The sequence below is a fragment of the uncultured Rummeliibacillus sp. genome, from assembly GCF_934216135.1.
Lineage (GTDB): Bacteria > Bacillota > Bacilli > Bacillales_A > Planococcaceae > Rummeliibacillus.
Genome location: NZ_CAKQBI010000007.1, coordinates 1 through 57671, shown reverse-complemented (window position 1 = coordinate 57671; position 57671 = coordinate 1). Strand labels below are relative to the sequence as shown.

The 57671-nt window shown below is 34.8% G+C and carries 53 protein-coding genes (1 of these 53 running past the window's edge); 18 read left to right on the top strand and 35 right to left on the bottom strand.

Annotated features, from left to right (window positions below):
- Positions 1-1351, bottom strand: the 5' portion of a protein-coding gene (locus Q0977_RS06395) for a hypothetical protein (RefSeq protein ID WP_299511581.1). It extends 116 nt beyond the left edge of the window; only the first 1351 of its 1467 coding nucleotides appear in the window; its start codon is at positions 1349-1351; the stop codon falls past the left edge of the window.
- A gap of 343 nt (positions 1352-1694) precedes the next feature.
- Between Q0977_RS06395 and guaC the strand changes: the two genes are divergently transcribed.
- From guaC to Q0977_RS06380, 3 genes are all read left to right on the top strand, one after another.
- Positions 1695-2678 (top strand): GMP reductase, encoded by a 984-nt coding sequence (guaC, locus tag Q0977_RS06390; protein ID WP_299511579.1) that lies wholly within the window; start codon positions 1695-1697, stop codon positions 2676-2678.
- A gap of 328 nt (positions 2679-3006) precedes the next feature.
- On the top strand, positions 3007-4968 hold the full coding sequence (locus Q0977_RS06385) for a methyl-accepting chemotaxis protein (protein WP_299511576.1): 1962 nt from the start codon (positions 3007-3009) through the stop codon (positions 4966-4968).
- A 218-nt stretch (positions 4969-5186) separates the two neighbouring features.
- Positions 5187-6248: a hypothetical protein gene (locus Q0977_RS06380; RefSeq protein ID WP_299511574.1), complete on the top strand. Its 1062-nt coding sequence runs from the start codon at positions 5187-5189 to the stop codon at positions 6246-6248.
- A gap of 69 nt (positions 6249-6317) precedes the next feature.
- On the opposite strand, the gene Q0977_RS06375 is transcribed toward Q0977_RS06380, so the two are convergent.
- Positions 6318-6674: a hypothetical protein gene (locus Q0977_RS06375; RefSeq protein WP_119416809.1), complete on the bottom strand. Its 357-nt coding sequence runs from the start codon at positions 6672-6674 to the stop codon at positions 6318-6320.
- An 835-nt stretch (positions 6675-7509) separates the two neighbouring features.
- Between Q0977_RS06375 and Q0977_RS06370 the strand changes: the two genes are divergently transcribed.
- The 3 genes from Q0977_RS06370 to Q0977_RS06360 all read left to right on the top strand — a co-directional run bounded on the left by Q0977_RS06370 (position 7510) and on the right by Q0977_RS06360 (position 11104).
- Complete coding sequence (locus tag Q0977_RS06370; RefSeq protein ID WP_299511571.1) at positions 7510-8898, top strand: amino acid permease; 1389 nt, start codon at positions 7510-7512, stop codon at positions 8896-8898.
- Positions 8899-8996: 98 nt separating this feature from the next.
- A complete protein-coding gene (pgeF, locus tag Q0977_RS06365; protein ID WP_124218277.1) occupies positions 8997-9758 on the top strand; it encodes a peptidoglycan editing factor PgeF in 762 nt (253 codons plus the stop codon).
- Positions 9759-9913: 155 nt separating this feature from the next.
- On the top strand, positions 9914-11104 hold the full coding sequence (locus tag Q0977_RS06360; protein ID WP_299511566.1) for a M14 family metallopeptidase: 1191 nt from the start codon (positions 9914-9916) through the stop codon (positions 11102-11104).
- A 152-nt stretch (positions 11105-11256) separates the two neighbouring features.
- Here Q0977_RS06360 and Q0977_RS06355 read toward each other — a convergent pair whose 3' ends face one another.
- From Q0977_RS06355 to Q0977_RS06345, 3 genes are all read right to left on the bottom strand, one after another.
- Positions 11257-11409 (bottom strand): hypothetical protein, encoded by a 153-nt coding sequence (locus Q0977_RS06355; protein ID WP_233548127.1) that lies wholly within the window; start codon positions 11407-11409, stop codon positions 11257-11259.
- Between the two features lie 92 nt (positions 11410-11501).
- Positions 11502-12134 (bottom strand): CoA pyrophosphatase, encoded by a 633-nt coding sequence (locus Q0977_RS06350; RefSeq protein ID WP_119416806.1) that lies wholly within the window; start codon positions 12132-12134, stop codon positions 11502-11504.
- 164 nt (positions 12135-12298) lie between these two features.
- Positions 12299-12547, bottom strand: coding sequence for a hypothetical protein (locus Q0977_RS06345; protein WP_119416805.1), 249 nt, complete (start codon positions 12545-12547; stop codon positions 12299-12301).
- A 293-nt stretch (positions 12548-12840) separates the two neighbouring features.
- Between Q0977_RS06345 and Q0977_RS06340 the strand changes: the two genes are divergently transcribed.
- Complete coding sequence (locus tag Q0977_RS06340; RefSeq protein WP_299511561.1) at positions 12841-14451, top strand: MFS transporter; 1611 nt, start codon at positions 12841-12843, stop codon at positions 14449-14451.
- Between the two features lie 91 nt (positions 14452-14542).
- Here Q0977_RS06340 and Q0977_RS06335 read toward each other — a convergent pair whose 3' ends face one another.
- Positions 14543-15130, bottom strand: coding sequence for a TetR/AcrR family transcriptional regulator (locus tag Q0977_RS06335; protein WP_119416804.1), 588 nt, complete (start codon positions 15128-15130; stop codon positions 14543-14545).
- A 129-nt stretch (positions 15131-15259) separates the two neighbouring features.
- Here Q0977_RS06335 and Q0977_RS06330 point away from each other — a divergent pair, with 129 nt between their 5' ends.
- Positions 15260-16411 (top strand): YhgE/Pip domain-containing protein, encoded by a 1152-nt coding sequence (locus Q0977_RS06330; RefSeq protein ID WP_119416803.1) that lies wholly within the window; start codon positions 15260-15262, stop codon positions 16409-16411.
- Positions 16412-16603: 192 nt separating this feature from the next.
- Here Q0977_RS06330 and rlmH read toward each other — a convergent pair whose 3' ends face one another.
- The 8 genes from rlmH to yycF all read right to left on the bottom strand — a co-directional run bounded on the left by rlmH (position 16604) and on the right by yycF (position 24471).
- On the bottom strand, positions 16604-17083 hold the full coding sequence (gene rlmH / locus Q0977_RS06325) for a 23S rRNA (pseudouridine(1915)-N(3))-methyltransferase RlmH (protein ID WP_119416802.1): 480 nt from the start codon (positions 17081-17083) through the stop codon (positions 16604-16606).
- A 90-nt stretch (positions 17084-17173) separates the two neighbouring features.
- Entirely contained in the window at positions 17174-17338 is a 165-nt protein-coding gene (locus tag Q0977_RS06320) for a CxxH/CxxC protein (protein ID WP_119416801.1), read from the bottom strand.
- A gap of 173 nt (positions 17339-17511) precedes the next feature.
- Positions 17512-18753 (bottom strand): S1C family serine protease, encoded by a 1242-nt coding sequence (locus Q0977_RS06315; protein ID WP_119416800.1) that lies wholly within the window; start codon positions 18751-18753, stop codon positions 17512-17514.
- Between the two features lie 225 nt (positions 18754-18978).
- Positions 18979-19767, bottom strand: a complete 789-nt coding sequence (locus Q0977_RS06310; RefSeq protein WP_119416799.1) for an MBL fold metallo-hydrolase — start codon at positions 19765-19767, stop codon at positions 18979-18981.
- 12 nt (positions 19768-19779) lie between these two features.
- A complete protein-coding gene (locus Q0977_RS06305) occupies positions 19780-20613 on the bottom strand; it encodes a two-component system regulatory protein YycI (protein WP_299511555.1) in 834 nt (277 codons plus the stop codon).
- The gene (locus tag Q0977_RS06300) at positions 20600-21940 is read right to left on the bottom strand and encodes a YycH family regulatory protein (protein WP_119416797.1); all 1341 of its coding nucleotides are present in this window, start codon (positions 21938-21940) and stop codon (positions 20600-20602) included. Before Q0977_RS06300 ends, Q0977_RS06305 begins: the two co-directional genes overlap by 14 nt.
- Entirely contained in the window at positions 21931-23754 is a 1824-nt protein-coding gene (gene walK, locus Q0977_RS06295; RefSeq protein ID WP_119416796.1) for a cell wall metabolism sensor histidine kinase WalK, read from the bottom strand. Before walK ends, Q0977_RS06300 begins: the two co-directional genes overlap by 10 nt.
- 6 nt (positions 23755-23760) lie before the next feature.
- Positions 23761-24471 carry a response regulator YycF gene (gene yycF / locus Q0977_RS06290; RefSeq protein WP_119416795.1) on the bottom strand — a complete coding sequence of 237 codons (711 nt, stop codon included), beginning with the start codon at positions 24469-24471 and terminating at the stop codon, positions 23761-23763.
- Positions 24472-24864: 393 nt separating this feature from the next.
- Between yycF and Q0977_RS06285 the strand changes: the two genes are divergently transcribed.
- Positions 24865-25782: a YitT family protein gene (locus Q0977_RS06285; protein ID WP_367269446.1), complete on the top strand. Its 918-nt coding sequence runs from the start codon at positions 24865-24867 to the stop codon at positions 25780-25782.
- 77 nt (positions 25783-25859) lie between these two features.
- Here the strand turns inward: Q0977_RS06285 and Q0977_RS06280 are convergent, their stop codons facing one another.
- The 8 genes from Q0977_RS06280 to rpsF form a co-directional block, all read right to left on the bottom strand.
- Complete coding sequence (locus Q0977_RS06280) at positions 25860-27149, bottom strand: adenylosuccinate synthase (protein ID WP_119416639.1); 1290 nt, start codon at positions 27147-27149, stop codon at positions 25860-25862.
- A 143-nt stretch (positions 27150-27292) separates the two neighbouring features.
- Positions 27293-28651 carry a replicative DNA helicase gene (gene dnaB, locus Q0977_RS06275; RefSeq protein ID WP_119416638.1) on the bottom strand — a complete coding sequence of 453 codons (1359 nt, stop codon included), beginning with the start codon at positions 28649-28651 and terminating at the stop codon, positions 27293-27295.
- Positions 28652-28663: 12 nt separating this feature from the next.
- Positions 28664-29113, bottom strand: coding sequence for a 50S ribosomal protein L9 (rplI, locus tag Q0977_RS06270; RefSeq protein ID WP_119416637.1), 450 nt, complete (start codon positions 29111-29113; stop codon positions 28664-28666).
- Positions 29110-31086: a DHH family phosphoesterase gene (locus Q0977_RS06265; RefSeq protein WP_119416636.1), complete on the bottom strand. Its 1977-nt coding sequence runs from the start codon at positions 31084-31086 to the stop codon at positions 29110-29112. Before Q0977_RS06265 ends, rplI begins: the two co-directional genes overlap by 4 nt.
- Before the next feature lie 13 nt (positions 31087-31099).
- Positions 31100-32041: a YybS family protein gene (locus tag Q0977_RS06260; RefSeq protein ID WP_124218271.1), complete on the bottom strand. Its 942-nt coding sequence runs from the start codon at positions 32039-32041 to the stop codon at positions 31100-31102.
- Between the two features lie 220 nt (positions 32042-32261).
- A complete protein-coding gene (gene rpsR, locus Q0977_RS06255; protein WP_119416634.1) occupies positions 32262-32498 on the bottom strand; it encodes a 30S ribosomal protein S18 in 237 nt (78 codons plus the stop codon).
- A 56-nt stretch (positions 32499-32554) separates the two neighbouring features.
- On the bottom strand, positions 32555-33082 hold the full coding sequence (gene ssb / locus Q0977_RS06250; protein ID WP_119416633.1) for a single-stranded DNA-binding protein: 528 nt from the start codon (positions 33080-33082) through the stop codon (positions 32555-32557).
- Positions 33083-33123: 41 nt separating this feature from the next.
- Complete coding sequence (gene rpsF, locus Q0977_RS06245) at positions 33124-33411, bottom strand: 30S ribosomal protein S6 (protein WP_119416632.1); 288 nt, start codon at positions 33409-33411, stop codon at positions 33124-33126.
- A gap of 170 nt (positions 33412-33581) precedes the next feature.
- On the opposite strand from rpsF, the gene Q0977_RS06240 reads away from it, so the two are divergent.
- Complete coding sequence (locus tag Q0977_RS06240; protein ID WP_119416631.1) at positions 33582-34127, top strand: DUF3267 domain-containing protein; 546 nt, start codon at positions 33582-33584, stop codon at positions 34125-34127.
- A gap of 115 nt (positions 34128-34242) precedes the next feature.
- Here Q0977_RS06240 and ychF read toward each other — a convergent pair whose 3' ends face one another.
- The 3 genes from ychF to Q0977_RS06225 form a co-directional block, all read right to left on the bottom strand.
- Positions 34243-35343 (bottom strand): redox-regulated ATPase YchF, encoded by a 1101-nt coding sequence (gene ychF, locus Q0977_RS06235; RefSeq protein WP_119416630.1) that lies wholly within the window; start codon positions 35341-35343, stop codon positions 34243-34245.
- Positions 35344-35430: 87 nt separating this feature from the next.
- Positions 35431-35637 carry a DUF951 domain-containing protein gene (locus Q0977_RS06230; protein ID WP_124218270.1) on the bottom strand — a complete coding sequence of 69 codons (207 nt, stop codon included), beginning with the start codon at positions 35635-35637 and terminating at the stop codon, positions 35431-35433.
- 2 nt (positions 35638-35639) lie between these two features.
- The gene (locus tag Q0977_RS06225; protein WP_256386329.1) at positions 35640-36578 is read right to left on the bottom strand and encodes a mechanosensitive ion channel family protein; all 939 of its coding nucleotides are present in this window, start codon (positions 36576-36578) and stop codon (positions 35640-35642) included.
- A gap of 31 nt (positions 36579-36609) precedes the next feature.
- On the opposite strand from Q0977_RS06225, the gene yyaC reads away from it, so the two are divergent.
- Positions 36610-37206 carry a spore protease YyaC gene (yyaC, locus tag Q0977_RS06220; RefSeq protein WP_124218268.1) on the top strand — a complete coding sequence of 199 codons (597 nt, stop codon included), beginning with the start codon at positions 36610-36612 and terminating at the stop codon, positions 37204-37206.
- Here yyaC and Q0977_RS06215 read toward each other — a convergent pair.
- The 10 genes from Q0977_RS06215 to rpmH form a co-directional block, all read right to left on the bottom strand.
- Entirely contained in the window at positions 37165-37869 is a 705-nt protein-coding gene (locus Q0977_RS06215) for a DUF554 domain-containing protein (RefSeq protein WP_119416627.1), read from the bottom strand. The two genes, yyaC and Q0977_RS06215, sit on opposite strands and share 42 nt — an antisense overlap.
- Positions 37870-37879: 10 nt before the next feature.
- Complete coding sequence (locus Q0977_RS06210; protein WP_124218267.1) at positions 37880-38719, bottom strand: ParB/RepB/Spo0J family partition protein; 840 nt, start codon at positions 38717-38719, stop codon at positions 37880-37882.
- Complete coding sequence (locus tag Q0977_RS06205; protein ID WP_119416625.1) at positions 38712-39473, bottom strand: ParA family protein; 762 nt, start codon at positions 39471-39473, stop codon at positions 38712-38714. Before Q0977_RS06205 ends, Q0977_RS06210 begins: the two co-directional genes overlap by 8 nt.
- A gap of 161 nt (positions 39474-39634) precedes the next feature.
- Entirely contained in the window at positions 39635-40495 is an 861-nt protein-coding gene (noc, locus tag Q0977_RS06200; RefSeq protein WP_119416624.1) for a nucleoid occlusion protein, read from the bottom strand.
- 192 nt (positions 40496-40687) lie between these two features.
- A complete protein-coding gene (rsmG, locus tag Q0977_RS06195; protein WP_119416623.1) occupies positions 40688-41404 on the bottom strand; it encodes a 16S rRNA (guanine(527)-N(7))-methyltransferase RsmG in 717 nt (238 codons plus the stop codon).
- A 166-nt stretch (positions 41405-41570) separates the two neighbouring features.
- The gene (mnmG, locus tag Q0977_RS06190) at positions 41571-43457 is read right to left on the bottom strand and encodes a tRNA uridine-5-carboxymethylaminomethyl(34) synthesis enzyme MnmG (RefSeq protein WP_124218266.1); all 1887 of its coding nucleotides are present in this window, start codon (positions 43455-43457) and stop codon (positions 41571-41573) included.
- Positions 43458-43618: 161 nt separating this feature from the next.
- Entirely contained in the window at positions 43619-45004 is a 1386-nt protein-coding gene (gene mnmE / locus Q0977_RS06185; RefSeq protein WP_299511515.1) for a tRNA uridine-5-carboxymethylaminomethyl(34) synthesis GTPase MnmE, read from the bottom strand.
- Between the two features lie 142 nt (positions 45005-45146).
- Entirely contained in the window at positions 45147-45971 is an 825-nt protein-coding gene (gene jag / locus Q0977_RS06180; protein ID WP_299511512.1) for an RNA-binding cell elongation regulator Jag/EloR, read from the bottom strand.
- Positions 45972-46074: 103 nt separating this feature from the next.
- Positions 46075-46464 (bottom strand): ribonuclease P protein component, encoded by a 390-nt coding sequence (gene rnpA, locus Q0977_RS06175; protein WP_119416619.1) that lies wholly within the window; start codon positions 46462-46464, stop codon positions 46075-46077.
- A gap of 86 nt (positions 46465-46550) precedes the next feature.
- A complete protein-coding gene (gene rpmH / locus Q0977_RS06170) occupies positions 46551-46685 on the bottom strand; it encodes a 50S ribosomal protein L34 (RefSeq protein ID WP_066791201.1) in 135 nt (44 codons plus the stop codon).
- Between the two features lie 576 nt (positions 46686-47261).
- Between rpmH and dnaA the strand changes: the two genes are divergently transcribed.
- The 7 genes from dnaA to Q0977_RS06135 all read left to right on the top strand — a co-directional run bounded on the left by dnaA (position 47262) and on the right by Q0977_RS06135 (position 57343).
- Complete coding sequence (gene dnaA, locus Q0977_RS06165; protein ID WP_119416618.1) at positions 47262-48605, top strand: chromosomal replication initiator protein DnaA; 1344 nt, start codon at positions 47262-47264, stop codon at positions 48603-48605.
- Positions 48606-48784: 179 nt separating this feature from the next.
- Positions 48785-49921, top strand: coding sequence for a DNA polymerase III subunit beta (dnaN, locus tag Q0977_RS06160; RefSeq protein ID WP_119416617.1), 1137 nt, complete (start codon positions 48785-48787; stop codon positions 49919-49921).
- A gap of 184 nt (positions 49922-50105) precedes the next feature.
- A complete protein-coding gene (gene yaaA / locus Q0977_RS06155; protein WP_119416616.1) occupies positions 50106-50333 on the top strand; it encodes a S4 domain-containing protein YaaA in 228 nt (75 codons plus the stop codon).
- 1 nt (position 50334) lies between these two features.
- Positions 50335-51456: a DNA replication/repair protein RecF gene (gene recF / locus Q0977_RS06150; RefSeq protein WP_119416615.1), complete on the top strand. Its 1122-nt coding sequence runs from the start codon at positions 50335-50337 to the stop codon at positions 51454-51456.
- Positions 51457-51533: 77 nt separating this feature from the next.
- Positions 51534-53459, top strand: a complete 1926-nt coding sequence (gene gyrB, locus Q0977_RS06145; RefSeq protein ID WP_119416614.1) for a DNA topoisomerase (ATP-hydrolyzing) subunit B — start codon at positions 51534-51536, stop codon at positions 53457-53459.
- Positions 53460-53483: 24 nt separating this feature from the next.
- The gene (gyrA, locus tag Q0977_RS06140) at positions 53484-56027 is read left to right on the top strand and encodes a DNA gyrase subunit A (RefSeq protein ID WP_119416613.1); all 2544 of its coding nucleotides are present in this window, start codon (positions 53484-53486) and stop codon (positions 56025-56027) included.
- Between the two features lie 209 nt (positions 56028-56236).
- Positions 56237-57343, top strand: a complete 1107-nt coding sequence (locus Q0977_RS06135) for an HD-GYP domain-containing protein (RefSeq protein ID WP_299511468.1) — start codon at positions 56237-56239, stop codon at positions 57341-57343.
- Positions 57344-57671 lie beyond the last annotated feature (328 nt).

The window sequence follows — 57671 nt, the reverse complement described above, 5'->3', positions numbered from 1 at the left end:
TTACATCTTCATCTTCGTCTTCATAATTTATCGTACGTGCTAGTTTCATTTGTAAATGCTCTTTAAAAATTGTTTTAGCTACTTCTATAGACACAACAGGCTCCATATTCATCGCTAATAATTGTGATTCGTCAGGTAAAATAATCGAGCAATCACGAATTACACCTGTATAAACACCGACATTTACATGGATGGAATATTCATCCATACGAATTCCTTCATAATGGCGAATAAACGTGAATGTTGTGAATGGTTCAAAGTTAAACTCATCATCTTCATCTAAACCTTCATCTTCATCTGCTTCCATCTTTTCGAGTTCCTCAAAAAATTGACGTTCTTCTTCTGTTAAATCTTCTTCATTTAAAAATTCAATATCTTCATCTTCTTGAAGTTGATCTTCAAGTATATATTTATCATGAATATTGCCAATAATAGCTTCTAAAAATATTTTTGCCCTTTCTTCTAACAACTCTTCTGGCAATTCTTCTGACTCTTCCCATTCAACACTAGATTCATAATCTAATTGTAAATCATCAGTTCTTTCAATTTTAACTATTGGGTCTGCAGTCTGGACATTTTCTACATCCAATGAGTCATACCAGAATGTCCCGTTTTCTGTTTCTACTTTATACATATCATCCGTTACACCCAATAAGCTTTCCACTGATTGAGTTACTGTCACCGGCTTAAATTCATGTGTATCAGCAGCTTTTTCTTCTAAAAACTCTTCTGTTGTCGCTATTTGTCCATCTACATGGACTGCTAAATATTCACGATTTGGATAGTATACTAACTTCATCTCACCACTATCTTCAAATATGCCTAGTTGCACCAAAGGATATCGACAAATAATTTCTTTAGCATCTTCTGCTGAAATCTGGATATCTGGGTATGTTAATTGATAGTAAGATTGGAATAACACTGCCGAAATAATAAATCCTTGCTTATTAATTTCAATTGTTACCCCGGAATTAGGTATAAATAAATTTAAAGCCGTATCCTTTTCTTCAAAAATGACCATGTAAGATTCACCATTCCATTGTGTCATTTCTTTAAAATGCAAACTTTCCCGGCAGAAGTCTTTTGCAAAGTCTTCAGCACAACCGATTAATTCATCGGGTGTTAATTCTTCATATTCGTCCAAAGAAACGTCATTATGTTCCATAATCTCTTCCATATCAATCATGAAAGATGTAAGCTTTTGTTCATCATTAAGCTCTATATGGCCATATATAAGACCTCTATGCGCATCTATAATTTCTCCAATAGTTTGGTCATCCTCATCATATTCAATTGAAATAACTGGTCTTCCAATAATATAATCCCTTAAAATAAATTCTAAATTTTTCATCAGTTGCTTCCTCTCGTTATTCTTTATAAGCCATTTATTTTTATGTAAGTAATCCCTTTTATCCTATATATTATCAATTCAGTTCCTATTGCCCTTAAAACCTGATTTTATCATAAATAATTGAGTTCGTCTTAAGTTGTTACGTTAAACAGATCTACCAACGTGAACCTATTCTACTTTCTTAAATCTTATCTAATTTCCTCTCAAACCTCATTTAAAAAACTACTATTTTAGTAATTTTGCAAAAAAATTTTGACATTAGGCTAAAATTAATGTAAATTACCAAAGGGCGAACGTTTTTTAAATAAACAAAAATAATATTCGTTTTTAGGAGTGTTTTTTAATGGATAATGTATTTGACTATGAAGATATTCAATTAATTCCCGCAAAATGTATTGTGAATAGCCGTTCTGAATGTGATACAAGTGTTATGCTCGGTGGTCACAAATTTAGACTTCCTGTTGTCCCTGCAAACATGCAAACAATAATAGATGAAAATATTGCTATTAAATTAGCTGAAAGTGGTTACTTCTATATTATGCATCGCTTCAATCCAGCAAATCGTGCAGATTTTGTAAAGGACATGCAAGCACGTGGCTTAATCGCTTCTATTAGTGTCGGAGTAAAACCAGAAGAATACACTTTTATAGAAGATTTAGCGAAAGAAAATTTAACTCCTGACTATATAACAATTGATATTGCACACGGTCACTCAAATGCAGTGATCAATATGATTCAACATATTAAAAGACTACTTCCTACTTCCTTCGTTATTGCCGGTAATGTCGGTACACCTGAAGCTGTTCGTGAACTTGAAAACGCTGGTGCTGACGCTACTAAAGTTGGAATTGGGCCTGGTAAAGTATGTATTACAAAGGTTAAAACTGGTTTTGGAACTGGTGGCTGGCAATTAGCTGCCCTTCGTTGGTGTTCAAAAGCCGCAACGAAACCTATTATTGCAGACGGAGGTATTCGGACTAACGGCGATATTGCCAAATCCGTTCGCTTTGGTGCAACAATGGTAATGATTGGTTCATTATTTGCTGGTCATGAGGAATCACCGGGTAAAACGATTGAAATTGATGGTAAGTTATATAAAGAATATTTTGGTTCTGCATCTGAATTCCAAAAAGGTGAAAAGAAAAACGTCGAAGGTAAAAAAATGCACGTTGAACATCGTGGCCATTTAAGTGATACGCTTATTGAAATGGAACAAGACCTTCAATCGTCAATCTCTTATGCCGGAGGTACAAAACTGGAATCCATTCGTAATGTTGACTATGTAATTGTTAAAAACTCTATTTTTAATGGTGACAAAGTATACTAAATAATTTTAAATCACCTTACACATAGCCTAAATAAAATCGATTAGAGCATCCTTACGTTCAACAAGAAGGATGCTTTTTTATTTTTCAAATACATTATATTATCGTAAATTCTGTAATTTATTTTTTAAATTTAAATATATATTTATAAATAAAAATACAAAAGATGCAAGAAAGAAATAATTTATAAAGGAAAACAGACCTATTCTTAAATCAAACATTGATATCTTTTTTACTATGTATATAATATATAATAGTATACATGGTTTATGTATATTTAATCATTTAATAATTAAAAATTTTGCAATTACTATAGTGAGGGATTTTCAAATGGGAAATTTTTTTAGTTGGACGCTTCGCAATAAATTAATCGGCGCATTTTTAATCGCGTTAATAATTCCTTCTCTTATATTAGGTTGGATTTCTTACAATAGCGCTAAGGGGCAAATAGAAGAAGAGCAGGTCAATAGCGCCAAATCTAATATCAGTCTATTAAATACACAGATTACAAACACTATTCAGCCTAAAACTCATGATATTGAGTACTTTTCAAAAAAAGTTACTTCTTCAATTTTAAACGGCTCTAAAGATTCTAAGCTTCGTAATATACTAGATCAATATGTCAATGAACATCCAGAGGCTGCCATGGCATATGTTGGTACATCTAAGGGGCAAATGATTCGGATGCCATACTTTAAATATCCAAAAGATTATGATCCCAGAGAACGACCTTGGTATCAGGAAGCTATGCAAAACAATGGACAAGTAATCATAACAGAGCCTTATATTTCTTCAACTTCCGGTCAGTTAGTTATTACCATTTCGAAAAAGTTAGAAGATGGCTCTGGGGTTGTCGGAGTTGATATTCAAATTGACACCCTTAAAGATATAGCGAATAAGGTCCAAATCGGTAAAAAAGGATTTATCACGTTAGTTGATAATAATAAGACTATTATTTCTCATCCTCATAAAGAAAGTGGCAAAGCTGCTTCTGAATCTTATATGAATCATGTCATGGCTAAGAATTCAGGCCAAACATCATATAATAACCAACAAATCTTATTTGAGACGAATAAGTTAACTGGGTGGAAAGTAATTGGTACTACCTTTACTTCAGAGGCTATAGACGCTGCATCGACAACGCTATATACAAACTTCATCGTACAACTTATATTCATCGTCGTTGGAAGTATTTTAATAATGTTCTTGGTTCGCTCAATTATAAACCCTATCAACAAATTAGAAATCAGCGCTAGAAAAATTAGCGAAGGTGACTTAACTGAGGATATTGCTATTCACTCTAAAGACGAAATTGGTAAACTAGCTGCATCATTTAACCATATGAAAGATAACCTTGCTTCAATCATTCATAAAGTTAATACAAATGCCTTGCATGTTCGTTCTTCTGCTGAAGATCTCTCTGCTAGTACAGATCAAAATATCGCAGTAGCACAGCAAATTTCTTCCGCCATGCAACACGTTACCTTGAACACCGAACAACAAACGGTGAACATAGAGCAAAACTCAAATGCTGTTGAAGAAATTTCAAAAAGTATAATGGTCATTGCAGACAATACTTCTGAAGTTTCTACACTTTCTGCAAATGCTACTAAACAAGCAGAAGATGGTCAGCAATCTATTCAACATACAGTATCCCAAATGGATTCAATTCATCAGTCCGTAACAGATTCTGATACTAAAATCCGTTCCTTATATAATCGCACAAAAGAAATCGGTGCAATTTTGAATATTATCGGTGATATTGCCGATCAAACAAATCTGCTAGCACTAAATGCATCTATTGAAGCTGCACGAGCTGGTGAACACGGTAAAGGCTTTGCTGTTGTAGCAGATGAAGTTCGAAAACTTGCTGAAAGCTCACAACAATCTGCATCCAAAATTGCTGAACTCATTACTGCTGTTCAACAAGATTCTGGAGATGCTGTGGAAATTATGTTAAAAACTTTAGAAGATGTACAAGAAGGAATTACAATTTCCCAAAATTCAGCTACAAAATTTGAAGCTATTATAGCAAGTATGCAGGATATCACACCTAAAATTGAAAATGTTTCAGCAACAGCTGAACAAATATCCGCATCTTCTCAACAATTAGCAGCTACATCAATTGAGTTAAACCATCAAGCCAAAGAAAATGCTGCTGCTTCTGAAGAAGTAGCCGCTTCTACAGAAGAGTCCTTATCTTCTATGGAAGCCGTAGAAACTTCAGTCAAAGGGTTACTAAATATGGCTGAAGAGTTACAAAGTGCTATACAACAATTTAAAATAAACTAAATAACTCAACCTAAAAGGCTCTAAAAGTAATATCAATACTTTTAGAGCCTTTTTGATATCAAATTTTTTATCATGCAATAAGTTGTACTATCCAAAAAGAATATTCTCCCCCTTTCATATTAATTTCTATTCAGCATAAATTTAAATAAAACATGCATGAGTTTGATACTGATAACCTATTTATGATTATTAATCTTATACACAAAAAGGTGGAATTTATGATTAATCATGATTTGCAATTTATCCGATATTTTTTGCCTCCCACTGCTACTATTTTAGAATTACCTCAAGTTGGTCCTGTAGTTCAACATGTTGATGTTGACGGCGATTCAATAGAAGAATTAGTTAGTGCCTATATCTATCAAGGTGATACTTTTCTGCTCTTGCTTAAACAAATTAACCTACAATGGCAGCCGATGATTCATCTAAAAATAGATGAACATACAATTGCCGGGCTATATGCCATAAAGCTAGATGAAAGTACTAAAAAGACATTAGTCATCGAATGGCAGACCAACAATCTACCTTCATATTTAGATTATTTGCAGTGGACACCAAATGGCTTTGAAAGATTACCTGTCAATTCTTCTCAAGTCGTCATTACAAAGGCTTATGGAGATGTGACTGGAGATGGTGTTTTAGATACTGTCTATTTAACAGGTACTAAGAAACCCGATAGTCCATTTTGGCAAAACATCCATCTCATTCTATTCCAACACTCTAAAAATATATATGAAGAAATTCCTTTAAAAAATAATAGTGGCTATAACCCGACAATTTTCCTCGGAGACTTTACAGGAAATCATGTAAAGGATGTATTAATCACGATTGATACGGGTGGCAGTGGTGGGACAATTTATACAGATATCTATTCCTTTATTTACGGAAAAACGAGGCAAATATTTGACGGCGACAAATACCAGCAACACTCTAAGTACACTGTAGTATATGAGAATTTTTATAAAGTAAGAGTTATAAGTTCATCACCTAAAAAGCAGTATATTTTAGACATACGCTATAAGGGAAAAGACTATTTAGCTGAAATTTATAATACTGACGGCACGCTAAAAGCACCTATTGAAGGATGGGTTGACCCATTAAGTGGACTATATCCAGTTGATTTTGATAGAGATGGAGTATATGAACTTTTAGGATATCAAAAAATTGCAGGTAGATATCATGCAGATGGGCTAGGTTTTGTACAAAATCAATTGCAATGGGATATTACAAAATTTAAAACAGAAATTCAAGATGTCGCAATAGAAGGCAAAGATGTTTAATAATTAACAAGTACCTAAAAGGGTCATCCAACTTTTTATTGGATGACCCTCTTTGAATATAAGCTAAAATCAGGCAAGTTTTTGCTGTTCATATTTATGGAAATCTAATGCAATATCTAAATAATTACCTTCTGTATCTTGTATTTCCAACCCTTGTTTGATTAATCCATTCCAAAGTGTCGCATCTAAAGCATATGGAGCTTCATGTTGAAGAATGTCTACAAAATTTTTTGATAATGCCACTTGGAATGTTCTTTCTCCTTGTTGAACGCACAATGAATAAGTTCTCCAAGTTTCGATTGTTACTTGGATATCATCATGCCATTCTTTTAATTGGCTCTCAATATCATTTGCTACTCGTTTAAAAAACTTTCTAGCTGTAAAATTATTCGCCATTGTCGATCTAAAAAAAGCATTTGTATTCATTTCAACCTCTCCTCCACTTCTATTTCCTAGTTATCTTATTGGTATTATATAAAATTATGTAGGGAATGTAAACTAATATTTGAAAATTCAGAGGAAACTTTAATATTAGATTGCTCTTCTATCATATTTTAGGCTTTTCTAGCATAAAGATTTAGTACAGAAAAAGTTTTACGCCTTTAGAATTAGATCCTAAAAATTCAAGCAAGGGTGATTCTCCGGACAACTCTATTCAATTAGATTAAAGAATGATTATAAGAAATTGCTTATAAATGATATTAAATAAACATGAACAGGAGAGAAAAATTGCAGAAAGTGCTGCCAAAAAACCAACCATTAAAATTAATATTGAGAAAAAGGCAAAAACAAATGATGCGGCAAAAAAGACCGCAATTAAGTAAAGCCATTAAGAAAAGGCATAAGGAGGCTATAAGTCCAGAATCACTTATAACCAACTAGTCAAAATACAGATCATTTATCCGAGGTTACGTTATTCGCTATGAAAAACTGTTATAATCATACTTATCCTAATAATAAAGCTGTAGAGAAATGTGGGAGTACATTTCTCTACAGCTTATTTTAATAGTATTAAGATTTAAACTTACTTTTATATCGCACACTTTATCACTTCAACGCTTCAAAGTAGAAAATTGCTATTATTTTTCGAATTGTTGTCATTATTCGATGAAAATCGCCTAAATTCGACAAATTTATTTGACGCACATTACATAAATGTTTAGAATTTTTATATAATAAAAATCAAACGTGCCCAATATGTAATAATCCATAGTAGGTTCGTATATAAAAGAGATTTTTAAAATAGAATCGAGTGTATCTAATGAAAAATACTATTTTCCGAAAAAAATCAGTTGACCAACTGTTACATCAACATGGAAAGGTTCAATTAAATAAAACACTTGGTGCATTTGATCTAATGTTACTTGGTGTAGGAGCAATCGTAGGTACCGGAATTTTCATACTCCCAGGGACTGTTGCCGCTGAGCATGCAGGTCCGGGGATTATTTTTTCCTTTATCCTTGCTGCTATCGTTTGCGCCTTTGCTGCAATGTGTTATTCTGAATTTTCATCATCCATCCCTGTTACGGGTAGTGCCTATACTTATAGCTATGTAGTATTTGGGGAAATAATTGCTTGGATTGTAGGATGGTCATTGATTTTAGAATATGGACTAGCTGTTGCTGCTGTAGCTACAGGATGGTCTGCCTATCTGAACTCATTATTAGCTGGACTAAATATTCATATACCAAAGGCCGTTTCAGGTTCCTTTGATCCGGCAAATGGGACATTTGTTAATTTACCAGCAATTATTATCATCTTTATCCTTGCATTTTTGCTAACAAAAGGTGTAAAAGAATCGACTAAATTAAATACTGTCATGGTAGGTTTAAAAGTCTTGGTTATTTTACTATTTATCGTAGTTGGTGTATTTTATGTTGAACCTACGAATTGGAAACCTTTTACGCCATTTGGCACGAGTGGTATTCTATCGGGTGCAGCACTAGTATTCTTTGCATATTTAGGATTTGATGCAGTATCGTCTGCTGCTGAAGAAGTGAAAAATCCACAACGTAATATGCCAATCGGAATTATAGGCTCATTGCTTATCTGTACGGTCTTGTATGTTGCAGTATCACTTGTTTTAACTGGTATGGTTCCTTATACAGATTTAAATGTTAGCAACCCTGTAAGCTTTGCCATGCAACTTGTTCATCAAGATTGGGTTTCAGGCATCATCTCACTTGGAGCCGTTATTGGAATGATGACGGTTATACTTGTAATGCTTTACGGTAGTACTCGCCTAACTTATGCTTTCAGTCGTGATGGCCTATTGCCTAAAGTAATGTCCGAAGTTGATGCTAAACATCAGACACCGAAAAAAAATACATGGATTACTTCAACACTAATTTCATTCTGTGCAGGTTTTGTTCCATTAGATAAACTAACTGAACTCGTTAATATGGGGACATTACTAGCATTTACTGTTGTCTCAATCGGTGTAATCCTATTACGTAAAAACAAAGAAATTTCAACAGATGGCTTCAAAGTTCCACTGTATCCAATCATTCCAATTATTTCTTTCGTCTTATGTATTTTCTTAATGACACAACTATCTATACACACCATTATTTTCTGTGGTATTTGGATTGTTATTGGTTTAATCATTTACTTTATCTATGGTAAAAAGCATAGCTTACTTAACAAATAATCGAAAGCTCTTATGGCCTGTGTCATAGGGGCTTTTTTAAATTCCAAATGCCTATACATCGAGAAAACATTACTATATATTAAAAGCAGGTGATGATTATGAAAACAAAAATTTATTTGGATAATGAAAAATTTATTGCAGGCATTACTATGAAAGACCCCAATGAGCTGGAACAAGGAAATATGGCACTTCATACATGTTTGGATTCAGAAGACGTCATCAAAAACCGAAAAAAATTAGCTGCTAGTTTAAATTGTAATTTAAATCAATTTGTTTGTGCTAATCAAACTCATAGTGCCAATATTCATAAAGTAACCGTAGCTGATCAAGGCAAAGGATCTGAAAGCAAAGACACTGCCATTCAAGATACAGATGCACTATACACATACGAGTCTAATCTTCTTCTAGGCTCATTCACAGCAGATTGTGTGCCAGTAACCTTTTACGATGAAAAGAAAGAAATCATAGGAGTAATCCACTCCGGCTGGCAAGGAACCATCAAAGAAATAACATTAAAAACAATTGAACATTTGAAGAATATTGAACAATGTGACCCAAACAACTTGCACATCTATATTGGTACAGCACTAAGTCAGGAAAAATTTGAAGTAGACGAGGATGTCTATCTAAAATTTAAAGCCCTTGATTATGCGGACGATTTTATGTATTACAACACTCAAACTCATAAGTATCATATTGATAATCAAAAAACAGTTAAAAAACAATGTCTATTAGCTGGCATTCCTTCTGACCATATAACAATTGACTCTACTTGTACCTATTTAAATGATGAAGGCTTTTCATATCGACAAGACAAAAAAGCTGGAAGACATTTGACTTTTATCATGAAAAAAAGATAATCAACATGACGTCCAATCAATATGGGCGTTTCATGTTGTTCTTTTTCTTTTATCCCTTATAACTCTTCAAGATAATAGCTAAATTACATAATAATAAACTTCAATCTATAACATATACTTTTATGATTAGCATCTTTTTAAATAGGAGGATCATCTTGGATATATTTGTTAGGCCTGGGGATTCACTTTGGCTCTACAGCCAATTATTTAAAATTCACCTCCAGTTAATCATGGATTCAAATCCAAATATCAACCCCTTAAGTCTTCAAATTAACGAACAAATCAAAATTCCAGGTTTCCGAACAGTCAATTACAAGACCATTTCTGGAGACACTTTGTGGGGAATTGCTGAGAAAAAAAGAATACCAGTAGAAACCATCCTTCTCACAAACGCTCATCTCTCCCCAACCCATTTACAAATTGGTCAAACCATTAAAATTCCCCAAAGAGTGACGTCGAGAATCATATTTGGAAAGCAAGACTATGACCACGATATCATGATGATTGATATTAAACATCTTCAAAGGATTTATCCATTTTTAAAAGTCTCCTCTATCGGAAATTCTGTACTCGGTCACGATTTACCCGAAATAAAAATTGGTTCAGGCGATAAAAAGGTACACTACAATGCTTCATTTCATGCGAATGAATGGATTACAACTCCTATTGTCATGACCTTTTTAAATGATTATTTATTATCGCTAACTAATGCATGTGTTATTCGTGACATATCACCGTCACAACTCTATGAACAAACCACTTTATCAATTGTTCCAATGGTTAATCCCGATGGTGTTAACCTTGTATTAAATGGCCCTGGTTCAAGTGGACCATGGAAAGAGCAAGTCATTAGTTGGAATAATAATCGTTTGGATTTTTCAGGATGGAAGGCCAATATAAGAGGTGTAGACCTTAATGATCAATTTCCGGCTGAATGGGAAAAGGAAAGAAAACATAATCCAAAAAGTCCTGGACCGAGAGATTATGGTGGAAAACAACCTTTTACTGAACCTGAAGTTATTGCAATGGCTGAACTGACCAGAAAACAAAATTTTGATAGGGTTTTTGCACTTCATACACAAGGGGAAGAGATATATTGGGGATTTGAAGGACTGGAACCCTCTAAGTCGAAAATAATGGTAGAAGAGTTGAGTAGAGTGAGCGGTTATAAACCGGTTCAAATATTGGATAGTTTTGCTGGCTATAAGGATTGGTTCATTCAGGAATGGCGAAGGCCAGGTTTTACCGTTGAACTTGGTAAAGGGGAAAATCCATTACCATTATCGCAGTTTGATAAAATCTATCAAGATGTACTTGGGATTTTCCTAGCAGGGTTATATCTATAACTTTTCTACATTTCATACTTAATGTAACAATAAAAAAGCAGGATTCCCTGCTTTTTATTGTTTATTTCAAACTTCTTTCAGCCTTTTTTACCTCGTATAATTCAGCATCTGAATTCGAATATATTCTAGCTTACCTACTTTTAGGTCTTTACTTAATGAAAGAAGTTAGCTAGGTATGATTGAATTGAATCAGGTAATACTTGATAGAATAGTCCCTTATATTTGATATCCAATAAACCAGCGACGAATATAATTATAATCATTACGACAAAAAGGATTGCTTTATTTTTTGTAAGCCACTTCAACGTTCTTCCTCCCCTTAAAAGTATCTTTATAGACAACAAGTTAAGTATAAAGATTAATTCAAAAAGTGATATCACTTTTTGAACAAAAACATTCAATCTGTTTTAGATTCTTTACATTTAATGATTTCTATAAAGTACTTTAAGATTCTAGCTGTTAACCCCCATATTGTATACTTTTCATAATCATAAAACCATTCTTCCATCGATCGCATTCTCCATTGATATTGAGTGCCGTTCGCAATTTTTTCGAAAGGAAAGTCCGCTGAAGGTACAGGATTAACAGATACTAAATGCATATAAGGCTCGTAATTCAAAAGCCACTTGACCGGTACTGTAAATACTTCTTCAACCTCTTCCTGACTAAGATTGAGCTGATGTAATTCAAGTGTAGCTACAAATGGGTAAACTACAAATGAAGGCGAAGCAATATAAGGACTTAGTTGGCCTACCAGATTTATAGACCTTGCATCAACACCTAATTCCTCAATTGTTTCACGTAATGCTGCATCCAATGGGGTTAAATCTGTTGAGTCAATTTGGCCACCAGGAAAGCTAATATCCCCAGGTTGTTTTCTTAGTGTAAATGACCGCACCTCGAATAAGATATGCCATTCTCCATCCACTTGAACTAACGGTATTAAAACTGATGAGCGAAAAGCTGTGTCCTCGCCTATGAATAATGACTTTTGTTGTTTTAACTGATTCTCTAATTTCTCTAGGAACATCTCCCTCACCCCAAATGTTTTATTGTTTTTATCGTATCATTAATAGAGGAGTGGATAAAGAATACTAAAATGAAAAAGTATCCAATGGGAACGTGTTCTCACTGCATACTTTTTAGTGGGGCATTCTCATGAAGTTTTCTTGTCTTAATAAATGTACAAAAATACTATCTAAATAAACTCATAATGGACCCTAATTGCCTCATCATATTAACTCCATTCGTTATAGTTCCGACGTGGCCCATAATAGTATTTAAGTGATTAGGTAATTCTCTACTTCTAAATTGTGGAGGTTGTTGTTGATTTGGAATAAAGAAAGGCTGTCTCTGTCCTCTAAATTGATCAGGTGTTCTAAACCCTTGTCTATATGGAGGCTGGGGTCTTCTTCTCGGATTTGGTGGCGGATAAAATGGCATATCATATCACCTCCAATGTATAGTATCGCTCTATATATGGTATGTCTATTTTTTTATATCAATTGGACTTTTCTCTAGCTGTAGACTAAATTAAATCTGACTTAGCGATTGATTCACCACCACTTACTTTTTTGGGCACTACACATTTATTAGATCATCCTAGTCATATATAACGAATATACATCACTGTAAATTATTTGTTATAATCTCCATATCTCTTTATGATTCACCTCATGCATATATTTTTTAGATACCTTACAGTCTTAAATAAAGATAGAAAGGAAGATGAAAGAATGAGTCATAAATCATCGAGTCCAACTTGGGCGATCACGTTGTTCTGTATTGGCGTACTAATGGCTGCATTAGATAACGGGATTATTAGTGCTGCTCTAACAACAATAAATAGCTCATTCGATGTTCCTGCCAATTGGGGAGCCTGGGGTGTAACAATATATACACTAGGTTTAGCAATTAGTATACCGATTGTAGGTAAAATTTCAGACCGATTCGGTCGAAAGAAACTATTTATTGTTGAAGTTGCATTATTCGGCCTTGGTTCATTACTTGTAGCACTAAGCCCAAATTTTGCTTTTTATTTAGTAGCCCGATTCATCCAAGCAATGGGTGGTGGTGGAATCTTCATCATTGGTAGCTCACATGTTTTAAGTACATTTCCTGCAGAAAAACAAGGGAAAGCGCTTGGAATATTAGGTGCTATGAACGGGGTTGGAGCCATTTTAGGCCCAAACCTTGGTAGTGTTATTTTAGATTTAACAGGGAATTGGCATTTACTATTCCTTATAAATGTGCCAATTGCCATCATTTTAATTATTTTAGGCTATTATAAGATCCAAGAAACGAAAGAACCTTCTGTAGGAAAGCTAGATTTAATCGGAACAATTCTGCTTTCATTAGCCGTTCTTAGTATTATGTATGGTTTAACTAACATTGAAGGTACCTCCTTACTAGAGAGCCTTGCAACTTTTAATGTTTATGGCTTCTTAATCGCGGGGATCGTCTTATTCGCTGGATTAATCTTCTATAATCGTTCATTAGAAAAACGTAATGGAGATCCCATATTACCAGTTGGCTTATTAGTTCGCCCTACTTACTTACTGACATTATTAATCGGTGCGTTGTCAGGGGCATTACTTGCGGGAATGATCTATATTCCTTCTTTCTCAGAACAAGTCTTAGGAATTGCTGCTGAAAACTCTGGCTATTGGATGACACCATTAGCATTAGCATCTGGTATCGGTGCTGGACTAGGTGGTGCACTTGTTGATAAAAAAGGTCCTATTCTTGCTGTATTTTTATCAGGAGTCATTACAGCAATTGGATTTTTGTTATTCCCTACATGGATAGATGCAAAATGGCAATTTATTATTTCGTCATGTATTGCTGGTCTTGGGATTGGTATTCTTTTAGGAGCACCATTGAATATTTTGGCGACAGAACGTCTTGAAAAGGATAAAGGATCAGCACTAGCAGGACTTTCTCTTGCTCGTCAAATAGGAATGACCATTGCCCCAACCATTTATGCAGGATTCATTGTACGTGGATTTAACCAAATTCCTAGTCTATTCCAAAATGATTTTGGTACAATTTTAAAAAGTAAGATGGAGAAAGCTGATTTAAGCCCAGAAGCATTACAAGAATTTCAACAAGTTGCCGTATCTATGGCTCCAACGAGTTCTTCATCCGAAATTGATTACTCCAAAATTTTAGAACATATACAGGATCCAACGTTAAAAGAAATCATTCAGTCAAGCGTAGATCAAATTACATTAACCGCTTCTCAAGATGGATATGGTGGGCTATTCTACTCAACTGTTGTGATTGCAGCAATTATTGTTCTATTAGCAATTATTTTAAAACCTATTCGGAACAAAAACTTACGATAAAAGGCTGAAACTGTTCCGTAAGAAAATAAAAGACCACTTATTCTGTGGTCTTTTACTGTTTTATTTGACTAATATTTTCGAGTGATTTGTATCATTCTTTATTTTGAATAAAGGAAATAATATCAATATATAGCATGGCCATTTCTTGAGGCGTTTTATCTAAACCATTTTGAACCCATTGTTCGATTAATCCTAAAAAAGCAGATGTAATAAAGGATAAAAAGTATTCAATTGGAAACTTTAGCCTTTCATTGAAAGTTTCATTTTTCTCTAGATTTAGGCGTACCTTTTTTGAAAAAGCATCTCTAAATCGAATATGAAAACCGGCTCTACCACGATCACTTAAAAATATTCTTAACATTGGCGAATGTATTTCAATAAATTGAAACAATGTAACAGCTAAATCCTCTTGTTCCTTTTTAAACGTACTTGTGGATGAATATTGTGATTGCAAGTCATCGATATGAGTGCCTAAATCACTAAATAACTGCTGTTCAATCTGTTCGAGCAAATCATATTTGTCTTTAAAGTGTAAATAAAATGTTCCACGATTGATTTTTGCTGCTTTTGTAATGTCCCCTATTGTAATCGATTCAAACGATTTTTTCTCTAAAATTAACATAAATGACTTTTGAATAAGTTGTTTTGTTCTTCTATTTTTCTCTATATAAATACTCAAAAAAATCACCTTCCTTTTGAAAATTCAACATCCTGTTTACTTTTGTTCATTGCTTTTATATTCATAAAAATTATAAGATAAATGCATGTTACTAAACAACATGTTGAAAATTGAGAAAGGATGAATTCAATGAAATTATTTAAAGAAAAATTAGCATGGGCTGCTCCTATTGCTGTTATTATAATCATCGCTCTATTCTCGGTAAATTTATTCGCTCAAGGAAATCCACAAGTGAAAAATCTACCTGTTGCACTGATTGTGAATGATGAGGGCGAACATGTAGATGTTGTAAAATCAGCCATCAAACAAATGAGTAAAGGTACTAATGGCAAAGAACCTGCGCTAGCTTTTACAAATGAAAAAGAGGAAAATATTGAAGATTTATTTGATGATAAAAAGTATTATGCAGCATTAGTTATTCCTAAAGGTTATAATGACAGCGTACAAAATGCTGTCTCAAATAACGCTCCAGCAACTTTAAAAGTTTATATTAACCAAGGCTTTAACATGACAGGTGCAAACTTTGCAAAGACTGCTTTAAACGCTTTAATTACGCAATTGAGCAATCAATACTCTACAAACTTTATCACACAAATGGACGGTCAACAAATTGATGCCAACAAAGCGTCTGTACTCGCAAATCCAATTGTTTCTGAAGAGAAAGTATTCAATGCAATTACTGCTTCTACAGCAAATGGTAGTGCTCCAACCTTAATGGCAGTGCCTGCTTGGGTAGGTGCATTAATCGGTGGTTTCATTTTATTCTTATCGACATCAAATATTATGAAAAGGGAATTGTTAACACGTAAACAAACGTTACGCTTAATGGGTGGCCAAGTTTTATTTGGGATTATTATTGCCCTATTCTCAGGTTTTACTGTTGCAACATTAGGACAGATCGCTGGTATTAACATGCCAGGCTACTTCTTAGTTGCCTTCTTCGTATCATTTGCAGCATTCTGTTTCTTCTTATTAGTTTCAGCTATTACTGCATGGATCGGAAAACCAGCCATTACGTTATTCATGGTTGTAATGCTTTTAGGTATGGGTGTTCTTATGACACCACAAGAAATGCTTCCAAGTTTCTTTGTAAACTTTATTCGCCCTTGGATTCCACTTCGCTTTGCTTCCGAAGGTTTACGTGAAATCTTCTACTTCGGTGGCGGCTTCTACACTGGGCAATCATTCAATATTATCGCTGGCATTGGTATTGTAGGTTTAGTGATTTACTTACTGTCTATTTTCAAACCAGTACGTGGGCAAAAAACTGACAATGAATAAGAGTATTGGTAATCTTGTTAGTCGTTAAACATCTAGAAAAATTGCTTTTAACTAGATTCATTGTTTTCAGCTTCTTACAAAAGTATGAAATCAGCAGGATAAAACAAAAAATATCAATTTTCTCATTGAGAAAATTGATATTTTTTTCATAATGTGGGGCTTATATTGATATTGTGTTTTGTGATCAGGCTACTACTTATGATACGGTTCACCTTTCATTATTCGAAAACTTCTATAAATCTGCTCTACCAATACCAGTTTCATCAGTTGGTGTGGTAGAGTCATTTTGCCAAATGATAATTTATCATCCGCACGCTTTAGGACATCATCATGCAATCCTAGTGATCCGCCAATGACGAAGGCAATTTTACTGTGACCATATGTCAGGAGATCTTCAATGGTCTTTGATAGTTCTTCCGAGCTGCGCATTTTACCGTTAATAGCTAATGCTAGTACATAGTGATCGGGTGTGATTTTCGAAAGAATGCGTTCGCCTTCTTTCTTCTTTACAATTTCCATTTCAGCTTCACTAAGTTGTTCGGGTGCCTTTTCATCAGGCACTTCTATGAGTTCTATTTTTGTATATCCATTAAGTCTTTTGACATACTCCTCGATACCCATTTTCAAGTACTTTTCTTTTAATTTCCCAACACTAATAATTGTAATACTCACAGGTTATCCACCTTCATGTTAAATTTACAAACAAATTATCCACAAGACTTATGCACATATCCACAGGCTATTTCAAGATATTGTATGCGCTCATTTGTTCGCCACAATATATGTTGCTTGCTCTTCGCAATAGTTACACTTTGTGGATAACTTTTTTTCATCCTCCACTTTTTCCATAATTGGTACCTCTTTTTCTATTGCAACAAACATATCTAAAGCGTGTCCTATATGGGTTTCACAGCTATATATTTTCAAAATATTTCTTCCTTTCAATATTTTAGATTTCCACAGACTTATACACAATTTATCAATTGTTATCCACAACCTATTGTAACAAATGAAAAGCGAGCAGGAAAGTTAGGCGTTTACTTTCTTTGCTCGCTTTTTTAAAATTTTGGGATTTTAAGATTTAATTTTAGTTATCCACATCATTGTGTTTTAGAACTATCAGCTAAAGTTAATGTTTTTTGAATTATTTCCCCATTACGATAAGCTTTTATTTTCACTTGATCGCCAACGTTTTTCTTATTGTAGAGGATTTTACGCAAGGCGATTGAATTATCAACTTTTTCGCCATCCATTTCAACAATGACATCATATTTCTTTAACCCCGCTTTTGAGGCTGGTGAATTTTTTACTACTTCGCTAACAACAATACCTGATGTTACTTCCTCAGGTAATTTTAAAGTTTGTCTTTGATGATATTCTGGCACATCTGTTAAATCAATAAGAGCTACTCCCATTGAAGGTCTTTCCACTTTACCTTTTTGTTGTAATTCATCAATTACAGGAATTGCAGTGTTGATTGGAATAGAAAATCCTAAGCCTTCAACAGTTGATTCGGAAATTTTCATAGAGTTAATACCAATGACTTGCCCTGCTAGATTTACTAAAGCACCACCACTGTTACCAGGGTTGATGGCTGCATCTGTTTGTAAAACTTCTGCTTGCCAATCTTCAGTACCATCTTCGTTCAAGTCAACTGGAACTGTGCGGTCTTTACCAGAGATTACACCCGTTGTTACAGAACCATAGAAATCCATTCCTAACGGGTTACCTATAGCAATAACTGATTCACCTTGTTTTAATTTATCTGAATCGCCAAAAGTAGCAATTGTTTTGACCTTTTTGCTTGAGATAGAGATCACAGCTAAGTCTGTCCAAATATCAGTTCCGACAAGTTTAGCTTGCTCCTTTGATCCGTCTGAGAGTGTAACTTCTAACTGATTTGCACCTTCAACAACATGGTTGTTAGTCACAATATACGCTTTATTGCCAACCTTTTTATAAATAACACCTGAGCCGCTGCCTGCTTCTTGTTCGTTATCTCCACTTTTACCATTTGTGCCATCTCGGAATGGAATACTGCCCCATAAATCCATTTGTGTTTCTTGAATGTTGGTAATGCCAACAACTGCATCTTTTGTTTTATCAACTGCATCTGTAACATTAGTTGAGACTTCAGTTGAGACTTGAGGTGTTGACGTTTTGTTTGTTGTAGTAGTTGTTGATGATTCTGTTCCACCCGGTAAATAGCCAACCATAGATGGTAACAAGAGCCATACTAATAATGCTCCCACAATAACGCCTATAATACCGCTGAAAAAGTATCCGGCTTTACTACCACCTTTTCTATTACTTCGAGTTTCATCATTATCATAATAGCCCATGTTCTTCATCCTTTCTGTAACTATCAGCGCTTCATACTTTTACTTTATAATGCAAAGATTAAAATTAGATGAAAATAAATTTAAAATCAGTTCAAAATACAAAGAATATAAAGTGAACTTACTATAACTTCCCCATTTTTCGCACAAAAAATCCCCCGATTTAAGGTTGGCCTAAAAAGTTAGTGTAAAATCCAACATTAGGATTGCCTCAAATTGGGGGGGTTTTTAAACAGTGACTATTTCTGTTGGCTCTTCGGCGTCTGTATCATATAAGTGGACAAATTCGCCTGGCATAATACCACATGATTGTAGAGTTTGTGAAACGCTCATTCTTGCTAAATCTTTCATATTATTATCTTTACTTAGATGAGAAAGATATATACGTGTGGACTTTTGTTCAACAACTTCACTCATTGCAACAGCTGCATCCTCATTGCTAACATGTCCAAGATCACTTAAAATACGGCGTTTTACTGACCATGGATAACGTCCCATTTGCAACATACTCACATCATGGTTGCTTTCAAATACAAAAGAATCAGCGCCTTTTATAATTCCTTTCATACGATCACTGACATACCCTGTATCTGTAATAACAACAAGCTTTTGTCCATTTTCATGAAAACAGTAGAACATTGGATCTGCTGCATCATGGGAAACAGCAAAAGATTGAATATCTAAAGAACCAAACGTCTTTACTGTTTCCATATCAAATTGAAATCGTTGTTCTACAGGTATATTACCAATTAGACCATCCATCGCCTGCCATGTTTTTTCATTGGCAAATATCGGGATATTATATTTTCGGGCTAATACGCCAACACCTTTAATATGATCTGAATGTTCATGCGTTACGAGAATACCACTCAACTTTTTTATATCACGGTCCACTTTTTCAAAGAGCTGCTCCATTTTTTTACCTGTCAACCCTGCATCGACGATAAAAGAATGTTCTCCACTCTCTACATAAATGGAGTTACCAGTACTACCACTAGCTAATACACTGAACTGCATTTTAAAGTCCCCTTATTGCTTTTCTAGTTCTTTTCCTTTTACATTTTGCTCAATATCAACTATTGTACCATCAACTGCATTAACAAAATAATCCGCTTCTTTCCTTTCGCCATTTACATCCTTCGGTAATATGATATGAATATACCATGTTGGGCAAAGTACTTGCGTTTCTGTTAATGGAACAAGAGTAGAATAACCAAGTTGTGTCTTTGAAACAGTTGAGTTAGCAGGCAAATATCCATTATCAAAGATAATTTCAATAGCTCGTTGTGCTTTGATCAACGTACTCTTTTCCCCAAAGCTTTTTAATGAATCAAACATTTTTTGCTCATAATCCGTTATTTCTAAACGATCGTTCCAATGCACTTTGACAGTTGCATTTTGATTGTAATAAATCATATAATCATCTGAAATTTGGAAGAAAATAGCTTCTCTATCCTTTTTATTAACCTTCCAGAGCTTATACGAGCTACCTTTATAAACTTGTTTCCTCACAAAATCAGATAATAATTCATCCGTAATATCTGGTAAAGAGCTTAACTTTGTTATCTTCGCTTGGATTTCAGTTCCGCCATTAATAATTTGAATACGTAGGTTTTGTAAAGATGTTAATTCCTTATTCGTGAACTGTTTCACCTTTCCGGATATATAAGAAACACTTTCACCATCTACTGCGCTGCTCTTTACAGTTATATTCTCATCTTTTAATCGTGTAGAAATATCCGTATTGCCAATTGGTTCTATCATCTTTGCTTCATTGTATCGATTTACATACATTGTATATAGGAAAACATTTAATATCGAAAAAACAATGATAAAAATCGTTTTCGTTTTATTCCAATCCAACTTGGCCACCTCCTCCTACTGTAGTAGTTTGTAATGGTGACCACTTATTGTTTACTAAATAGAACCATGTTGGTTTAAAGATAAAAGCGTTTTGTCCATTTTTTGTTAAGAAATAGCCTGGGCGAATTTCTTTAATATCCTTGAAATTTACTGTCTTTAATTTCATAAGATTGTCAACCACCTCTTGACCACCCGTTATTGTTAAAGTGGTATTCTCAAGGCTAGGTACAAGCTTATAATATGGACGGGCATATACTGCAATTCGATTGTCTCCCCATACCGTTACAATCTGGGTGGAAGTATCTAATAGGTCAGCATATACGGGATAATCCCCCATGTAAAGTTGGTATGTTACTTTATTATTTTCATAATCTAAAGAATCATATCGAAAATCCCCAGTCCAACCTCCATGTCTATTGATAAAATCAAATGTATTTATGATTAGTTTTGACTTTTCAACTCTCTCGTGATTATCAGAAGCTGTTGTATTCACGTAATCCAAAACTCTCTTATTACTATTAACTTTCATTATAGAAACGCCATCTGTAAAGTTTTCTTCTACATTTGCATCATCAAAACTATTCTTTACAACCTCAGGATTCGCAAATACTGCATTTTTAAATTTATCAACCGAGATATTATTGACAATATAAGCTGACTGTATCATTTTTGATTCTTTGGTTGGCAAATAAAGGGCTGTCCCCTTTTCTCGGTAAAAAACAGAATATCTTTCTAAGTCATGCGATAAACGAACTAATTGTTTTTCAAAAATAGATTTGCTCTTTACATGTGCTTTAGCTTTATATAACTTTTCCTCGGCAGTATTGGCAAAAAAGACCGTCAATTCCCCTGAATTTGATAATTGATTCCAGGTTACAATCATTTGATCAAAAGATATATCATTCACTTTATTTTCAGTGGTTGGCAAAAAGTCTTGGAAAATAGAGTATGGTATTTCCGATGAGTAGAATAGTGTATAACGTTGATTCCCTGCCACTAGTTGGTTTATTTTAGAAGAATCCAAATTACCACTTACTAGTGTAGGATTTGTTACTTGCCAATTTTGCATTTGGTCTATTATTCCGCTCATCTCTTTTGATTGATCGGTTCCAAGCCACATACCATCCTGATGAAAAACCATTCGATATGGCTTAATAATATCTACAAGTTGAAGTTTTTTTCCAACTAAAATATCTACGGACTTTGTTTTTTCAAGAGGAGCATAGTTTGGCCTATATGTCCAAATTGAAAAGGTTAAAGTAATACTTAAAAGTACTAAGACAAATAGTATGACTGATTTTATCTGCTCGATATATTTCAATCCCACTCACCTGCCTCGTCTTCTTCATAAGGTAAAGTAAAGAAGATTGTTGTTCCGACGCCTTCTTCACTTTCAGCCCAAATTTTTCCTCCATGTGCTAAAATCATTTCTCTAGAAATGGCCAATCCTAATCCTGTGCCTCCCATTGATCTTGCTCTTGCCCGGTCTACACGATAGAAGCGGTCAAAAATACGTTCTACATTTTCCTTTGGTATCCCCATACCATCATCTGAGATCATAACAGTTAATAATCCTTCATTAGCCGTCATGCCAAAACGAATATTTCCACCGTCTGGTGAATATTTCAAAGCATTTGAAATAATATTATCGATTACTTGAGTAATCTTATCTGTATCAATCTCAACATAACAAGGTAATGTAGGTAACATACGCTCGAATTCAACATTTTTAGATTTAGACATTTCGAATCGATCAATTATTCGATTAAAGAATTTATTGAAATCTACATAGTCTGCATTAATTTCATACTCTCGGCTATCCATTCGTGATAGTTGTAATAAGTCACTTACTAAGCGAATCAATCTCTCTGTTTCTGTTTGTGTAACATTTAAGAATTGTGGAGCCAAATCTTTGTTTTGCCAGGCACCATCAGCTAATGCCTCTAAATAACTACGCATTGTTGTAAGTGGTGTTCGCAATTCATGTGATACATTGGAAACAAATTCGCGGCGCTCCATTTCAATCTTCTCTTGCTCAGTAATATCATGGAGTACAGTAATAAGACCATTAACAAATCCTGTTTCTTTTTGAATAACAGAGAAATTTGCACGCCAAATATACGGACGTTCAGGAGAACTAAAATCTAGATTAATTGAGTCCTTCATATGGATTAAGTCTTCAAATGTATGTTCCTTCTCCACACCTAAAACAGATACTAATGGTCTCCCCATTAATTCGTTATGTTCTCCATTTAATAACTTTTGTGCAGGGGTATTAATAAGGATAATCTTCCCTTTTCGGTCAGTTGCTATAACCCCATCTGTCATGTTTGCCAAAACGGAGGCTAATTTTCTTCGTTCACCTTCAGTAGTTGATTGAGCTTCTTGTAACCTATTGGTTAAATGGTTAAACGTAATGGCTAATTGGCCAATTTCATCATTCCCATACACTTTAACTTTCCGAGAAAAGTTACCTTTAGCCATCGCCTGTGCTTGTCTACGCATATCCGAAATAGGTTTCGTAATAGTTCTAGCGATGAAAATCCCTAATATAATGGTAATAGCTAAGGCTAATGCCGTACCACCTGCTAATATCTGATTAATTTCATTCATCTGTTCAAATATACGTTCAATATTAGACTTTACATAAAGTGTCCCTATTACTTTACCATTCGATTTAATAGGAGTTGCAACTACCCAAATTCTCTTTCTTGTTTTCTTATCCAATGCTATTTTTTCAGTTGGCGTTTGGGTACGTAATGAGTCTCTTACCAATTGCTCCATTGAGCGCTGCCCTATAATTGATTGATTACTCATATCTGATGATGCTAAAATTCTATAATCTGCATCTACTACCCTAATCTCTTTGATATCCTCTGAAGATACTTCATTTAATACACCTTTTAAACTTTGTTCAAGTGTTGGATCATTGTCGGTTCGTTCCTTCAATATTTCCTCTTTCACACTAAATCTGACAAGTTTTAAGCGATCCGTAATAGATGTCTCAAAATTTTCTTTTAATGTTTGTTCTAATTGCTTTGCAAAATATAACCCTATTATTTGCATGGCAATTAAAATAAGCAGTACATAAATCAGTACAATTTTTGCCTGTACCGATTTAAAAAAGCGAACCTTCTGCATTTTCCTTTACTCCTGTTCAGGGTTTCTTAAGTAGTACCCTACTCCGCGACGAGTTACAATCCAGGTTGGATGACTTGGATTATCTTCAATTTTCTCACGTAGTCTACGAATCGTTACATCAACAGTTCGAACATCACCAAAATAATCATAGCCCCAAACAGTTTGAAGTAAATGTTCGCGGGTCATTACTTGACCAATATGTTTTGCTAAATAATGAAGTAATTCAAATTCACGGTGTGTTAATTCAATTGATTCATCACGCTTTAATACTAAGTATGCATCTGGTTGTATAACTAGAGATCCTATAACAATATCATTATTTTCTTCTACTGATTCTTCAGTAGTTGTAACCGTTTGGTGTCTACGCATATTGGCTTTCACACGTGCAATTAGTTCACGTGTACTGAATGGTTTCGTTACATAATCGTCAGCACCTAGTTCAAGCCCTAATACTTTATCAATTTCTGAATCTTTTGCTGTTAACATAATGATTGGTAGGTCGTATTTTTTTCGCACTTCACGGCAAACCTCCATACCATCACGTTTCGGTAACATAATATCTAGTAACATTAAATCTGGTTTTATTTCTTCTACTTTTTCTAGTGCTTCGTCTCCATCATAAGCACAGATTACTTTGTACCCCTCTTTTACTAGATTAAATTGTAATATATCTGCAATCGGTTTTTCATCATCTACTACTAATATTGTTTTATCCACAGTCTTTTCCCCTTTCTTACGATCAGTTTAGGTTGTTCGTTACTGTTAGATTATAAAAATGTATATATTAACTCTAACATGCTTTTATGTTCTACGCATCTTTCACAAATTCAGGAGTATATCATTTCCTGGGTAATAAATTGACCATTATCGACAACAAAAATGACCATCTTAATAATTTTACCATAAAAAAGAATATCTAAAATTCCTATTATGAAGGGTGAAAGGAACTATATTTCTTACCACCAGCTTGAACTTCTTTTAAATTGAAGTCCATTCATTGTATGGCCAATAAATTGATGTGAATGTTAAATATATTTTTCTTCTTTATTTCTAAATTTTCAGATAAAATATGAATATAGCAATTATTTTATTTAGAATTGGGGAGATTTTATGAGTGATTCGAAACGGAGCATAGAGTCAGTGCTCTCGCAAGCTAAAGATGTTAGTAAAATAAACAAAAAGTTATCTAAGCAAAAACTATTTCAAAGAATCATCATGGTCATTCTAGGTGCCTGTATTATGGCAATTGGACTTGAACTTTTTTTAGTCCCGAACAGGATATTAGATGGCGGAATTGTAGGGATCTCCATCATCATTTCTCATCTAACAGATTTACCTCTAGGAATATTTATTTTCCTCTTAAACATTCCATTTATTTTCCTCGGTTATAAGCAAATTGGTAAAACCTTTGCCTTATCAACTGCTCTAGGAATTACAACATTATCAACTGTTACAATTATGCTTCATCATTTAGAACCATTTACGAAAGATTTACTATTATCGACTGTGTTTGGTGGGATAGTACTTGGAATCGGAGTCGGCCTCGTTATTCGCTATGGCGGATCACTTGATGGAACGGAAATTTTAGCTATCCTTTTTAATAAGAAATTACCATTTTCAGTTGGCGAAATCATAATGTTCTTTAATCTTCTTATTTTTAGTGTGGCGGGTTTTGTATTTACTTGGGAACAAGCAATGTATTCAGGACTAGCCTATTTTATCGCCTACAAGATGATCGATATAGTGATTCAAGGTCTAGATGAATCAAAGGCTGTATATATTATTAGTGAAGAATATGATGAGATAGGTAGAGCTATTATGGATCGTTTAGGACGTGGCGTCACGTACTTGATTGGAGAAGGAGCTTACACTGGTGATTCAAAAAAGGTGATTTTTACTGTAATTACTCGTCTAGAAGAGTCAAAACTTACTTCAATTGTTGGAGAATTAGATGCCAATGCTTTTTTAGCAATTGGTAATATCGCGGAAGTACGAGGCGGAAGATTTAAAAAGAGAGATATTCACTAAACGAAAAAGCAAGTATGCACCCCAATGCATACTTGCTTCTTTGTTTCTATCTATTTGATTACAATTAAATTTTCATTTTAGTTATCCCAAACATTTACTAAAACATTTGTTTGTTCACGGTCAGGACCTACTGAGAATGTTGCAATTTGAATACCTGTTAATTCGCTAACACGTTTCACATAGTTACGCGCATTTTCAGGTAGTTCTTCTAATGTTTTGCATCCTGTAATATCTTCTGTCCAACCAGGAAGTTCTTCATAAATTGGTTTACACCCTTCAATAATATGAAGATTTGCAGGATATTCAGTGATGATTTCACCATTGTAGTCATATGCCGTACAGATTTTCACAGTTTCAAGACCAGTTAATACGTCTATTGAGTTAAGAGCTAAATCTGTAATACCAGATACACGACGGGAATGGCGAACTACAACTGAGTCGAACCAACCAACACGACGTGGACGGCCAGTAGTTGTACCATATTCACGCCCTACTTCACGAATTTGATGACCCACTTCATCAAACAATTCTGTTGGGAATGGGCCATCACCAACACGTGAAGTATAAGCTTTACTTACACCAATGACACGAGTAACTTGAGAAGGACCAACTCCAGCTCCAGTAGCTACACCTCCAGCAACTGGATTAGATGAAGTAACATATGGGTATGTACCGTGGTCAACATCAAGTAAAATACCTTGTGCACCTTCAAATAGTACTTTACCGTCTTCGTCTAATACATCATTCAATACTTTAGAAGTATCAGTTACATACTTTGCAATTTCTTGACCATAACCATAATATTCTTCGAAAATGTCTTCAAATTTTAATGGCTCAACTTCATAGAATTTTTCAAATAAACGGTTTTTCATAGCCAAATTAGAACGTAGCTTTTCTTCGAATACTTCTTTGTCTAATAGGTCCGCTACGCGAATACCAATACGTTGTACTTTATCTGTGTAACAAGGTCCAATCCCTTTACATGTAGTACCGATTTTTTTATCTCCACGAGACTCTTCATCTACCTTATCTTGATATACATGGTAAGGTAGGATCACTTGTGCACGATTGGATATGCGCAAGTTATCTGTATTAATCCCACGTTCTTGTAGTCCTTTTAATTCTTCAACAAGCGATTTAGGGTTAATAACCATGCCGTTACCCATTACTGAATGTTTATCTTTATAGAAAATACCAGAAGGGATCAAATGTAATTTATATGTTTCTCCTTCAAATTGGATAGTATGTCCTGCATTATCGCCACCAGAATAACGTGCGATTGCATCTGCTTCTTTAGAAAGGAAGTCTGTAATTTTACCTTTACCTTCGTCTCCCCATTGAGTTCCTACCACTACAACTGATGTCATAATCAGCACCTCCGTCAGACACTTTCTTCGTGTCCTGATTCAAACAGACTTATTGTATCAACGATAATAAGCCAAGTCAATAAAAAACAGTAAAAAACACGAACATATTATATTCGTCTGACATCAATGTTCGTGTTTTTTATCTAGTAGCCTCCTGCTGTTGCTTCTGCAGACCAGTCTACGCTAACAAACTTATTAAATTCTTTTTTAAATGCTAATTTAACGGTATCTGTTGGACCGTTACGTTGTTTAGCTACTATAATTTCAATTGTATTAGCATCTTCAGTTTCCTTATCGTAATAATCTTCACGATATAAGAATGCTACGATATCGGCATCTTGCTCGATACTCCCAGATTCACGAAGGTCACTCATCATCGGTCGTTTATCTTGACGTTGTTCTACACCACGCGATAATTGAGATAATGCAATAACTGGAACTTCCAATTCACGGGCAAGTGCTTTAAGTGAACGCGAAATTTCTGATACTTCTTGTTGTCTATTTTGTCCCGCTATACCGCTTCCTTGTATAAGTTGGAGATAATCTATTAGGATCATGCCTAACCCATGCTCTTGTTTTAGCCGACGACATTTTGCACGAATCTCGCTTACTCGTACACCAGCAGAATCATCTATATAGATTCCTGCACGGGATAGTGTACCAGTTGCCATCGTTAGCTTACGCCAATCCTCTGAATTTAAAGCACCTGTACGTAAAACTTGGGCATCAATATTTCCTTCAGCACAAAGCATACGCATTACAAGTTGTTCTGCACCCATTTCCAGAGAGAAAATAGCAACATTCTCTTCTGTTTGAGTACCAACTGCTTGGGCAACATTCAATGCAAAGGCTGTCTTCCCAACTGATGGTCTGGCAGCAACAATGATTAAATCGCCCCGTTGGAATCCAGCTGTTAAACGATCCAGGTCACGGAACCCTGTTGGAATACCAGTTATATCGCCTTTGCGATTTTGTAAATGTTCTACATTCGCATATGTTTCAACAAGAACATCTTTTACATGCTTAAAATCACCGGCATTCTTGCGATTCGCCACTTCCATGACTCTACTTTCAGCTTCAGAAAGTAAAGCATCTACCTCATCTTCACGTGTATAACCATCTTCTACAATCTTAGTTGCTACGCGTATTAAGCGTCTGAGTACTGCCTTTTCAGATACGATTTGAGCGTAGTAACCCACGTTTGCAGCTGTTGGAACAGCATTTGCAATTTCTGTAATATAAGAAATGCCCCCAACATCTTCTAATTCGTTATGTGACGATAGCTCTTCAGTAACTGTAATAACATCAATTGCTTTCCCTTGATCGCTCAAACGTAACATAGTTTGGAATATTTTCTGATGTGCAGAACGGTAAAAGTCATCAGGAATTAGAATTTCTGAAGCAGTAATTAACGCCTGTGGTTCAAGAAATATTGCCCCTATGACAGATTGTTCAGCTTCTTGGTTATGGGGCGGAACGCGGTCCAATTGTGGATCGTTCATAAATGTCTCCCCTTACTCTTGTTCTGCAACATGTACTTTCAATGTAGCAGTTACTTCATGGTGAAGCTTTACAGGTACTTTTGTTACACCTAAAGTCCGTATTGCTTCTTTTAGTTCCATTTTACGTTTATCAATTTTAATATCATGATCTTTTTGTAATTGTTCTGCAATCTGTTTTGAAGTAATTGATCCAAATAAGCGACCATCTTTACCCGGTTTCGCCAACAATTCAACTGTTAAATTTTCCAATGTTTCTTTTAATGCTTTTGCATCCTCTAATTCTTGTGCTGCATTTGCAGCTGCACGTTTATTTTGAGCCTTTAATTTTGCTATCTCAGCCGCTGTTGCTTCAACAGCGTTTTTTTGTTTTAGTAAAACATTACGTGCATATCCATCAGAAACTTCTTTCACTTCACCTTTTTTACCTTGACCTTTAACATCTTTTAAGAAAATGACTTTCATACTTCAGTACTCCCTTCCAATACATCATCGATTGCTTTTTTTAACTTTTCTATCGCTTCATCTATAGTTTGAACTTCTAGTTGGCATGCAGCGTTAGTTAAATGTCCGCCGCCACCTAGTTCCTCCATGACTAGTTGAACATTCATCTCACCTAATGAACGTGCGCTAATGCCCACTTTTCCATCATTACGATGCGCAACTACAAAGGATGCAGATATGTCTTTCATTGTTAATAAAATATCTGCAGTTTGTGCAATTAATACTGAATTATAGATTTTACCACTGTCACCTCGTGCAACAACAATTCCATTATGGATAAATTCAGCTGTTTGAACAATCTTAGAACGTTCAATATACGTACCTATATCTTCTTTTAAAAGTCGTTGTACCAACACTGTGTCGGCCCCATTTGTACGTAGATATGAAGCTGCTTCAAATGTTCTTGCACCTGTTCTCAACGTGAAACTTTTCGTATCAACAATAATCCCCGCTAGCAAAGCTGTCGCCTCTAACATTGTTATTTTATCATTTTTTGGTTGATATTCTAACAATTCCGTTACCAATTCTGCTGTTGAGGAAGCATAAGGTTCCATATAAACGAGCATAGGATTTTTAACAAATTCCTCACCACGACGATGATGGTCAATAACGACTACCTTATCAGACTTGTTTAATAATCTTTCCTCAATGGTCATACTTGGTTTATGCGTATCTACTATTACTAACAGTGACTTTTCTGTTATTTTATCCAACGCTGCTTCTGGTGTAATAAAACGATTATATAAATCCGATTTATCCTTCACTACTTGCATTAAACGATTAATACTATTGTCAATATTATCGAAGTCTAAAACTACATAACCATCAATTCCATTCATATCAGCCATTTTACGAACACCAATAGCAGCCCCTATCGCATCCATATCCGGCATTTTATGCCCCATTACAAAGATTTGATCGCTATCCTGTATTAAATCGCGTAAAGCATGTGAGATAACACGAGCACGTACTCTTGTACGCTTCTCAACAGGATTGGTTTTTCCACCGTAGAACTTTACCTTACCATTTGGTTGTTTAATCGCTACTTGGTCACCGCCACGTCCTAGTACAAGATCTAAACTAGACTGTGCAAGTTCTCCTAATTCTAATAACGATTGTGAACCAGCACCTACACCAATACTCAATGTTAGAGATAAATTTTGCTGTGCTGTTATCTCCCGAATATCATCAAGAATAGCAAATCTTTTCTTTTCTAGTTCTTGCAAAATTGACTCATTCATAATTGCTATAAAACGATCAGAGTCAATTCGTTTTATATAGATTCCATATGTTGTACTCCAATTGTTTACAAGAGATGTTACAAGAGAATTGGTTTGACTTCGAGTTTGATCATCCATACCTTGGGTAATTTCATCATAATTATCAACAAAAAGAATTGATATTACTGTACGATCATCATGGTAAAGTGCTTCTATTTCAACTTGTTCTGTAATATCAAAGAAGTAAAGTAATTTTTCTTCTGGTTTATAGAATGCACGATACTTTCGTTCTTTTAGAGTAATATTGAGTTCATTTGACTCCTCGTGCTTAATCAGATTATATAAGTCTTCAGATAAAGAGAAGACTTCCTCTCCAATCAAAGAATCTGTCCCTAATATGCGAAGCATATAAGGATTTGTCCATTCAATCAGAAACTGGTCATCGATTAATACAATACCAATTGGCATTTCAAGTAATGCCTCTTCGCCCACCTTTTTTAAGCGATATGATAGCATTTCGATATGCCTTTCAGTCTCTTTATACGTTTCAGACTCAGCTTTCCAAGTAAGAATCAAAACTAATACCAAGACTATTCCATACACGGCGCCAGTCAATAAGTTCCACATTACACATATCACAATACCTGCTATTCCAAGCAATGACAGGATTAAAAGAGGATATCGTATTGGTCGTTTTCTAAAAAGAGTACCCATAAAGCTCAACTCCTTATTTTCTTGTCATGCCACTAATAAGTCCACGGATATTAAATCCTAAATCTGCTATACCGATTAAAGTAACAAACGAACTTAGTGGAAAAGCGAGGATAGTACCAACTACAATTGTCCATTTCGGCCATCCTTGCTGATACATGAAAAAGTGAATCAATGAAATACCTTGAAGCAAAAATAGTGTACTTAAGAGAAAAGATAAATTCAATACAACTACATAAATAAATGACCCTGTGTCAGGTTTTATAAATAACGTTATTAATAATACAATGAGATAATACCACAAAAAGGCACGTGGTAATTGTAAATCTCTAAATGGAGCAAATTTAGGAACTTCTAGTCCAAAACGTCTTAATAATGGTAAATTCAAAGAAATGATAATAAACGTCAAGAAAAATACCATTAACGTTATCATTGTTGGCATACCCATTTGCATTGTATTGACCAATGTGTCTAATTGATCAGTTGAGATTGGGGCTTTACCTGTCATTGCTTTGACCATCTCATTTGATCTCTCATAACTTTCCCGGAAGTTTGTTATGACTTCCTTTAAAATATCGATATTAAAGAATTTTACAGACACAATATATTCAATTGCAATAGAAATCAATACTGTAAAGGCTGTCGACATAAATAAAAAGACTTTGCTTTTCTTTGTACTAATTGCATCGCCGATGACCAATCCAATCAATACAACTATAACAGCTAAAGGTAAAGATAAAATCCCGCCAATTAAAAATGCAATTGCTAAACTAACAATAGACACTAATAATGAGGAGCCACGACTATACTTTGATCTATACCAAGCAATCGGTAAAGAAATAAACCAAATCGATACGATATTCAACACTGGTATATATGTAGAGATGGCTAATAATATAGCAAACAATGCCACCATCATGGCGCCATGCGTAATTCTCCTTGTCTGATTTTCTGGCATTTAAAACCTTCCTTTTCATAAAGAAAATCTATTATTTCATCTTATTATTGTATCATGTTTCATGGTATCGAACAAAAACCTAGATGTATCAACTAACATTGTCTAAACAAAAATAAAATGTAAAAAATGATCAGCAACTACTCTTTAACTGATCATCTACTCCTTATTCAATTTTACAATATAAAAAAAGACCAGCATATGCCGGTCTTTTAAAAAATCATTATTTATCATCTGCAGTGAATGGTAGTAAAGCCATTACACGAGCCATTTTGATAGCTGATGTAAGTTTACGTTGATATTTAGCGCTTGTACCAGTCACACGGCGTGGAAGAATTTTTCCGCGTTCAGAGATGAATTTTTTTAATAAATCAACATCTTTGTAATCGATGTGTTTGATGTTATTAGAAGTGAAATAGCAAACTTTACGGCGTTTGCGGCCTCCTCTACGTGGTGCCATTGTGTAGTTTCCCTCCTTATATAATTATCGTATATGACGTGCAATAAGTCATTTGCTTAGAATGGTAGATCGTCTTCTGTTACGTCGACTTTTCCTCCACCATTGCTAACTGGTGCAAATGGATCTTCATCTACACGTGTGTAATTTTGCTGACTAGGTGATTGATTCTGTTGATAAGATGGTTGTTGATAGTTTCCTTGTTGTGGAGCACTATATGACTGACCGCCATATTGTTGTCCTTGTTGAGGACGGTCTCCTGCAGCACTGCGTGGTTCTAAGAACTGTACGCTATCTGCAACAACTTCAGTTGTATAAACACGTTTACCATCTTGTCCTTCATAACTACCTGTTTGGATACGGCCTTCAACACCTGCAAGACTTCCTTTACGTAAGAAGTTTGCTGTATTTTCAGCTTGTTTACGCCAAACTACACAGTTGATAAAGTCCGCTTGTCTCTCACCTTGTTGGTTAGAAAACGTTCTATTTACAGCAAGTGTAAAACGAGCAACAGCAACGCCACTTGGTGTGTAGCGAAGTTCTGGATCTTTTGTTAGTCTTCCAACTAGTACGACACGGTTAATCATCAGAATGCAACCTCCTTTATCTGCTTTTGTTCAAGTTCAAATTAGTCTTCTTGACGAACTGCAATATGACGAATGATATCTTCGTTAATATTAGCAAGACGAGTGTATTCATCGATTGCTTTAGAATCAGCGTTAACTTTCACGATTTGGTAGAAACCTTCGCGGAAGTCTTCGATTTCGTAAGCTAGGCGGCGTTTGCCCCATTCTTTTGATTCGATGATTTCAGCACCGTTAGAAGTTAAGATTTCGTTGAAACGTTCAACTAAAGCTTTTTTACCTTCTTCTTCGATGTTTGGACGAATAATATACATTAATTCGTATGCTCTCATTATATAAGCACCTCCTTGTGGACTTTGGCCAAGTTCGAAACCCTTGGCAAGGAGTTAGTAATTTTTACTACTCACATCAACGAATTGTATCATATATTAGAATATTAAGCAACTAACTTTGCTAGGCAAGGGGGATTTATTTTCATATACTTTAGAGTGGAGGGATGTAAATGGAGAATTGTTCAGAACCAATTGATATTATTGAATTAGATATAAAAAGAATAGCAAGGCAGAATTTATTTTGGACCATTTTTTTAATGATTAGTTTCCTTTTGGTTAATGGCTTTATACATGGGGAATTTGCTTTTCATATATCCATTTTTAATTTTTTTCTTTTTTTTATTTTATATATTGGATTAATCGTTATACATGAAATTTGTCATCTAATTGGTTTTCTTCTTTTTGGAAGAGTCCCAATTAGTAGTTTAAAATATGGCGTCAATTTAAAAATGGGTGTCGCCTATGCTACAACAACAAGATATTTACACAATAGGGCAATGAAAAAGTCCCTTTTACTTCCTTTTTGGATTACAGGTGTAATTCCAGCTATGATAGGTTTTATACTCAATAATAACCTATGGCTTATCTTAGGTGCGTGGCTTATCGCTGGAGCAGTTGGAGATTTCGCGATGTATAAAAAACTAAGAAAGTTTCCAAAGAATTATTTCATTCGGGATGACCCAAAGTTGCCTAAATTATATATTTATAAAAATTAGCAATTAAATAAATTGTATTTGAAAGCCTCTTTTGAAAACACATAGCGAATATTCATTAATAGAAAAAAGTGGCCCTGTAAGTTTTATACTTACAGGGCTACTTAATAGTTCTTGTTTATACGTTAAAACGGAATAACATAATGTCGCCATCTTGTACAACATAGTCTTTACCTTCAAGACGTACGCGTCCAGCTTCTTTAGCAGCATTCATAGAACCATATTGCATTAAATCTTCATATGAGACAGTTTCTGCTCGAATAAAACCTCGTTCAAAGTCAGAGTGAATGATTCCGGCACATTGTGGCGCCTTCATACCTTTACGGAATGTCCATGCTTTTACTTCTTGTACCCCAGCTGTGAAATATGTAGCTAGACCAAGTAAGCTATATGATGCACGGATTAGTTGATCTAATCCTGATTCCTCAATACCTAATTCTTCTAGGAACATTGATTTTTCATCATCATCTAATTCTGCAATTTCTTCTTCAATTTTAGCACAAACAACAATCACTTCTGCACCTTCAGAAGCCGCATATTCACGAACTGCTTGTACATATTTGTTATTGCTAGCATCTGCTACTTCATCTTCAGAAACATTCGCTACATAGAGCATTGGTTTGATTGTTAACAAATTTAACCCTTTAATAACTTTCTTTTCATCATCAGATAATTCAACAGAGCGAGCTGGTTTTTCTGCTGCGAACGCTTCTTTAATTTTTTCTAAAATAGGCGCTTCAATCATCGCTTCTTTATCTTTTTGGCGAGCTAACTTTTCAACTTTTGCATATCGTTTATCAACAGATTCTAAGTCTGCAAGGATCAACTCTAGGTTGATGACTTCAATATCACTAATAGGATCCACTTTACCTGCAACATGTGTAATATTTTCATCTTCAAAGCATCTTACAACTTGAGTAATAGCATCTACTTCACGGATATGAGCTAAGAATTTGTTACCTAGTCCTTCACCTTTACTTGCACCTTTTACGATACCAGCGATATCTGTAAATTCAAATGCTGTAGGAACAGTTTTCTTTGGTTGTACTAACTCAGTTAATTTATCTAAACGTGCATCTGGAACTTCTACAATCCCTACATTTGGATCAATTGTTGCGAATGGATAGTTCGCTGCAAGAGCCCCTGCCTTTGTAATTGCGTTAAATAATGTGGATTTACCAACGTTTGGTAAACCTACGATACCGGCTGTTAAAGCCATTTTTTCCACAACCTTTCAAAAAAATAAATACTATTAAATTATTTCCTATATCAACTTGTTCATTATAGATTTTCACTAAGTAAAAGTCTATTCTTCAGATGGATTTGCGACTACCAAGACTTTTTTCATTTTCTTATCAAATTCCCTACGTGGAATCATTACACTATGTTGGCATCCTTCGCATTTGATACGAATATCTGCACCCAGGCGAATAATTTTCCACTCATTTGTTCCACAAGGATGTTGCTTTTTCATCTCTACTATATCACCAAGACCATATTTTTTTGCTTCCATTTTTACTCTCCTTCTTCAAATGCTTGATTATTATCTCGTTCATAAACCATCATTTTAGGATAAGGAATTTCAATGCCATTGCGATCAAAAATATCTTTAATATCACGACGAACCATACGTGAAATAGCAAAATGTTGCATTGGTAATGTCTCAACGGAAATACGTAATGTGACTTCGGCTCCTACGACATTTTGGACACCTAGCAAGGTTGGCTCAGAAACCACTTCTTCATGAGTAGCTGGTAAAGTTTTTAAATATTGTTCGATGAGTTTTTCAGCTTTTTCAATATCTGAACTATATGCTACACTAACATCAATAATTGCAATTGAGTTATTAATCGAATAATTTACAACCTCTGTAATAGAGCCATTCGGTATAATGTTAATTTCCCCTGCTGCACCTTTAATCTTCGTTGTACGTAAACCAATTTCTAATACTGTTCCCTCCGTTGAAGTAATTTTAATATAATCTCCAACACCAAATTGATCCTCAAAGATGATGAAAAATCCAGTAATGACATCCTTTACTAAACTCTGTGCACCAAACCCAACTGCTAAACCGACGATTCCAGCACCAGCTAACAAACCTGCCACTCTTATATTCATAGCAGATAATATAGCGATAATTGCTGAAAAGTAAACTACATAAGATATGACACTTTGCAATAATCGTAAAATTGTTCGATACCGTCGTTCAGATGCAGGTTGTAATGCAATTGGCCCATTCATTCGAATATCAAAGAATTTTTTAATGGCCATCTTCGCAACACGTACAACAACCATTGATAAAAGCCAGATAGCAATAATCTTAAGTGTTGCAAATCCTATATTATTCCATAGTTTTTCATCTGTTAAGTAATCCTTCATTGACTCCCAACTATGCATACTTTTTAATTTCACTTTTATAACTCCTCTTGCATAAAAAAATTTTTTCTTACGTATACTGCAGAAAAAGAAGAAGGTGAAAATTCATATGACACTTCCATTATCTAATTCTGCTTTCTCATATGCATTGCACTATCAAGATTCAGGTGCCATTTGGCGATTAAGCTCTTTCTTATTAGAGCATATACCATTTCATCATGAAAATCTTGTATTTTGTTGTATTGGATCTGATCGTTCTACAGGAGATGCTTTAGGGCCCTTAATTGGTAGTTTACTCTCAAACTATATCTCTTTTCCTTATAGAATTATTGGATCTTTAGAACAACCATTACATGCTTTAAACTTAAAAGAAACTGTTGATTCTTTACAGGAACAATCTATTAAACCATTTGTTGTAGCTATTGATGCTTGTTTAGGTGAGCAACAACGGATTGGTGAAATACTTTTTCAACCTGGTCCACTCTTACCAGGTAAAGCTGTAAAAAAAGAATTGCCACCAATTGGGGACGTCTCTATTAAGGGAATCGTCAATTTTGGTGGCTTTATGGAACATACTATATTACAAACTACTAGATTAAATGTGACATATGAAATGAGTAACCGGATTGCACGTGCACTCTACTTGGCATTTCATCGCCATTCACTAAAAAATATGCATAATCGACACTATGAACGCAACCACTAGAATGGCTGGCAAAATATTAGCTACACGGATTTTCGTGAGCCCCATCATATTTAGACCAATAGCTATAATCATAGCACCACCTGTTGCCGTCATTTGTTGTATAAAGGTATCCATTAAAGCATCTGGAACAAGTATGCTTATTTGACCAGCAAACAAAGCGATTGCACCTTGGTATACAAACACCGAAATTGCACTTAATAGTACACCTATACCTAAAGTAGAGGCCAAGAAAATAGCTGTAAATCCATCAATGATACCTTTAGTTATTAATACGGAATGGTCATTTCGAAGGCCACTATCAAGCGCACCTATAATAGCCATTGAACCAATAACAAAGATTAAAGTACCTGTGATAAATCCTTGGGCGATATCGCCATTTTCGCCCTTTTTCCCAATTTTACGCTCTATCCATTTACCAAATCGATTTAACTGTAAATCTAGATCAATCCATTCTCCAATAATTGTCCCAACAACAAGGCTTACGATAACTATAATAAAATTATCGCTCTTAATGCCCATTTGAATACCTAGCACAGTTACAGCAAGTCCAATAACCTGCATGACTGTTTCTTTCATTTTATCAGGAATACCTTGTAGAAACCTCCCGATAATACACCCTACTGCTATAAGCAGTGAGTCAATGATTGTTCCTAATAAGACCACTTAAATTCACTCAATCCTCTAATAAATCTAATATGCGTTCTAAATCATCTTCAGAGAAAAACTCAATTTCTATTTTCCCTTTATTTTTTGTTTTTTTGATTAAAACATTTGTACCAAAGTAATCTCTTAATTGAGACTCTTTTTCTTCAATGAAAATATCCTTTTTCATTTTTTTCTTTGTTTCACGTGGAACTTTCTCATTTAAGGAATGGACTAACGCTTCTAGTTGGCGAACATTTAGATGTTGCTTCATCACTTTTTCAGCAATCATAGGTATTTGTTTTTTATTTTTCAAACCTAATAATGTTCTACCATGTCCCATCGTTAGTTTGCCATCATTCACAAGTTTTTGGACGTCTTTTGGTAATGTTAATAAACGAACATGATTTGCAATGTGTGGACGACTTTTACCTAGCCGTTTGGACAACTCTTCTTGAGTTAAACCTAGATGTTCCATCAAGCTATGATAAGCCTCTGCTTCTTCGATTGGTGTTAGATCTTCACGTTGAAGATTCTCCAAAATGGCTAATTCCATCATTTTTATATCATCGAAATCACGAATAACAGATGGTACAACTGTTAAATTTGCTAACTTCGCTGCACGGAATCGTCTTTCCCCTACAACAATTTCAAACTTTGCACCTTTTTTTCGCAATATAATGGGTTGTAAAATCCCATATTCTTTAATAGATTGAGCTAACTCTTGTAAAGATTCTTTATCGAAAACTTTCCGTGGTTGAAATGGATTTTCTTGTATATCACGAATAGCTGTCTGGGTTACTTTATCTGATTCTAATAATTCTTGGTCTTGAAAAAGTGCACCTAATCCTTTTCCTAATGCTTTAGCCATTTTTAATCACCTCTCTTGCCAATTCTAAATACACTTCTGCACCACGAGATTTGCGATCATAGAGAATAATAGGCTCGCCATGACTTGGTGCTTCACTTAAACGGACATTTCGCGGAATAATCGTTTTATACACTTTGTCTTGGAAATACTTCTTCACTTCATCTATAACTTGTAATCCCAAATTTGTACGAGCATCTAACATTGTTAACAAAACACCATCAATCATTAACTGGTTGTTCAGATGCTTTTGCACAAGACGTATTGTCGATAATAATTGACTTAAACCTTCTAACGCATAGTATTCACATTGTACGGGGATCAAAATAGCATCCGCAGCTGTTAAAGAGTTGATCGTTAATAACCCTAACGATGGAGGACAATCGATAATAATAAAATCATATTCTTTTTTTATATCCTCTATAGCATGCTTTAATCGTACTTCCCTTGAGAGGGTTGATACTAATTCAATTTCTGCTCCTGCGAGTGCAATCGTTGCTGGTACAATATATAAATTATCAGTATTTGTTTTATATATAGCTGTTTCGATTGGCTCATCATCAATGAGTACGTCGTAAATACATTTATCAACTTCCCCTTTATTGATTCCAACACCGCTAGTAGAATTTCCTTGTGGATCCGTATCAATTAATAATACCTTTTTTCCTAATGTAGCAAGGCACGCGCTTAAATTTACAGATGTTGTCGTCTTACCAACGCCGCCCTTTTGGTTTGCAATTGCTATTGTTCTTCCCATGGTGCACCTGCTTTCAGAAACGTATTCATTAAAATGTTTAACATACCTTTTTATACATTCTATCAAAAAAATGATTTCTCGGCTCCATTTACTAGATGAAATCTAAAGAAAAAACTCTTATTCTAATTTTTTCTAGAGTAAGAGTTTTATAGAAAATATGATTATGCTTTCTTCTTAGGAATCTTCACTGTAATTTGGTAAAACTCATCATGTTCTTCCTCTTCGGTTTCTACATGAATACCTGTTTTATTTACCATTGTAAGTGATTGGCGAATAGTATTGAGTGCTATCCGTATATCCCGACTAATCGCTTTACGACGTGGTTTTGCCTTTGTTGTTTTTTCTTTAGGGTTTAATATTTCACTAATTCGTTGTTCTAATTGTCTAACATTATAATCATGCTCAATTGTTTCTTGTAATAACTTCAATTGCAGTTCTTCATCTTTAACAGGAACTAATGCACGCGCATGTCGTTCAGAGATGTCTCTTTTTAAAATTGCCATTTGAATAGTTTCTGGCAATTTTAAAAGGCGAAGTTTATTGGCAATAGTAGATTGCCCTTTGCCTAAACGCTGAGCAAGAGCTTCTTGTGTCAATTCATGTAATTCTAAAAGTTTTTGATAAGCTTGCGCTTCTTCAATCGACGTAAGTTCTTCTCGTTGTAGGTTTTCAATCAGTGCAACAGAAGCCGTTTCTTTATCATTCATTTCACGAATAATTGCTGGCACTTCTGTCCAATTTAATGATTTCATTGCTCGGTAACGACGTTCCCCTGCAATAATTTCATAATGATCCTCATCTAATTTACGTACGACAATTGGTTGAATGACACCATGCGTATGTATTGTTCGTGCTAATTCTTCAATCTTAGAATCATCAAAAATTGTTCGTGGTTGATAGCGGTTTGGACTAATTTTCTCAATAGAAAGCTTTACAACCGATTCCGTATTCTTTACTTCACTTTTTGAGGTGTTTTCTACTTTCTCACCACTTCCAAAAAAACGTGAAAAAGTACTTTTCATCCTTTGGCACCACCTTTAATGATATTTCTCATCTCTTATTTATATCTAGTTTACTTTCTAGTTACTAGAGATGACTATCTATCTATATATATTTACTAACATTATACAAAAAGTAATTATGTTCATTTATCATTATAGTTTCTTTCGATAAAAAACGGTAGATTCCTTTTTTTGTTTCATGTGAAACATATATTAGTGAATCGGTGATTTATTGGGTACTCCAGGCTTACGTGGATATTTTTTTGGAGTATTTTTTATTTTTTCAAAGGCATAAATTGTACGTTCACTGTTTTCAATCGGAAGTAAGAATTCAAACTTATCTACTAGTTTTGTACCAAGAGTCGCTATAGCTCTTTTAGCATCCTTTAATTCTTCATCACCACTAGCTGCTTTCATCGCTACAAAAGTGCCACCCAATTTAACAAGTGGAATACATAGTTCAGATAAAACAGATAATCTAGCAACAGCACGTGCGGTTACCATATCAAATTTTTCTCGATACTCTTTAGCTTGTCCAAAATCTTCTGCACGTGAATGAACAAAATTTACATTTTCTAAATGTAATTCTTCACTTAGATGATTTAAAAATTGGATACGTTTATTTAACGAATCTACAATCGTAATTTTCAAATGTGGGAAACAAATTTTAATAGGGATACTTGGAAACCCAGCACCTGCTCCTACATCACATAGTGACTGAACCTTATCAAAATCAATATAAAATGCAGCACTAATAGAATCATAGAAATGCTTTAAATAAACAGATGGTAAATCAGTTATTGCTGTCAAATTCATCTTTTCATTCCATTCTACCAATGTTTCAAAATAAATATGAAATTGCTGAATTTGTTTATCTGATAACTCAATCCCCTGCGTTTTTAAAGCTTGCACAAACTGTTCTTCGTTCATGTTATTCCCCTTCCATAAGTGCTACTTAAATTTTGTCATTATTTTTAGTATGGCTCTGTTCAACAAAACTGTTTAGTATTACAGTTTTGCGACATATGCCTGTGATTACAGGCATATGAAAACGACAGAGCCCTTCTTCTAACATATACTTGTATTGCTTCTAATTTTAAATTTTCGCGATTCTTCCATGTTCAATATACACCAGTAAAATCGAAATGTCAGCTGGATTAACACCTGAAATACGAGATGCTTGTGCTACTGAAAGTGGACGTACTTCTTTCAACTTTTCTTTTGCTTCTGTTGCAATCCCAGAAATTGCATCATAATCGATATTTTCCGGTATTTTCTTATCTTCCATTTTTTTAAGTTTTTCTACTTGTTGAAGGGCTTTTTCAATATAACCTTCATATTTCACTTGTATTTCAACTTGTTCTTTTACTTCTGTGCTTAACTCTATATCTGATGGTGTCAACGAAGCTACTAAGTCATAATTGACCTCAGGGCGTTTTAATAAATCGGTACCACGGATACCATCTTTTAATGGGCTACTACCAACTGATTGAATAGTAGCTTGAGTTTCCTCATTTGGTTTTAGAATGACATCATGTAAACGAGCAATTTCACCTTCTACTTGTGCTTTTTTCACAAGGAAACGATCATAGCGCTCTTTTGAAATTAACCCTGCTTGATAAGCACGTTCTGTTAAACGCATATCTGCATTGTCGTGACGTAATAATAAACGATATTCTGCACGAGATGTTAATAGTCGATAAGGTTCATTTGTTCCTTTTGTCACTAAATCATCGATTAATACACCAATATAAGCATCTGCGCGTCCAAGGATCATTTCTTCTTTTCCAAGGGCTTTTGCAGCTGCATTTATACCTGCCATTAACCCTTGACCTGCTGCCTCTTCATAACCAGAAGTACCATTAATTTGACCTGCTGTATATAAGTTTTGAATACGTTTTGTTTCAAGTGTTGGCCAAAGCTGAGTAGGAACAATTGCATCATATTCGATAGCATATCCAGCACGCATCATTTCAGCCTTTTCTAGTCCAGGAATTGTTTCAAGCATTTTTCGTTGAATATGTTCCGGTAAACTTGTTGATAGTCCTTGAACATAAACTTCTTGTGTATTGCGACCTTCTGGTTCTAAGAACAATTGGTGACGAGGTTTGTCGTTAAAGCGTACAATTTTTGTTTCAATTGATGGGCAATATCGAGGACCTGTACCTGTGATGACACCTGTGAACATTGGTGATTTATCTAAATTATCATTAATAATTTGGTGTGTTTCTAGACTTGTATATGTTAACCAACATGGAATTTGATCTGTGATAAATTCAGTCGTTTCATAACTGAAAGCACGTGGTTCTGGATCACCTGGTTGAATTTCAGTTTTACTATAATCAATGGTTTTACTATTAACACGTGGTGGTGTACCTGTTTTAAAACGGACCATATCAAACCCTAGTTCACGTAAATTATCGGCAAGCTTGATAGAAGGTTGTTGGTTATTTGGACCACTTGAATATTTCAAATCGCCAATAATAATTTCACCACGTAGGAAAGTACCTGTTGTAATTACGACCGTATTCGCACGGTATATTGCACCTGTTTGTGTAATGACACCTTTTACTTGTCCATCCTCTACGATTAACTCTTCCACCATAGCTTGGTGGATACTAAGGTTTTCTTGATCTTCAAGTAATTTTTTCATTGCATGTTGATACATCACTTTATCAGCTTGTGCACGTAACGCACGAACTGCAGGACCTTTACCAGTGTTTAACATACGCATTTGGATATTTGTCTTGTCGATGATTTTCCCCATCGCTCCACCCATTGCATCAATTTCACGTACAACAATCCCTTTTGCGGGTCCACCAACAGATGGATTACATGGCATAAAAGCAATCATATCTAAATTTATTGTTAATACTAAAGTTTTTGCACCCATTCTAGCTGAGGCATATGCAGCTTCTACTCCTGCATGACCAGCTCCAATTACTACAACGTCGAACGTGCCTGCTTCATAATTTGTTAGCACTGCTCGTTACTTCCTTTCTTTTTTAGAGTTTCCTTTGCTTCAATAGACAATAAGTAGTTAGTTGATAATGATCCTTCAGCCTATCAAGTAATTGCCTATAAAAGCTATTCAACTTACACCTAGAGGTCTTCATCTGCTAAGTATAATGTTGAATCCTTCTATTATTTTCCTAAGCAGAATTGCGAGAATAACTGATTAATCAAGCTATCTTGTACTGTATCTCCAACAATTTCACCTAGAATTTCCCATGACCTAGTTACATCAATTTGAATCATATCTACAGGAACACCTGCATTTGCAGCGCCAATTGCATCATTAATGCGATCAAGTGCTTGATGCAGTAATGCAATATGCCTAGCATTTGAAACATATGTTAAATCGCCTGCTTCAACAGATCCTTCAAAGAATAATGCTGCAATAGCCTCTTCAAGCTCTGCAACACCTTCTTCTTGTAATAGAGAAGTGGTGACTAATTTACGATTACCTGCAAGTTCTCTCACACGGTTTAAATCAATTTTTTGTGGTAAATCTGTTTTATTGACAACGACGATAAAATCCATGTTTTGAATTGTTTCAAATAATCGTTCGTCTTCCTCTGTTAGCTCGTCATTATAGTTTACAACAAGTAAGATTAAATCTGCTTCTTTTAAGACTTGGCGAGATCTTTCTACTCCGATTCGTTCAACAATATCTTCTGTCTCACGAATTCCTGCTGTATCTACTAAACGAAGAGGTACGCCACGTACATTGACGTATTCTTCAATAATATCACGTGTTGTACCCGCTACATCAGTGACAATTGCTTTATTTTCTTGAACTAAGCTATTTAGTAATGAGGATTTCCCTACATTTGGTCGCCCCAATATAACCGTTGATAATCCTTCTCGCAATATTTTCCCTTGAGAAGATGTCTGAAGTAATTTTTCAATTTCTTGCTTTACCCAAGTAGATTTTTCTAACATTAACGGAATTGTCATTTCCTCAACATCATCATACTCTGGATAATCTATATTTACTTCTACTTGCGCTAATACTTCTATTAATGCTTGACGTAATTGATTAATTAGGCGAGATAGTTTACCATCCATTTGACCTAGTGCTACATTCATCGCCTTATCTGTTTTAGCTCGAATTAAATCCATGACAGCTTCTGCCTGTGATAAATCAATACGACCATTTAAAAATGCTCTTTTCGTAAATTCACCTGGTTCAGCCAATCTCGCTCCATTTCTAAGTACTAACTGAAGAACACGGTTCACTGAAACAAGACCGCCATGGCAATTGATTTCTACTACATCTTCTCTCGTGAAAGTCTTTGGTCCTTTCATCATCGATAACATTACTTCTTCTACTATTTCGCCTGTTTCAACCTCTTTTAAATGGCCATAGTGAATTGTGTGAGAAGGCTGTGCTGATAATTTTTTACCACTTGGCGAATGAAAAATACGATCTGCTATTTCAATTGCTTGGTCACCGCTTAATCGGACAATTGCTATTGCCCCTTCACCCATTGGTGTGGATATCGCTGCAATTGTATCAAATTCCATATTTTTTACCTCCTACGTTGGAAAAAGTTATCCACATGTGGATAACAAAACATCTAATTCTCTAATTTTTTATAATACCATATAGCAAAAAAATGAGTCCTTCTCAACTCTTGAGAAGGACTCTTTCACAATCCTTGAAATTTTATCTAATTGGCTCAATCACTAAATGACGTTTGATATCTTCACCTTTTGAATAGGTCTCAACGTCTACTCGATTTGCTAATACATGGTGGATGATCTTACGTTCATTTGCCGGCATTGGCTCAAGTTCTACTTTTCTTCCCGTATGAACTGCTTTGTCTGCCATACGATTTGCCAATAATTCTAGTGATTTTTGACGTCTTTCGCGATAATTTTCAACATCTAATTTTACCAATATGAAACGTTTGATGTACTGATGTGCTACTAATTGTGCTAATTGTTGAAGAGCATTCAATGTTTGACCACGCTTACCAATTAAAAGAGCAGCTTTTTCGCTAGATAGTCGGTAATTAATCGTTTTACCCTTTTGTTCAACCTGAATTGTAAGGTCTTGAATACCTAATTGTATTGCAATTTCGGTAATATATTCTTTAACCTTTTCGATTGCTTCTGAATAATCTACCATTCCGGTATCTTCTTGTTCTTCCTGCAAATCTTTTGGTTCAACCACATCAATTGTTGGTTTTTCTAAGGTCGAAATTGCACTGATCCTAGTATCAATTTCATCTTGTTCTTTATCTTGCTGAATAGAATTTATTCTGAATACAAATTCGGATTCCTCTATATCTTCTTGTTTGGTACTTGGTTTTTCAATTTGTTTTTCTGTTACACGAATTAGTGCTTTTCGTGAACCAATTCCTAAAAAACCTCTTTTTGCTTCTTGAATAATTTCAACATCTACTTGTTTACGAGTAAGGTTAAGCTCATGTAAGGCAAGCAAAATTGCTTCCTCTACAGTTGCGCCTGTTTGCGTAATCTGTTTCACTTTGGGCCCCTCCTGTTTTCGCAGGTTTTGTTGTTTTTCAAAGCTTACTTTACAAGATTCGATTCTATCTAGATCCAGCATAATCAACGAATTCCCTGCAAGATTATTTGCTTTTTTTTATTCTATCATGGGATTTCTTGTTGTCTCTACTACTTCTTCTTAAAACCTTTGCGATTTTCAATACATGTTCAAGGCTTTTCTTTGTTTCATGAAAATTCATGGTGGCCGCCGGATTTCGGGCGATAATGACGTAGTCCATATTTTGTGGAAGCTCATCGTTTAACTCAAAAAAGCTTTGACGGACATAACGTTTAATTTGATTTCTTGTGACTGCCTTTGCAATTTTTTTACTAACGGATAACCCAATTCTAAATTCATCTTGTCCATCTTTTTCAAGATAATAGATAACAAATTGGCGATTCGCAAAAGACTTCCCTTTTTTGAACACTTTCTGAAAGTCCTCGTTCTTTTTAATTCTGCGGCGTTTTTTCATTTTTTGCACCTGCTTATTCTTTTTTCCTCTTCTACCTCATATTATAAAAGAAAAAAGACCACTGAGTATGTTCAGTGGACTTATGCTTATGCTGATAATACTTTTCTTCCTTTACGACGGCGAGCTGCGATCACTTTACGACCGTTTTTAGTAGCCATACGTGCACGGAAGCCATGTACTTTACTATGCTTACGTTTTTTCGGTTGGTATGTGCGTTTCATTTATATGACACCTCCTGATGAAAGTCTATTATCTAAATACTACAGACAGTCTTGGATATTATAGCTATTATCAGGCTACTTTGTCAACTCCCTTTAAAATAATCACTTTAATCTTAAAGAAGTTCTTTATCCCTTTCACGCTTTCACGCTATCATGCTAAGTTATCCACACTTAAATGATTTTTACTCTTTTTTCATTGTGAACACTTTTTTATCTTTTTAAAAATATCCACAGCACTTACCTACAGTTTTTACACAAGCTCATATGTTGTGGATAAATCAACGGTGAATAATTATGCATTTTGTGGATAACCTTTTTAAACTCTTGTCATACTTTACTTTTCCTGATACAATTATTGTGTTTTACTCTGTAAATAAATCTTGCTATACAAAGTCTTATCCACAATTGTTAATAACTTGTGGATAATTTTATCCACTGATGTAGAATAAGATTTATCCACAGAATGTGTTTACTGTGATTAACAGTTAGATTATAATCTAATCTTGATATAATTTTTATTTAACCAACTACTGTAATTATTTTATAGAATAGTTTTTTTAGAAAAGGAGAAAGAGCTTGGAACATATTGAAGAGTTATGGGACAAAGTACTCTCAGAAGCGAAGAAGAAGATTTCCAAACCAAGCTTTGAAACTTGGCTGAAGTCAACGAAATTGTTAGCCTACACTGGTGATACTGTAACAATTGCTGCTCCCAATTCTTTCGGCCGTGAGTGGCTTGAAAACCATTATGTACACTTAATCGCAGCAATTTTAGCTGAATTAACAGGTAAGGATTTACACATTCGTTTCGTTGTTCAACAGGATCCAAACATAGAGGATTTTGATATCCCATCTACACCCATTCAAAAAAAGCACGAGGAACAACCTGAAACTTCCTCTGGCATGTTAAATACAAAAAATACATTTGATACATTTGTTATTGGATCAGGTAATCGCTTTGCACATGCAGCTTCATTAGCAGTAGCTGAAGCACCTGCTAAGGCCTATAATCCGCTATTTATCTATGGTGGTGTTGGCTTAGGTAAAACTCACCTAATGCATGCTATTGGTCATTATGTATTGGAACATAATCCAAAAGCAAAAGTAGTTTATCTATCGTCTGAAAAATTTACCAATGAATTTATTAACTCTATTCGTGATAATAGAGCTGAGGAATTTCGTAATAAATACCGTAGTGTAGATGTATTACTAATTGATGATATTCAATTTTTGGCTGGAAAAGAATCAACTCAAGAAGAATTTTTCCATACATTTAATACGCTACATGAGGAATCAAAACAAATCGTAATTTCTAGTGATCGTCCTCCAAAAGAAATTCCAACATTAGAGGATCGCCTACGTTCACGCTTTGAATGGGGTCTAATTACAGATATTGCCCCACCTGATTTAGAGACACGCATTGCTATTTTACGCAAAAAGGCAAAGGCTGATAATTTGGATATTCCAAATGAAGTTATGCTCTATATCGCAAATCAAATTGATTCTAATATCCGTGAATTAGAGGGTGCCCTAATTCGTGTTGTAGCATACTCATCACTTGTAAATGAAGATATTTCGGCAGAATTAGCTGCACAAGCATTAAAAAATATTATTCCTAATGCTACACCTCGGATTTTAACAATTTTAGATATACAAAAGGCGGTAGGCGAGCATTATCATATTAAGCTAGAAGACTTTACAGCTAAAAAACGAACAAAATCTATTGCATTCCCTAGACAAGTAGCTATGTATCTTTCTCGTGAAATGACTGATTGTTCTTTACCTAAAATAGGTGATGAATTTGGAGGCCGTGACCATACCACTGTTATCCATGCTCATGAAAAAATTTCATCACTTCTTAAAGATGATCAAGGTCTTCAACAAGATATTAAGCAGATTAAAAGCATGCTAGGAAAATAATTTTTGCTGTGGATAACAAGAAAGTTAACAACAAATTTATACACAGTCTATCTACATGTGGATAGACTGATTTTATTTGCTTTAAGAGACTTATCCACAAATCCACAGCCCCTATTACTATTTCTATTATTCTTTTAAATAATAAAATAATAAAAAATATAATAAGTGAGGTCATAAACATGAAGTTCGATATCATAAGAGATCGTTTGCTAGATGGATTAAATGATGTCATGAAAGCAGTTAGTTCCAAAACAACTATTCCTATTTTGACAGGTATTAAAATTGACATATCTACTGAAGGTATGACATTAACAGGTAGTGATGCAGACATTACTATTCAAACTTCAATTCCTGTAGAAGAAGATGGAAAACAACTTATCCATGTCCATGAAACAGGTTCAATTGTGTTACAAGCTAAAATGTTCAATGAAATTGTACGTAAATTACCTACAAATGAAGTTGAAATTGAAGTAACTGAAAATTTTCAAACAAGAATTCAATCAGGTAAATCTGATTTCCACTTAATTGGATTAGATGCAACTGAATATCCAATGCTTCCTGAAATATCACCTGATCGACAAATTACTTTACCTGCAGATTTACTTAAATCTGTTATTCGTGAAACTGTTTTTGCTGTTTCTACATCCGAAAGTCGACCAGTGTTGACAGGTGTAAAATGGCAAATCAAAGAAGATGGACTTATTTGTATTGCTACAGATAGTCATCGTTTAGCTCGCCGTAAAGTTACTTTAGACCATACTCCAACTGAAGAAGCAGATGTTGTTATTCCAGGTAAAAGTTTAACTGAATTAAGTAAAATTTTAAGTGATTCAAATACACCTGTAGATATATTTATGACGAACCAACAAGTTTTATTCAAAACTTCAGATGTTTTATTTTTCTCACGTTTGCTAGAAGGCAATTATCCTGAAACTTCTCGCTTAATCCCAGATGAATACAACACAACTGTAACAATCAATGGTAAAACTTTACTTCAAGCTATCGATCGCGCATCATTACTTGCACGCGAAGATAGAAATAATGTTGTCCGTTTTTCAACTGTAGGAGATAACAATATAGAAATTTCATCAAACTCACCTGAAATTGGTAAAGTTGAAGAAGAAATTCATGTAGAGTCACTTGAAGGTGAAGAATTACGCATTTCTTTCAGTGCAAAATATATGATGGATGCATTAAAAGCAATTGATGGACAAGAAATTACGATCCAATTCACAGGAGCAATGCGTCCATTTACGATCCAATCTCTAAATGATGATGCTATATTACAATTGATTTTGCCTGTAAGAACATATTAATTATTTTTCTAATATAACGTGTTAAATTATTTCCCAAAATAAATTAGTATCTGGTACTAATTTATAAAATTTAAGTGATTTTTCTTCAAAAGGGTAGTCGATAAGATGACTATCCTTTTTACTTATGAACAAAAGTTCGGTAAAATAGAGATAAGATAGAATGAGAAGTAGAGGATGAAAAATAGTGAATGAGATTGTATTAGAAAGTGAATTTGTAACACTGGGGCAATTTCTTAAAATGACGGATGCAATAAGCTCTGGTGGTATGGCTAAATGGTTTTTGCAAGAAAATGATGTTTATGTAAATGGCGAGGTTGATCGTAGAAGAGGCCGTAAACTACATGTAGGAGATTTAGTGAATATTCCAGGATGTGGTAGATTTTGTCTAATAGAGCCTCAAGGCGAGGAATAGTATGCATATAGAGAGACTAAAGCTGACAAACTACAGGAATTATGAATCTCTCGATTTATCTTTCTCCCCGAAGATTAATGTTTTAATTGGTGAAAATGCACAAGGTAAGACAAATGTTATGGAGTCTATTTATGTTTTAGCTATGGCGAAATCTCATCGTACATCTAGCGATAAAGAATTGATACGATGGGAGAAAGATTATGGTAAAATAGAAGGTGATGTTCAGAAAAAGTATGGTCACCTACCTTTAGAGCTAACTATTTCTAAAAAAGGGAAAAAGGCAAAGGTAAATCACTTAGAACAAAGTCGTTTGAGTGACTATATTGGACAAATGAACGTTGTAATGTTTGCACCAGAAGACTTAACAGTAGTGAAAGGCAGTCCTCAAATTAGAAGGCGTTTTCTCGATATGGAAATCGGGCAAATTTCTCCAGTATATTTACATGATTTATTAACTTTCCAAAAGTTGCTAAAACAACGAAATCATTTACTTAAACAAAATCAAGGCAAACAGACATTGCAAGATGTGATGTTTGATGTATATACAGAACAATATATTGAAGCAGCTGTTAAGGTGATTCATAAAAGATTTTACTTCATGGAGCTATTACAAGAATGGGCGGGTCCAATCCATCATGGTATTTCAAGAAATCTTGAAGAGATGACAATCCGTTATCGCCCAGTTAGTGGTATGGATGCTGAATGGTCACTTGAACAAATGACTGCTCATTTAACTATGAAATTGAAGGAATCTTTACCTCGTGAATTAGAACGAGGCGTTACACTGGTTGGTCCACATCGGGACGATTTACAATTTATTGTAAACGGCTATGATGTACAAACCTTCGGATCACAAGGTCAACAACGGACAACGGCTTTATCACTTAAATTAGCTGAAATAGAACTTATTAAACAAGAAGTTGGGGAAGCGCCCATTTTACTGTTGGATGATGTTCTTTCAGAATTAGATGATTACCGTCAGTCTCATTTACTAAATACGATTAAAGGTGAAGTACAGACCTTTGTGACTACAACGAGTGTAGAAGGTATAGATCATGAAACAATACGTGAAGCAGCAATGTTTCATGTGAAACAAGGTTCCGTGGATACTAAGGAAATCTAGTATTCCGCGGATTTTATAGGTTTAAGAGAGTTAGAAATAATGCATACTATTGCTAGGAAAGAGTAGGTGGAATAATAATGGCAATCGAAGATAATAACAAGCCTGCTGCATATGATGCCGAGCAGATTCAAGTATTAGAGGGGTTAGAAGCCGTTCGTAAACGTCCCGGTATGTATATCGGTACTACAAGTTCCAAAGGGTTACACCACTTAGTTTGGGAAATTGTAGATAATAGTATTGATGAAGCATTGGCTGGCTATTGTACAGATATTACAGTAGCGATTGAAAAAGATAATTGGATTCGAGTAGAAGATAATGGTCGTGGTATTCCGGTTGACACACAAGAAAAAATCGGGAAGCCAGCTGTAGAAGTAATTATGACTGTACTCCATGCTGGTGGTAAATTTGGCGGTGGAGGATACAAAGTATCTGGTGGCCTACATGGTGTAGGTGCTTCAGTTGTGAACGCACTGTCCGTAGAGACAATTGTACAAGTTCACAGAGATGGTCACATTCATGAGATAAGATTTGAACGTGGTAAAACTGTTCAACCGTTAAAAGTTATAGGTGACACTGACCACAATGGTACTACAACACGCTTTAAGGCAGATGCTGAAATTTTTAAAGAGACAACAGTTTATGAATTTGATATCTTAGCACATCGTATCCGTGAACTAGCTTATTTAAACCGAGGTATTAAAATTTCTATCGTCGATGAACGTGGTGAGGAAATACGTAAAAACACTTACCATTATGAAGGCGGTATTAAATCATATGTTGAACATATAAACGAGAAGAAAGAGCCCCTTCATGAAGCGATTGACTTGAAGGGTGAAAAAGATGGTATCTCCGTTGAAATTGCTATGCAATATAATTCAGGCTTTGCCTCTAATATATTCTCTTTTGCAAATAATATTAATACTTACGAAGGCGGTACACACGAATCAGGATTTAAAACAGCACTTACTCGTGTAATTAATGACTATGCCCGAAAAAATAATTTATTAAAAGATTCAGATGCTAATTTATCTGGAGAAGATGTTCGTGAAGGATTAGTTGCCATCGTATCAGTTAAGCATCCTGATCCTCAATTTGAAGGGCAAACTAAAACAAAATTAGGCAACTCTGAAGTGAGCACAATCACAAATTCTTTATTCTCCGAACGCTTTGAAAGATTTTTGTTGGAAAATCCAACAGTAGCAAGAACAATTGTAGATAAAGGGTTGGTTGCATCACGTGCACGTGTAGCAGCTAAAAAAGCCCGTGAAATGACTAGACGAAAATCAGCTTTAGAAGTATCTAATTTACCTGGGAAGCTTGCAGACTGTTCTTCTCGTCATCCTGAAGAATGCGAAGTTTACATCGTAGAAGGTGACTCCGCTGGTGGTTCTGCTAAGTCAGGTCGTGATCGACATTTCCAAGCCATATTGCCACTAAGAGGTAAAATTTTAAACGTTGAAAAAGCACGTTTAGATCGTATTTTATCTAATGCTGAAATCCGAGCTATGATTACAGCCATTGGTACTGGTATTGGCGAAGAGTTTGATTTGCAAAAAGCACGCTATCACAAAATTGTTATTATGACAGATGCTGATGTCGACGGTGCTCATATTAGAACTCTATTATTAACATTCTTCTTCCGCTTTATGCGACCACTTATTGAAGCTGGATATGTCTATATTGCACAGCCACCATTATTTAAAGTGGCACAAGGTAAACACGTAGAATATTGCTATAGTGATAAAGAGTTACAGGCAATTTTAGAACGCCTACCTAAGCAACCAAAACCGGGTATCCAAAGATATAAAGGGCTTGGTGAAATGGATGCTGAGCAATTATGGGACACTACAATGGATCCAGAGCATCGCGTTCTTTTACAAGTTGAATTGGATGATGCTATTGAAGCAGATCAAACATTTGAACAACTAATGGGTGATGATGTTGAACCAAGACGTCAATTTATTCACGAAAATGCTGTTTTTGTAGAAAACTTAGATATTTAGAAATTTTGAAGGGAGGTCTATACTTTGTCTGAAGAAAACAACTCCGGAGTTAAAGGAGTTAATATAACAAAAACAATAAGAACTTCATTTTTAGATTATGCAATGAGTGTTATCGTCTCTCGTGCACTACCAGACGTGCGTGATGGGCTTAAACCCGTACAACGCCGTATCTTATATGGTATGCAAGAGTTAGGCAGTACTTCTGATAAACCGTATAAAAAATCTGCTCGTATCGTTGGGGATGTAATGGGTAAGTATCACCCTCATGGTGACTCTTCTATTTACGAAGCAATGGTTCGTATGGCACAAGATTTTAGCTACCGCTATATGTTAGTAGATGGTCATGGTAACTTTGGTTCTGTAGATGGTGATGGGGCAGCTGCTATGCGTTATACAGAATCACGTATGTCTAAAATTTCTATGGAAATGTTACGTGATATTAACAAAGATACAATTGATTATCAAGATAACTATGATGGTAATGAAAAAGAACCGATTGTGTTACCCGCACGTTATCCAAATTTACTTGTTAATGGGGCATCAGGGATTGCAGTAGGTATGGCCACTAATATTCCACCGCATCAATTAGGAGAAATTATTGATGGTGTATTGGCACTGTCGAATAATCCTGCTATTACAACAGAAGAATTGATGGACATTATCCCAGGACCAGATTTTCCAACCGGAGCTTTAATATTAGGACGAAGCGGTATCCGTAAAGCATATGAAACTGGCCGTGGCTCTATCATTATACGTGCACGCGTTGAAATCGAACAAAAATCGAGTGGTAAAGAAGTAATTGTAATTCATGAGCTTCCTTACCAAGTGAACAAAGCACGCCTAATAGAAAAAATTGCGGAACTAGTACGAGATAAGAAAATTGACGGTATAACAAATATCCGCGATGAATCTGACCGTACTGGTATGCGTGTTACCATTGATGTACGTAAAGATGCAAATGCAAATGTAGTATTAAATAATTTATATAAACAAACAGCTATGCAAACAAGCTTTGGTATTAATATGCTAGCTCTTGTTGATGGGCAACCAAAGGTATTAAGTTTGAAAGAAGCACTTTACCATTATTTAGAACACCAAAAAATTGTTATTCGTAGAAGAACTGAATTTGAATTACGTAAAGCCGAAAATCGTGCGCATATCTTAGAAGGTTTACGTATCGCACTTGATCATATTGATGAAATTATTAGCCTTATACGTGCATCTCAAACAGCTGAAGAAGCTAAAAATGGCTTAATGGAAACATTCGATTTAAGTGAACGTCAAGCTCAAGCAATTTTAGATATGCGTTTACAACGTTTAACAGGTTTAGAACGCGATAAAATTGAAGCAGAATATCAAGAATTATTAGCTCTTATAAAAGAATTAAAAGAAATACTAGCAGATGAATCAAGAATTCTTCAAATCATACATGATGAATTGCTAGAAATAAAAGAACGATTTAATGATGCACGTCGTACGGAAATTACTGCTGGCGGTTTTGAAATGATTGAAGATGAGGATTTAATTCCACGTGAAAATTCAGTTATTACATTGACACATAATAGCTATATTAAACGACTACCAGCTAATACTTACCGTAGCCAACGTCGTGGCGGTCGTGGTGTACAAGGTATGGGAACACATGAAGATGACTTTGTAGAACACTTATTATACACATCTACACACGATACCATCCTATTCTTTACATCAAAAGGTAAAGTATTTAAAGCAAAGGGTTACGAAATTCCTGAATTTGGTCGGACAGCTAAAGGTCTTCCATTAGTCAATTTACTAAATATTGATAAGGAGGAAAAAGTAACTGCGATGATCCGTGTAGCATCATATGATGAAGATGCATACTTTGTCTTCACTACACGTACGGGTGTTACTAAGCGTACACCATTATCTAACTTTGCTAATATACGAACTAACGGTTTAATTGCAATTTCGTTACGTGATGATGACGAGCTAATCTCGGTACGATTAACAGACGGTAAAAAAGAGATTATCATTGGTACACATAATGGTATGTTAGTGCGGTTCAATGAAGGAGATATTCGTTCAATGGGGCGTACGGCAGCTGGTGTTCGTGGTATTCGATTAAGAGATGAAGACTATGTAGTAGGCATGGAAATCATTGAACCTGAGCAAGAAATTCTTGTTGTTACAGAAAAAGGTTATGGTAAACGAACTCCTGAAGGTGAATATCGTTTGCAAAATCGTGGTGGTGTTGGTATTAAGACTTGCCAAATCACAGATAAAAATGGTCCACTAGTAGCTGTTAAAACAGTTGATGGTCAAGAGGACATAATGCTTATGACTATTAATGGTATGCTTATTCGTATGGATATTAATGATATTTCAGTAACTGGTCGAAGTACTCAAGGTGTCCGTCTAATCCGTTTAAGTGATGAAGAATTAGTTGCCTCTGTTGCAAAAGTGAAAAAAGAAACAGATGAAGAAGATCCTGATCTAACTGAAGATGAATTAGAGGAATTGGAGTCTGTAGAAACAACTGAAGAAGAAACTGAAGTGAAAAGTGATAATAGTGAAACTTCAGAAGAATAATTATTCAATAGATAATCTAATCTTGATAGTTAAGAGAGGGACGCGATAAGCGTCTCTTTTTCTATAACGGGGGTTGGAACGTGTTTGAAATTGCATAGCTTGTCATAATAATTTTTCAATATTTATAGATATGTATTCTACTATTACAATTGGAAAATAATTCAGTTACAATAAACCATATATAAAGGAATTACAAAGGGGTAATTTATTTGAAGACTAAATTAGTAAAAGTTTCTGATTTAAAATTAGGTAGTGTTATCGCAAATGATATAAAGGCTAACACCCAATATCCGATTATTTATAAAAATACAAAAATTACTCGTGAACATTTACCAGTATTAAAGGCTTTTCAAATTTCCCAAGTCACGATAATTTCTTCTCCTCTAGGTTCTAATAAGATTGAAAATGAAGATGATGGACTAATACCTATTGAACAAGAAAATATAATAGATTCAGCTTCAATTATGCCTTTTGAAAGAAAATATATAGATGTTGTTAATAAGATTAAAAAGGAATTTATAAACTGGGAATCCGGTAGCAAAGTAAATATTACAAAAGTTAGAACATATATTTTACCTTTAATAGACCTTGTATTAGAAAATAGAGATAAAGTATTTACTTTAAATGAATTTTCAACAAGTGAGGATTACATATACCATCACTCAGTGGCTATCAGTTTAATTTGTGCAGTTATTGCACAAAAGATGGGCTATAGTAAAGGGGATATACTCCAAATTGCTATAGCAGGTGCAGTAGCTGACTGTGGAATGGCGAAAATTAATAAAAAGATTAGAGAAAAGACTGGGCCATTAACAGAATATGAGTTCAAAGAGATTCAAGAGCATCCTTATTACAGTCTCCAAATGATCAACAGTATTACAATTCTTAAACAGGAAATGAAAATCGCTGTGTATCAACATCATGAAAGATTAGATGGTAGTGGCTATCCTAGAGGGGAAAAGGGAAGTAAAATCTCAATATTTTCACATATAATTGCTGTTGCAGATGTGTTCCATGCAATGACTTGTGAAAGAATATATCAATCAAAAGAATCACCGTTTAAAGTGTTAGAAATGATCCGAGAAACAGAATTTGGAAAGTTTAACATACAGGTAGTACAAGCTTTAATGACTTGTGTTACGGACTTACCATTAGGATCTAAAGTAGAATTATCAAATGGCTTAGAAGCTTCTATCATATTTACTAATAAAACGTCACCTACAAGACCTGTTATTAAAGTAGTTGAATCAAATGAAATTATTGATCTCTCAAAATATAGAAATATATATATAGAACGTTTAATTTTAGAAAGGTAGCAGGCAAATGATTTTATAGAATTAGGAGAATAAAGAACTGTACTCTATTGGTATTTTTTTACATTAGCAGGTAGTAGCCTTTTTTGGATTTAGATTAAAAAATAGAAAGGGAAACTACCTGTGGTATGCTGCAGAAGTTTAGGATATTGAATTAAAAGTAATTGTGAATCTCCTTCTTACATTTAAAATTTCATTTTCTTTTAAAATAGCATTGACAATCTTTCTACTATTAGATATACTATTTAAGTCGCTAACAGATGAAATATTAAATGATAAACATCTTATTAAAAAAAGATGTTGACATTGAAAATTTATAGTGATATAATAA

Excerpts from the sequence above, each read along its gene's own strand:
- guaC (WP_299511579.1), top strand. The coding sequence starts at position 1,695 with ATGGATAATGTATTTGACTATGAAGATATTCAATTAATTCCCGCAAAA.
- Q0977_RS06385 (WP_299511576.1), top strand. The coding sequence starts at position 3,007 with ATGGGAAATTTTTTTAGTTGGACGCTTCGCAATAAATTAATCGGCGCA.
- Q0977_RS06380 (WP_299511574.1), top strand. The coding sequence starts at position 5,187 with ATGATTAATCATGATTTGCAATTTATCCGATATTTTTTGCCTCCCACT.
- Q0977_RS06375 (WP_119416809.1), bottom strand. The coding sequence starts at position 6,674 with ATGAATACAAATGCTTTTTTTAGATCGACAATGGCGAATAATTTTACA.
- Q0977_RS06370 (WP_299511571.1), top strand. The coding sequence starts at position 7,510 with ATGAAAAATACTATTTTCCGAAAAAAATCAGTTGACCAACTGTTACAT.
- pgeF (WP_124218277.1), top strand. The coding sequence starts at position 8,997 with ATGAAAACAAAAATTTATTTGGATAATGAAAAATTTATTGCAGGCATT.
- Q0977_RS06350 (WP_119416806.1), bottom strand. The coding sequence starts at position 12,134 with ATGTTCCTAGAGAAATTAGAGAATCAGTTAAAACAACAAAAGTCATTA.
- Q0977_RS06345 (WP_119416805.1), bottom strand. The coding sequence starts at position 12,547 with ATGCCATTTTATCCGCCACCAAATCCGAGAAGAAGACCCCAGCCTCCA.
- Q0977_RS06340 (WP_299511561.1), top strand. The coding sequence starts at position 12,841 with ATGAGTCATAAATCATCGAGTCCAACTTGGGCGATCACGTTGTTCTGT.
- Q0977_RS06330 (WP_119416803.1), top strand. The coding sequence starts at position 15,260 with ATGAAATTATTTAAAGAAAAATTAGCATGGGCTGCTCCTATTGCTGTT.
- Q0977_RS06315 (WP_119416800.1), bottom strand. The coding sequence starts at position 18,753 with ATGGGCTATTATGATAATGATGAAACTCGAAGTAATAGAAAAGGTGGT.
- Q0977_RS06310 (WP_119416799.1), bottom strand. The coding sequence starts at position 19,767 with ATGCAGTTCAGTGTATTAGCTAGTGGTAGTACTGGTAACTCCATTTAT.
- walK (WP_119416796.1), bottom strand. The coding sequence starts at position 23,754 with ATGCAGAAGGTTCGCTTTTTTAAATCGGTACAGGCAAAAATTGTACTG.
- Q0977_RS06285 (WP_367269446.1), top strand. The coding sequence starts at position 24,865 with ATGAGTGATTCGAAACGGAGCATAGAGTCAGTGCTCTCGCAAGCTAAA.
- Q0977_RS06280 (WP_119416639.1), bottom strand. The coding sequence starts at position 27,149 with ATGACATCAGTTGTAGTGGTAGGAACTCAATGGGGAGACGAAGGTAAA.
- dnaB (WP_119416638.1), bottom strand. The coding sequence starts at position 28,651 with ATGAACGATCCACAATTGGACCGCGTTCCGCCCCATAACCAAGAAGCT.
- rplI (WP_119416637.1), bottom strand. The coding sequence starts at position 29,113 with ATGAAAGTCATTTTCTTAAAAGATGTTAAAGGTCAAGGTAAAAAAGGT.
- Q0977_RS06265 (WP_119416636.1), bottom strand. The coding sequence starts at position 31,086 with ATGGGTACTCTTTTTAGAAAACGACCAATACGATATCCTCTTTTAATC.
- Q0977_RS06260 (WP_124218271.1), bottom strand. The coding sequence starts at position 32,041 with ATGCCAGAAAATCAGACAAGGAGAATTACGCATGGCGCCATGATGGTG.
- rpsR (WP_119416634.1), bottom strand. The coding sequence starts at position 32,498 with ATGGCACCACGTAGAGGAGGCCGCAAACGCCGTAAAGTTTGCTATTTC.
- ssb (WP_119416633.1), bottom strand. The coding sequence starts at position 33,082 with ATGATTAACCGTGTCGTACTAGTTGGAAGACTAACAAAAGATCCAGAA.
- rpsF (WP_119416632.1), bottom strand. The coding sequence starts at position 33,411 with ATGAGAGCATACGAATTAATGTATATTATTCGTCCAAACATCGAAGAA.
- Q0977_RS06240 (WP_119416631.1), top strand. The coding sequence starts at position 33,582 with ATGGAGAATTGTTCAGAACCAATTGATATTATTGAATTAGATATAAAA.
- ychF (WP_119416630.1), bottom strand. The coding sequence starts at position 35,343 with ATGGCTTTAACAGCCGGTATCGTAGGTTTACCAAACGTTGGTAAATCC.
- Q0977_RS06230 (WP_124218270.1), bottom strand. The coding sequence starts at position 35,637 with ATGGAAGCAAAAAAATATGGTCTTGGTGATATAGTAGAGATGAAAAAG.
- yyaC (WP_124218268.1), top strand. The coding sequence starts at position 36,610 with ATGACACTTCCATTATCTAATTCTGCTTTCTCATATGCATTGCACTAT.
- Q0977_RS06210 (WP_124218267.1), bottom strand. The coding sequence starts at position 38,719 with ATGGCTAAAGCATTAGGAAAAGGATTAGGTGCACTTTTTCAAGACCAA.
- Q0977_RS06205 (WP_119416625.1), bottom strand. The coding sequence starts at position 39,473 with ATGGGAAGAACAATAGCAATTGCAAACCAAAAGGGCGGCGTTGGTAAG.
- noc (WP_119416624.1), bottom strand. The coding sequence starts at position 40,495 with ATGAAAAGTACTTTTTCACGTTTTTTTGGAAGTGGTGAGAAAGTAGAA.
- rsmG (WP_119416623.1), bottom strand. The coding sequence starts at position 41,404 with ATGAACGAAGAACAGTTTGTGCAAGCTTTAAAAACGCAGGGGATTGAG.
- mnmE (WP_299511515.1), bottom strand. The coding sequence starts at position 45,004 with ATGGAATTTGATACAATTGCAGCGATATCCACACCAATGGGTGAAGGG.
- rnpA (WP_119416619.1), bottom strand. The coding sequence starts at position 46,464 with ATGAAAAAACGCCGCAGAATTAAAAAGAACGAGGACTTTCAGAAAGTG.
- rpmH (WP_066791201.1), bottom strand. The coding sequence starts at position 46,685 with ATGAAACGCACATACCAACCGAAAAAACGTAAGCATAGTAAAGTACAT.
- dnaN (WP_119416617.1), top strand. The coding sequence starts at position 48,785 with ATGAAGTTCGATATCATAAGAGATCGTTTGCTAGATGGATTAAATGAT.
- recF (WP_119416615.1), top strand. The coding sequence starts at position 50,335 with ATGCATATAGAGAGACTAAAGCTGACAAACTACAGGAATTATGAATCT.
- gyrB (WP_119416614.1), top strand. The coding sequence starts at position 51,534 with ATGGCAATCGAAGATAATAACAAGCCTGCTGCATATGATGCCGAGCAG.